This window comes from Variovorax sp. 01T432, assembly GCF_056398605.1.
In genome coordinates, this window is sequence record NZ_JBFTPS010000054.1 from 1 (window position 1) to 44,391 (window position 44,391).

47 protein-coding genes are annotated in these 44,391 nt (G+C 68.3%); 17 read left to right on the forward strand and 30 right to left on the reverse strand.

Annotated features, from left to right (window positions below; all coding sequences use genetic code 11):
* Positions 1 to 963 (forward strand): aminotransferase-like domain-containing protein (locus AC1DNF_RS28835; protein WP_478152080.1); only part of this gene is annotated, 963 nt, incomplete at its 5' end.
* A 19-nt stretch (positions 964 to 982) separates the two neighbouring features.
* Here AC1DNF_RS28835 and AC1DNF_RS28840 read toward each other — a convergent pair.
* The 3 genes from AC1DNF_RS28840 to crcB all read right to left on the reverse strand — a co-directional run bounded on the left by AC1DNF_RS28840 (position 983) and on the right by crcB (position 2,184).
* Positions 983 to 1,390, reverse strand: a complete 408-nt coding sequence (locus tag AC1DNF_RS28840; RefSeq protein WP_478152081.1) for a universal stress protein — start codon at positions 1,388 to 1,390, stop codon at positions 983 to 985.
* Positions 1,391 to 1,457: 67 nt separating this feature from the next.
* Complete coding sequence (locus tag AC1DNF_RS28845; protein WP_478152082.1) at positions 1,458 to 1,781, reverse strand: DUF190 domain-containing protein; 324 nt, start codon at positions 1,779 to 1,781, stop codon at positions 1,458 to 1,460.
* Positions 1,782 to 1,794: 13 nt separating this feature from the next.
* Positions 1,795 to 2,184, reverse strand: a complete 390-nt coding sequence (gene crcB / locus AC1DNF_RS28850; RefSeq protein WP_478152083.1) for a fluoride efflux transporter CrcB — start codon at positions 2,182 to 2,184, stop codon at positions 1,795 to 1,797.
* Between the two features lie 349 nt (positions 2,185 to 2,533).
* On the opposite strand from crcB, the gene AC1DNF_RS28855 reads away from it, so the two are divergent.
* The 7 genes from AC1DNF_RS28855 (at position 2,534) to AC1DNF_RS28885 (ending at position 10,418) form a co-directional block, all read left to right on the forward strand.
* Entirely contained in the window at positions 2,534 to 2,926 is a 393-nt protein-coding gene (locus AC1DNF_RS28855) for a helicase SNF2 (protein ID WP_478152084.1), read from the forward strand.
* Between the two features lie 287 nt (positions 2,927 to 3,213).
* Positions 3,214 to 5,010 carry a hypothetical protein gene (locus AC1DNF_RS28860; protein ID WP_478152085.1) on the forward strand — a complete coding sequence of 599 codons (1,797 nt, stop codon included), beginning with the start codon at positions 3,214 to 3,216 and terminating at the stop codon, positions 5,008 to 5,010.
* Between the two features lie 62 nt (positions 5,011 to 5,072).
* On the forward strand, positions 5,073 to 5,921 hold the full coding sequence (locus AC1DNF_RS28865) for a hypothetical protein (RefSeq protein ID WP_478152086.1): 849 nt from the start codon (positions 5,073 to 5,075) through the stop codon (positions 5,919 to 5,921).
* A complete protein-coding gene (locus tag AC1DNF_RS28870; RefSeq protein ID WP_478152087.1) occupies positions 5,918 to 7,072 on the forward strand; it encodes a M48 family metalloprotease in 1,155 nt (384 codons plus the stop codon). The genes AC1DNF_RS28865 and AC1DNF_RS28870 overlap by 4 nt, the downstream gene beginning before the upstream one ends.
* Positions 7,073 to 7,939: 867 nt before the next feature.
* On the forward strand, positions 7,940 to 9,370 hold the full coding sequence (locus tag AC1DNF_RS28875; protein ID WP_478152088.1) for an aminotransferase-like domain-containing protein: 1,431 nt from the start codon (positions 7,940 to 7,942) through the stop codon (positions 9,368 to 9,370).
* A 177-nt stretch (positions 9,371 to 9,547) separates the two neighbouring features.
* Positions 9,548 to 9,829 carry a hypothetical protein gene (locus AC1DNF_RS28880; RefSeq protein WP_478152089.1) on the forward strand — a complete coding sequence of 94 codons (282 nt, stop codon included), beginning with the start codon at positions 9,548 to 9,550 and terminating at the stop codon, positions 9,827 to 9,829.
* A 13-nt stretch (positions 9,830 to 9,842) separates the two neighbouring features.
* Entirely contained in the window at positions 9,843 to 10,418 is a 576-nt protein-coding gene (locus AC1DNF_RS28885; protein WP_478152090.1) for a nitroreductase family protein, read from the forward strand.
* Here AC1DNF_RS28885 and fdhD read toward each other — a convergent pair.
* From fdhD to AC1DNF_RS28900, 3 genes are read right to left on the reverse strand one after another with little or no spacing between them, the layout of a single operon-like run.
* Positions 10,415 to 11,227: a formate dehydrogenase accessory sulfurtransferase FdhD gene (fdhD, locus tag AC1DNF_RS28890; RefSeq protein WP_478152091.1), complete on the reverse strand. Its 813-nt coding sequence runs from the start codon at positions 11,225 to 11,227 to the stop codon at positions 10,415 to 10,417. The two genes, AC1DNF_RS28885 and fdhD, sit on opposite strands and share 4 nt — an antisense overlap.
* A gap of 11 nt (positions 11,228 to 11,238) precedes the next feature.
* Positions 11,239 to 12,147, reverse strand: coding sequence for a bestrophin family protein (locus AC1DNF_RS28895; RefSeq protein WP_478152092.1), 909 nt, complete (start codon positions 12,145 to 12,147; stop codon positions 11,239 to 11,241).
* Complete coding sequence (locus tag AC1DNF_RS28900) at positions 12,144 to 14,456, reverse strand: FdhF/YdeP family oxidoreductase (RefSeq protein ID WP_478152093.1); 2,313 nt, start codon at positions 14,454 to 14,456, stop codon at positions 12,144 to 12,146. The genes AC1DNF_RS28895 and AC1DNF_RS28900 overlap by 4 nt, the downstream gene beginning before the upstream one ends.
* A gap of 184 nt (positions 14,457 to 14,640) precedes the next feature.
* Here AC1DNF_RS28900 and AC1DNF_RS28905 point away from each other — a divergent pair, with 184 nt between their 5' ends.
* Entirely contained in the window at positions 14,641 to 15,285 is a 645-nt protein-coding gene (locus AC1DNF_RS28905) for an ABC transporter ATP-binding protein (RefSeq protein WP_478152094.1), read from the forward strand.
* Between the two features lie 147 nt (positions 15,286 to 15,432).
* Positions 15,433 to 15,678 carry a hypothetical protein gene (locus AC1DNF_RS28910; RefSeq protein WP_478152095.1) on the forward strand — a complete coding sequence of 82 codons (246 nt, stop codon included), beginning with the start codon at positions 15,433 to 15,435 and terminating at the stop codon, positions 15,676 to 15,678.
* Positions 15,679 to 15,699: 21 nt separating this feature from the next.
* On the opposite strand, the gene AC1DNF_RS28915 is transcribed toward AC1DNF_RS28910, so the two are convergent.
* A complete protein-coding gene (locus AC1DNF_RS28915) occupies positions 15,700 to 16,107 on the reverse strand; it encodes a hypothetical protein (RefSeq protein ID WP_478152096.1) in 408 nt (135 codons plus the stop codon).
* Positions 16,108 to 16,329: 222 nt separating this feature from the next.
* A complete protein-coding gene (locus AC1DNF_RS28920; RefSeq protein ID WP_478152097.1) occupies positions 16,330 to 16,749 on the reverse strand; it encodes an FHA domain-containing protein in 420 nt (139 codons plus the stop codon).
* Positions 16,750 to 16,950: 201 nt separating this feature from the next.
* Between AC1DNF_RS28920 and AC1DNF_RS28925 the strand changes: the two genes are divergently transcribed.
* Entirely contained in the window at positions 16,951 to 17,160 is a 210-nt protein-coding gene (locus AC1DNF_RS28925) for a hypothetical protein (protein WP_478152098.1), read from the forward strand.
* A 115-nt stretch (positions 17,161 to 17,275) separates the two neighbouring features.
* On the opposite strand, the gene AC1DNF_RS28930 is transcribed toward AC1DNF_RS28925, so the two are convergent.
* Positions 17,276 to 17,560: a hypothetical protein gene (locus AC1DNF_RS28930; protein ID WP_478152099.1), complete on the reverse strand. Its 285-nt coding sequence runs from the start codon at positions 17,558 to 17,560 to the stop codon at positions 17,276 to 17,278.
* Between the two features lie 194 nt (positions 17,561 to 17,754).
* Between AC1DNF_RS28930 and AC1DNF_RS28935 the strand changes: the two genes are divergently transcribed.
* Positions 17,755 to 18,282 carry a BON domain-containing protein gene (locus tag AC1DNF_RS28935; protein WP_478152100.1) on the forward strand — a complete coding sequence of 176 codons (528 nt, stop codon included), beginning with the start codon at positions 17,755 to 17,757 and terminating at the stop codon, positions 18,280 to 18,282.
* A 103-nt stretch (positions 18,283 to 18,385) separates the two neighbouring features.
* Complete coding sequence (locus AC1DNF_RS28940; RefSeq protein WP_478152101.1) at positions 18,386 to 19,348, forward strand: M14 family metallopeptidase; 963 nt, start codon at positions 18,386 to 18,388, stop codon at positions 19,346 to 19,348.
* A gap of 6 nt (positions 19,349 to 19,354) precedes the next feature.
* Here the strand turns inward: AC1DNF_RS28940 and AC1DNF_RS28945 are convergent, their stop codons facing one another.
* The 11 genes from AC1DNF_RS28945 to AC1DNF_RS28995 all read right to left on the reverse strand — a co-directional run bounded on the left by AC1DNF_RS28945 (position 19,355) and on the right by AC1DNF_RS28995 (position 30,490).
* A complete protein-coding gene (locus AC1DNF_RS28945; protein ID WP_478152102.1) occupies positions 19,355 to 19,792 on the reverse strand; it encodes a GFA family protein in 438 nt (145 codons plus the stop codon).
* A 12-nt stretch (positions 19,793 to 19,804) separates the two neighbouring features.
* A complete protein-coding gene (gene dhaK / locus AC1DNF_RS28950; protein ID WP_478152103.1) occupies positions 19,805 to 20,794 on the reverse strand; it encodes a dihydroxyacetone kinase subunit DhaK in 990 nt (329 codons plus the stop codon).
* Between the two features lie 11 nt (positions 20,795 to 20,805).
* A complete protein-coding gene (gene dhaL / locus AC1DNF_RS28955; protein ID WP_478152104.1) occupies positions 20,806 to 21,456 on the reverse strand; it encodes a dihydroxyacetone kinase subunit DhaL in 651 nt (216 codons plus the stop codon).
* A gap of 28 nt (positions 21,457 to 21,484) precedes the next feature.
* Positions 21,485 to 22,513, reverse strand: a complete 1,029-nt coding sequence (locus AC1DNF_RS28960) for an ABC transporter ATP-binding protein (protein ID WP_478152105.1) — start codon at positions 22,511 to 22,513, stop codon at positions 21,485 to 21,487.
* Positions 22,506 to 23,627 carry an ABC transporter ATP-binding protein gene (locus AC1DNF_RS28965; RefSeq protein ID WP_478152106.1) on the reverse strand — a complete coding sequence of 374 codons (1,122 nt, stop codon included), beginning with the start codon at positions 23,625 to 23,627 and terminating at the stop codon, positions 22,506 to 22,508. Before AC1DNF_RS28965 ends, AC1DNF_RS28960 begins: the two co-directional genes overlap by 8 nt.
* 4 nt (positions 23,628 to 23,631) lie before the next feature.
* Positions 23,632 to 23,811 carry a hypothetical protein gene (locus AC1DNF_RS28970; RefSeq protein ID WP_478152107.1) on the reverse strand — a complete coding sequence of 60 codons (180 nt, stop codon included), beginning with the start codon at positions 23,809 to 23,811 and terminating at the stop codon, positions 23,632 to 23,634.
* Complete coding sequence (locus AC1DNF_RS28975) at positions 23,808 to 24,773, reverse strand: carbohydrate ABC transporter permease (RefSeq protein WP_478152108.1); 966 nt, start codon at positions 24,771 to 24,773, stop codon at positions 23,808 to 23,810. Before AC1DNF_RS28975 ends, AC1DNF_RS28970 begins: the two co-directional genes overlap by 4 nt.
* A 10-nt stretch (positions 24,774 to 24,783) precedes the next feature.
* On the reverse strand, positions 24,784 to 25,737 hold the full coding sequence (locus AC1DNF_RS28980; RefSeq protein ID WP_478152109.1) for a carbohydrate ABC transporter permease: 954 nt from the start codon (positions 25,735 to 25,737) through the stop codon (positions 24,784 to 24,786).
* Positions 25,738 to 25,758: 21 nt separating this feature from the next.
* On the reverse strand, positions 25,759 to 27,090 hold the full coding sequence (locus tag AC1DNF_RS28985; protein ID WP_478152126.1) for an ABC transporter substrate-binding protein: 1,332 nt from the start codon (positions 27,088 to 27,090) through the stop codon (positions 25,759 to 25,761).
* A 71-nt stretch (positions 27,091 to 27,161) separates the two neighbouring features.
* The gene (locus AC1DNF_RS28990) at positions 27,162 to 28,193 is read right to left on the reverse strand and encodes a LacI family DNA-binding transcriptional regulator (protein WP_478152110.1); all 1,032 of its coding nucleotides are present in this window, start codon (positions 28,191 to 28,193) and stop codon (positions 27,162 to 27,164) included.
* A gap of 101 nt (positions 28,194 to 28,294) precedes the next feature.
* Complete coding sequence (locus tag AC1DNF_RS28995) at positions 28,295 to 30,490, reverse strand: ATP-binding protein (RefSeq protein WP_478152111.1); 2,196 nt, start codon at positions 30,488 to 30,490, stop codon at positions 28,295 to 28,297.
* 107 nt (positions 30,491 to 30,597) lie between these two features.
* Here AC1DNF_RS28995 and AC1DNF_RS29000 point away from each other — a divergent pair, with 107 nt between their 5' ends.
* Positions 30,598 to 31,605, forward strand: a complete 1,008-nt coding sequence (locus AC1DNF_RS29000; RefSeq protein WP_478152112.1) for a diguanylate cyclase — start codon at positions 30,598 to 30,600, stop codon at positions 31,603 to 31,605.
* 32 nt (positions 31,606 to 31,637) lie between these two features.
* Here the strand turns inward: AC1DNF_RS29000 and AC1DNF_RS29005 are convergent, their stop codons facing one another.
* The 6 genes from AC1DNF_RS29005 to AC1DNF_RS29030 form a co-directional block, all read right to left on the reverse strand.
* Positions 31,638 to 33,290, reverse strand: a complete 1,653-nt coding sequence (locus tag AC1DNF_RS29005; protein WP_478152113.1) for a putative bifunctional diguanylate cyclase/phosphodiesterase — start codon at positions 33,288 to 33,290, stop codon at positions 31,638 to 31,640.
* A gap of 198 nt (positions 33,291 to 33,488) precedes the next feature.
* Positions 33,489 to 34,100 carry a LysE family translocator gene (locus AC1DNF_RS29010; RefSeq protein WP_478152114.1) on the reverse strand — a complete coding sequence of 204 codons (612 nt, stop codon included), beginning with the start codon at positions 34,098 to 34,100 and terminating at the stop codon, positions 33,489 to 33,491.
* Between the two features lie 134 nt (positions 34,101 to 34,234).
* Entirely contained in the window at positions 34,235 to 34,837 is a 603-nt protein-coding gene (locus tag AC1DNF_RS29015) for a hypothetical protein (RefSeq protein WP_478152115.1), read from the reverse strand.
* Positions 34,838 to 34,839: 2 nt separating this feature from the next.
* Positions 34,840 to 35,829, reverse strand: coding sequence for a Bug family tripartite tricarboxylate transporter substrate binding protein (locus tag AC1DNF_RS29020; RefSeq protein WP_478152116.1), 990 nt, complete (start codon positions 35,827 to 35,829; stop codon positions 34,840 to 34,842).
* Positions 35,830 to 35,843: 14 nt separating this feature from the next.
* Complete coding sequence (locus tag AC1DNF_RS29025) at positions 35,844 to 36,668, reverse strand: SDR family NAD(P)-dependent oxidoreductase (protein ID WP_478152117.1); 825 nt, start codon at positions 36,666 to 36,668, stop codon at positions 35,844 to 35,846.
* Positions 36,665 to 37,528, reverse strand: a complete 864-nt coding sequence (locus AC1DNF_RS29030; RefSeq protein WP_478152118.1) for an amidohydrolase family protein — start codon at positions 37,526 to 37,528, stop codon at positions 36,665 to 36,667. Before AC1DNF_RS29030 ends, AC1DNF_RS29025 begins: the two co-directional genes overlap by 4 nt.
* A 98-nt stretch (positions 37,529 to 37,626) precedes the next feature.
* Here AC1DNF_RS29030 and AC1DNF_RS29035 point away from each other — a divergent pair, with 98 nt between their 5' ends.
* The gene (locus tag AC1DNF_RS29035) at positions 37,627 to 38,529 is read left to right on the forward strand and encodes a LysR substrate-binding domain-containing protein (RefSeq protein ID WP_478152119.1); all 903 of its coding nucleotides are present in this window, start codon (positions 37,627 to 37,629) and stop codon (positions 38,527 to 38,529) included.
* A 137-nt stretch (positions 38,530 to 38,666) separates the two neighbouring features.
* The gene (locus AC1DNF_RS29040; RefSeq protein WP_478152120.1) at positions 38,667 to 39,362 is read left to right on the forward strand and encodes a carboxypeptidase regulatory-like domain-containing protein; all 696 of its coding nucleotides are present in this window, start codon (positions 38,667 to 38,669) and stop codon (positions 39,360 to 39,362) included.
* A gap of 26 nt (positions 39,363 to 39,388) precedes the next feature.
* Here the strand turns inward: AC1DNF_RS29040 and AC1DNF_RS29045 are convergent, their stop codons facing one another.
* Genes AC1DNF_RS29045 through AC1DNF_RS29055 form a run of 3 tightly spaced genes read right to left on the reverse strand, consistent with a single transcriptional unit; the run spans position 39,389 to position 41,770 of the window.
* Positions 39,389 to 39,835, reverse strand: coding sequence for a desulfoferrodoxin family protein (locus AC1DNF_RS29045; RefSeq protein ID WP_478152121.1), 447 nt, complete (start codon positions 39,833 to 39,835; stop codon positions 39,389 to 39,391).
* Positions 39,836 to 39,866: 31 nt separating this feature from the next.
* Positions 39,867 to 40,241, reverse strand: a complete 375-nt coding sequence (locus tag AC1DNF_RS29050; protein WP_478152122.1) for a response regulator — start codon at positions 40,239 to 40,241, stop codon at positions 39,867 to 39,869.
* The gene (locus tag AC1DNF_RS29055; protein ID WP_478152123.1) at positions 40,238 to 41,770 is read right to left on the reverse strand and encodes a sensor histidine kinase; all 1,533 of its coding nucleotides are present in this window, start codon (positions 41,768 to 41,770) and stop codon (positions 40,238 to 40,240) included. Before AC1DNF_RS29055 ends, AC1DNF_RS29050 begins: the two co-directional genes overlap by 4 nt.
* Before the next feature lie 152 nt (positions 41,771 to 41,922).
* On the opposite strand from AC1DNF_RS29055, the gene AC1DNF_RS29060 reads away from it, so the two are divergent.
* Positions 41,923 to 43,035: an adenylate/guanylate cyclase domain-containing protein gene (locus AC1DNF_RS29060; RefSeq protein ID WP_478152124.1), complete on the forward strand. Its 1,113-nt coding sequence runs from the start codon at positions 41,923 to 41,925 to the stop codon at positions 43,033 to 43,035.
* Positions 43,036 to 43,081: 46 nt separating this feature from the next.
* Here the strand turns inward: AC1DNF_RS29060 and AC1DNF_RS29065 are convergent, their stop codons facing one another.
* The gene (locus AC1DNF_RS29065) at positions 43,082 to 44,338 is read right to left on the reverse strand and encodes an ABC transporter transmembrane domain-containing protein (RefSeq protein ID WP_478152125.1); all 1,257 of its coding nucleotides are present in this window, start codon (positions 44,336 to 44,338) and stop codon (positions 43,082 to 43,084) included.
* Positions 44,339 to 44,391: the final 53 nt, after the last annotated feature.

The window sequence follows — 44,391 nt, forward strand, 5'->3', positions numbered from 1 at the left end:
ATGCTGCCCTGGCCCGTCGACCCGGCGCAGGTGCTCATCACCACCGGCTCGCAACAGGGCCTGGACCTGATCGCCAAGGTGCTGCTCGACCCGGGCAGCCGCGTGCTGGTGGAAACACCGACCTACCTGGGCGCGCTGCAGGCCTTCTCGCCGATGGAGCCCGAGCCGGTGAGCGTGGCGAGCGACGACGAAGGCGTGATCGTCGATGACCTGGTTGCCAAGGCCCGCGGCKGCGGGGGAGGCRCCTCGCGGGACGGTGCGCGCTTCGCCTACCTGCTGCCCAACTTCCAGAACCCCACCGGCCGCACCATGAGCGAGGCGCGCCGCGCCGCCGTCTCCGCCGCCGCCGCCAGGGCCGGCCTGCCCATCGTCGAGGACAACCCCTACGGCGACCTCTGGTTCGACGAAGCACCGCCCCTGCCGCTGACCGCGCGCAACCCCGAGGGCTGCATCTACCTCGGCTCCTTCTCGAAGGTGCTCGCGCCGGGCCTGCGGCTGGGCTTCCTGGTGGCGCCCARGGCCGTCTTCCCCAAGCTGCTGCAGGCCAAGCAGGCGGCCGACCTGCACAGCCCCGGCTTCAACCAGCGCATGGTGTCGGAGGTGATGAAGGACGGCTTCCTCGACCGCCACGTGCCCACCATCCGCGCCCTCTACAAGCGCCAGCGCGACGCCATGCTGGAGGCCCTCATGCGCGAGATGAAGGGCCTGGGCGTGGAGTTCAACAAGCCCGCCGGCGGCATGTTCCTGTGGCTGCGCCTGCCCGCGGGCATGGACGCCGTCGCGCTGCTGCCCAGGGCGGTGGAGCGCAACGTGGCCTTCGTGCCGGGCCTGCCCTTCTACGCCGGCGAGGGCGATCCGCGCACGCTGCGCCTGTCTTTCGTGACGGCCAGCGTCGAGGAGATCGACATCGCCATCACGGCCCTGGCGGCATCCGTGCGCGATGCGCTCGCCGGACGCCCTTGATCGAGGGACGCCATGCGCATCATCGGCCCGCCACCAGCACGCAGCAATGCGCATGGTCGATGACACGCTTGACCAGCGAGGCCCGCGCCATCCGGCTGAGCAGCGTGCGCTGGCGATGGCCCATGACGATCAGGTCGGCGCCGAAGCGATCCGCGGCGGCGACGATCTGTTCGGAACATTCGCCCTCCACCACTTCCATCTCGAGATCGACCTCCGGGCCCACGCCCATCTTGCGCAGCTGCGTCAGATAGCCCCAGCAGTGCGCGCGGGCCCTGTCGCTGGAGGCATGCGTGTCCACCTCCGCGGACCAGGCCACGGCCACGACATGAAGGGTGGCATGGGCCTCCTGCGCGACCTCCAGCGCGCGCACGAAGGCCAGATCCGAGGAATGAGTGCCGTCGTACGCCACGAGAATCCTGTTGAACATGGTGCGCCTCCTTCCGTGGCTTGCCCGTTCCGCTGTTGCCTGGCTGCCGCCGCGAGCCGGATGGCGCTCACGGCTCTCCCCCGATGACCCCCATCTCCAGCGGGACCAAGATGTAGAAGAGCTTGAGCCTCTCGCCGGCCAGATGCGCGAGAAAGTCCTGCGCCTCCTGCTCGCTCAGCGCGAAGCCGACCTCCACCGGCAGATCGCCGGCCAGCTCGAAGAAGTGCTCCTCGTGCAGCTTGCCGTGGCGGCCGAATCCCGCGATGGCGCGAAAAGCCGAGCCGCCATGAATGCCCACCTTCCGGGCTTCTTCAAGAAGCCATTCGTAGGCGAGGATGCCGTGGTGCCGGTGCTTCTCCTGCACGTAGAACTTGAGATAGATGCCTTGCATGGTGAAGTCTCCGCTAGGCCCTGACAAAGAGCGCGTTGGCGATCAGGATGCCGATTCCGGTGAGGACCAGCGAGCCGACCAGGTGCACGCCGGCCGCGGCCAGGGCCCACCAGTGCTCGTGCCGCCCGATCAGTGTGACGACTTCGACCGAGAAGGTGGAGAAGGTCGTCAGTCCGCCCATGAAGCCGGTGATGACGAGCAGCCGCCATTCGGGCGCGAGGCCGCCGTTGTGCGTGAAGAAAGCGCTGGCGACGCCGACCAGCAGCCCGCCGATGAGATTCGCGGCCAGCGTGCCCAGGGGAATGGTGGGAAACACCGGGTTCAACAAGCCCCCCAGCCACCAGCGCAGCAAGGCGCCGCAACCGGCACCGCCGAAGACCGCAATGAAGGAGAAGCCGCTCATGTTGCTCCTTGGGATCGAAGAGGCCAGGGCGACCGATGCTGCAAGCGCGCCGGTCGCGCACGAGGATCCGGGCACACATCATCAGCCGAATGGGCGGCCAGGGGAAGAACGCCCTCGCCGCTCGGGACTGCGGATCGCGGCAAGACGCCGTTTCGCTTCGTCTTTCAGATGAAACAACCGGCGCTTCAGATGCATTCGAAGGAGCGGGCGGCGCAATCGCGGGGCAACCGGGCAAAGAGAAAGTAGCCACCGTGGCAGTCGCGACACCTACGAAGCGACCAGCGCCACGAACCCAGGCCGCTATGCAGCCAGTGTCAAACCCAGCGTTCAACTCGTTCAAGGAAATGTCATGAAGTCAGCAAAGATCATCACCGTTGCCGTCCTCTGCCTGCTCGGCGCCGCCGGCGCACAGGCGGAAAACTATGACGGCGTCCATCCGCTCACGCATTCGGCCAGCCGCGCCGCGGTGCGGGCGGATGCCGTCGTCGCCGCGCACAGCCCCGACCCGTACGCGGAGGGCTATGACGCGGGCGTTCCCGAGACGATCGCCTCCGCCGTCGATCGCGCAACAGTGCGCGGCGATGCCGTCGCCGCCGCCCACAGCCCGGACCCATATGCCGATGGCTACGACGCCGGCGTTCCGGATGTCGTCGCCTCGACCGCCGACAAGGCATCGGTGCGCTCGCAGGCCGTCGCGAGCGCCCGTTCGCCCAGGCTCAATGTGTGGGGTGAAACGTTCTGAACTCCGTGCGCATTCCACCATTCGCCGGCCGCGAGGGCCGTGGCGCAAGCGACGACCTTCTCGCGCTGGTGAAGACGACCGGATGGCCCTCCGGGTCCCGGATGCGCATCAACAGACACGCTTAACCGAACGGCGGACTCCCTAAAAGAAGTGATCGCCAGCCCCCATCTCTCGCTCACAATGTAGTTCTTTTTTACCAACAAGACAGAACGACACGGCAGGCGTCGCTTTTTGTGCCGCAGGCGGTGCGTCTCGGAGGGTAGGCCGATGAGGACGGAGCGGGCATCTTGAGCGCCTCGCATGGTGCGGGCGCGACAGCGGCGGGCGATGGGCCTGCCCGTGGCGGCGAGTCCTTGGGGGCTCGTGCGGCGGTTGTCGTGCGCCGGGCTTCGGCATGGGTGCGCTCACGGCCCCACTGGCTGCGGGAGGCCTGGGGCATCGTGGTGCTGGCGGCGTTCGCGGCGTCGATCCATGGGCTGCATCTCGCGCGGGTGGACTGGTTCACCTCGATCTCCATGCAGCTCGCGCACAGTGCGCGCGGCGTGCTCTGGTTTCCGGCGAAGGATTCCACCTCGGATGCCGGAAAGGCCGAGCCCATCCAGGCGGTGTCGGGGCGGGTGACGGTGATTCGCTTCTCTCCCGAAGGCTTCGCCCATACCTTCTGCGGCCTGACGCCGGTTCCCCGCCGCCAGACCGCGCGCGTCCTGGGGGCGGTCGCCGACGCTATCGGCGAGTCGGGCATGCGCTTCGACCCGTCGCGCCTGCCGGTGGTGGGGATCGACATGGACATCACCTCGCTGAGCGGGCCCGCGGCATCGGTGGAGAAGGCCTGTGCGATCGGGTACGAGGCGAGCGGGTCGGAGACCGGAAAAGGCGGGGAACCAGAGTTGGAGAGGGCCGCCGGCAAGCTCCAGGGCAAGGCCCAATTGATAGCGCTGGCCTTGGGCCGCGCCGACGACCCCTCCCGCCTGGCGCGAAACCAATCAATGTCGGCCTTGTGCAGCAAAGGCGTCCGGTTCGCCGCGGGAACGGCCTTTCTCGAACCCGGCAAGCCCTTCTACTGGTTTGCCGGAGAGCACGCGCACAGATCCTCCGTGAATGTGGTCGACGAGGTGCCGCTGCCGCGCATGTTCCCGTCCCTGGGCAACCTGATGGCATTGGCGGCCGAGGGCTCGGCCTGCGAGATCGAGCCGAATGTCAAGGTCCCCACCTGCGCTGAAGTCATCACGGGGGCATGCGCCACCGTCAATGCACCTTCATCGAACCTGAGTTCCCAGGCTTTCCTGCTTGAGGACCTGAGCACCAGCTCGAAGTCGGATGAGAAGCTCGCCCAGGTGCGCGCGCAGTACGCGCGGCGCAACCTGAACCTGCTGAGCCCGGTGGAAGTCGAAACGATCGACAACCTCGACGAGTTGAAGACCGCCGTGACGGCCGCGCTGCACGAATGGGAACGCGCCCACGACGCGACCTACGCGCCGATGCTGCTCATCTCTATCGACGACGGCATCACCGACCGGCATTTCACGGTCGCCGACGACAAGGGCGATACGGGGGGCGACCAGTTGCAGGCCATGATCGCGGCGTCGCGCGTGCAGCGTCTCGACAACTGGAGCCCATGGAAATCGGCACTGCTCGACATTGCGGTCGGCGCCGCATTTACCTTGATCTGGCTGTCCTTGAGCAGCCGGGCCGTGAGGCTGCAACGACATGGCGCCTCGTTCCTTGCGGGGACGCTCTTCACGCTGGGGCCGCTGGCAATCGCGACCCTGGTGGGAGTCGCCGTCGCCTCGATCTCCGCGTGGATGCTGCAGCGGGGCCAGTGGGTGGACCCGTTCCTCATGCTGGCCTGCCTGCTTCTGCACGCCTATCTGCAGGCGGCGCATCACACCTCGGAACACGCGGCGCATCCTGCCGCCGTGCATCCGCATCCGAACATCGACCCCCGAAACGCCCTGCATTCGACGGGACCCCGGACCGCACCTGCCTGGGACGCCGCGCTGCGGGCGGGCTGGTTCGTGCTCCAGTGCATTCTTGTGGTGTGGGCGATCGGCGTCGTCAGCAGCGTGTGGGGTGGCAGTCATTGAGGTGCACGCCGGGCGCGCGACCGGATCTCGGATTTTGACCTTGACCCATGAAGGAGAGCGGCATGAAACGGCGAACGAAGTTCTGGATGCGGGTGGCCGGGGCGGCGCTGCTGACCGGTATCGCGGCGATGGCGGTGGCGGCCGAGAACGCATCCACGGGCGGGTGCTTGGTGAGCTGCACGGCGCCGCCCGCCGCTGGCGATGGGTATTGCACGTTGACCAACACACCGCGGCTGCCGGTCGGGCAGCAGTTGTCCATGTCCTCATGTGTCCATCAAACCGTGGAAGCGGGTGAGGTGGTCGTCCGCTTCCGGGTGAGCAAGAAGCTGGAACGCTTCACGGCCGTCGGCCGCAAGCCCTTCTCCGAGATGCTGGGCAAGTACGCGGCCCTGGATTGCATGTCCTTCGATACGAACTGCAATGGCGGCGCGGAAGCGGGCTCCCACCGGACCTTCGGCAAGCCCTTCGAAGCGGATGATGCATGGAAGCCGAAGGGCACGCCCTGCGGCCAGGGCCTGCCTTGCGGGATGGTCAGCCTGGCCGCCGATCCTGTGCGCTTTCGCCTCGTCGGCGCAGCCCAGCGCGGCGAGTTGCGCGTCAAGCCGGTTCGCGGCGGCGGCGATGCAACGATCGTCAAAGTCGTCGACGGCACGGTGGCCTTTGCCCCCGGTTGGCTCAAGCCCGGCACGCCTTATCGCTACGAGTTTGTCGGCGATGGCGGCCAGGCGAGTGCGGCCGGGGAGTTCTCGACCCTGTCCGGCAGGGCTCAAGCCGATATCGCCGCTCAACTGACAAGCGCGCGTGCGCAACCCGGCGCGTCGCCCGCCTCCGCCTTTCTCGACGTGATGCTGGCGAACGGTCTTGACTGGGACGCGCTTCAACTCACCCTCGGCATGCGGGAGGCACCATGAACGATTTCGCGAACACGCGCACACTGGCACGCGCGCTCTGCGCCACGGTCTTGGTCTTCGCTGCTGCCGCAGCGCTGGCACAGACGGACGCGCAGAGGCCGTCGCAGCTCCCGAAGTCGGGCCGCTTCGATGCGGTGCTCGAGGCCAACGGCGACAACCCGGTGCCGCGCAACGAAACGGCGCTCGGCTCGCTGGTGCCGGACAAGCAATGCAAGCGCGCCGACGAGAGCATGAACGTCTGGGAGCAGGTGAGCACCTATGGCGGCAAACATGCGGAACTGCGCATGCAGCGGATCCTGAGCAGCAACTTCCAGTACACCGACCTCACGCAGCAGGACAAGGACATGCTGCGCTATCTGGCCTATACGACGGTCTGGGTGCCGGAGTCGCTGGAGAACGCGGTGGGTTCGCTCTACACGACGATGACACGCTCGGGCGGCGGCAACATGTCGCCGCTGGAACAGGGTCAGCTGGACCGGCTGAAGGAGCAGGTGAAGACCTTCAAGTCCGTCATGAGCGGTTATTCGAGCGATGTCGCGGTGCTGGTGGACTCGAGCGGCCCTCTGGGGGCATCGGCGAGCGTGGGCGGGTTCGTGCGAATCTCGCCCGAGTTTCTCAACATGCTGGACGAAAAGGACGCCGTGCGCAGGCTGGTCGTGGCGCATGAACTCTCGCACCTCTACAAGCGCCACACGATCAAGGAGATGCAGTACCAGCTCATCACGAGCGCCGCGGGCTTCGACCTGGGCAAGAAGCTGATGTCGCGTTCGGTTCCGGCCACGAGCAAGTCGCCGATGGATTTCCTGAAGGGGGCGCTCGACTCCGTCACCGCCGCCAAGGATCTGCTGGCTTTCCTGAGGACCACGCAGATCAGGTTCCAGCAGAACCAGGAGTTCGAGGCCGATGCCTGCGCGGTCGAATGGATGAAGCGCTCGAACGAGAACCCCAGTGACCTGTGGGTTGCCTTCGGTGAAATGCAGAAGGATCCTTCGCCGGACAACGAGGCCTATGTCGCCACGCATCCTTCCTACGACGATCGCCGGAAGAACATCGAGCTTGCCACCGGCATCAAGACCGGCGGCAAGGCCGTCGCTGCGACGAGCACGGGCGGAAAGCCCAAGGCCTCAGGGAAGGCGGCGAAGTCGCCCTGAGGCGTGCTCACTCTGCCGAGCCGGTCGCGAGTTGAGGCGGTTGCGTTAAGCGCGTGGGGCGGCGGCGGGCGGTGTGCTGCCAATAGGTTCGGGGCCGCGGTGGCGGGGGTGTGCTGCCAATAGGTTCGGGGCCGCGGTGGCGGGGGGTGTGCCCTTGGCCGGCCGACGTCACCGCCCCTTCGGGGTCCCCTGCGCTGCTCGGCGGTGCCTCAACGGCCAGCCAAGGGCACACCCCCCGCCACCGTGGACACGTTGGGGTTCATCCCTCCGCCGGACACTTTGCGGATGTCCGCACGCCTCCTCACGCTCCTCCAGGCTGACCGGAGCAAGCAACTGTTCAAGGCACGCATAGGCTAGATGTACATCGCGCAGATTGCACGCGTCATCGACCGCACTCAAGGCCAGCGACGCGGTGCTGCGCAAATGCGAGGCAAGTGATTCGAGCGTGATCGCGGTTGGCGTCGAGCCGACTGCGTCGTCGACTGCATCGTCTGATGCCAAAGGGGTGGAGGATTGCGCGGACGGGATCGACCCCAACGTGTCCACGGTGGCGGGCGGTGTGCCCTTGGCTGGCCGTTGAGGCACCGCTGAGCAGCGCAGCGGAAGGCGGATAAGGGCCGCGCATGTTTGAGCCGCAGGCGAGTTTGCGCGGACCCCGCCTGACGCGAGCAGCGCAAGGGACCCCGAAGGGGCGGTGACGTCGGCCAGCCAAGGGCACACCGCCCGCCACCGCGCCCCCTAGCAAAAAGGGCACACCGCCCACCGCCGCGCCCCCGTACCGGAGGCCAGGCCGCAGAATCTCGCATTTGGCGGCAGCGCGCAGGACGCGGCCGGCTGCTCGTTTGCCGAGCCCACGAGGACGCAGGATTGAAACTCTACGAAAGACTGTCGGATGACTTGGAGCGTGCCATCAGGGACGGCGTGCTCAGGGCCGGCGAGCGCCTGCCTTCGATACGCGAGACCTGCCGCGCCCGCAAGCTCAGCGTCACCACCGTGTCGCGCGCCTACCTGCAACTGGAGAGTCGGGGACTGATCGACAGCCGGCCGCAGTCGGGCTACTTCGTGCGCCCTCTCCAGGCCGAGCCGGCGTGGGAGCCGATCGCGGCCTCGCAGCCCTTGGACGCTTCCACCGATGTGGACGTCAGCCGGCTGGTGCTGGCCACGCTCAAGTCGATCCGGTCCCAGGGCGCGGTGCCACTCGGATCGCCCTATCCGGACCCCACCCTCTTTCCATGGCAGCGCGTCCATCACAAGATCAGCACGTTCGCGAAGCGCCATGACGCGCGGGCCATGCTCGACGACCTGCCGCCCGGCAATCCGGAGCTGATCCGCCAGATCGCGCGGCGCCACCTCGACACCGGCCTGGCCGCCGACCCCGGCGAGATCATCGTCACCGCCGGCGCGACCGAGGCCATCAACCTCTGCCTGCAGGCCGTGGCCAGACCCGGGGACACCATCGCCGTCGAATCGCCCACCTTCTACGCGATGCTGCACGCCATCGAGCGCATGGGCATGCGCGCCATCGAAATCGCCACGTACCCGGACGAGGGCATCGACCTCGCCGCCCTGGCGCACGCGATCGAGCGGCACCCCATCGCCGCCTGCATGGTCATGCCCAATTTCCAGAACCCCCTGGGCTTCATGATGAGCGACGAGAAAAAGCGCGAGCTCGTGGCGCTCAGCGCCCGGCACGGCCTCCCGTTGATCGAGAACGGCGTCTACAACGAGCTCCACCACGACGACGCGCCGCCCACCACGCTCAAGTCCTTCGACACACAGGGCCTGGTGCTGCATTGCAACTCCTTCTCGAAGAGCCTCACGCCCGGCGTGCGCATCGGCTGGGCGCTGCCCGGACGCTATCGCCAGCAGGTCGAGAAGCTGAAGTTCCTCAACACGCTGACCACGCCCACCCTGCCCCAGCTCGGCGTGGCCGAGTACCTGAAGAACGAAGGCTTCGAGCACCACCTGCGCCGCGTGCGGCAGACGCTGGCGCAGCAGGCGGGCATCATGAGCGCGATGGTGAAGCGCTTCTTCCCCGAGCACACCCGCCTGTCCCGCCCGCGAGGCGGCTACGTGCTGTGGGTCGAGCTGGCGCCGCAGGTCGACACCATGGACCTCTACCGCGAGGCGCTGGAGCGCGGCCTGACGATCGGGCCCGGCCGGATGTTCTCGACCTCGAACACCTACGGGCACTTCATGCGGCTCAACTACAGCTATCTGTGGTCGCCGGAGATCGAGGCGGCGGTCATCGAGCTGGGCCGCATGGCGGCGACCATGTCGCGGCGCGGCGCGCCATGAGAACGCGGACGCCATGCGCTGACTGTGCTCCCCGCACTTCCGCGCGACTGTGCACCGGCAACAGCGACGTTGCGTCGAACAATGACCTTACCCGGCAAAGCCGCTTCAAGGTGTCCAGATGTTCGAGTCCCAGCCCATCGCATGCGACAGACAGCACGTCGCTGGTCGGAGGTCGAGATGAGCGAGCGCCTGGACCCCGCGGTGGCGGCCATACTCGCCGCGCTCCTCGACGCACATGATGGCAAGAGCGGCCTCTCGGTTCCTCGCCTGCGCAAGCAGCTGGAGCTTCCGCTGAGCCTCGTGATGCGAACCCTCTCGTCGCTCATCGATGCGAAACTCGTGGAACTGACGAGGTCGCGGGATCAGAATGTCGCGGCGACCCTGACCGAAGCCGGCCTGGGCTTCGCGCGCCGGCACGAGGTGCCCCGGATTGAATCTCAACGAAAGACTTTCGAATGAACTGGAGCGCGCCATGACCGCGGATACCATGCTGTCGACGATGCTGGCGCGGCGCTCGGTCTCTCCGCGCCGCCTGGGGCCGCCCGCGCCGAGCCCGGCGCAGCTGGGCCTCATGGTGGATGCGGCCCTGCGCGCGCCGGATCACGGGCACATGCTGCCCTGGCGCCTCATCGATTTCGCGGACACGCAGCGCTGCGGGCTCGCACAACTCTTCGAGGACGAAAAGCGCCGCCGGACGCCGGACGCGACGCCCCAGGACATCGAGCGCGCCCGCGCGCACGCCACGCAGACACCGACCATGCTGGCCTTCGTCGTGCGGCCCGAGGCCGACGCCAAGGTGCCCGTCCATGAGCAATGGCTGAGCGCCGGCGCGGCCCTCGGCCAGCTGCTGCTGGCGGCGCATGCGATGGGCTTCGGCGCCATCGTGCTCAGCGGCAAGCGATGCGAAGACCCGATCCTTCGCCAGGCGCTCGGCATCGCGGCGCGGGAGACACTGGCCGGATTCATCAGCATCGGGACGATCGTTTCCCCACCGCCGCCCGCGGCGCGCACGGAGCCGAACCGCGTCCTGTCGAACTGGAAGCCCTAGCCCGCCACCGCCGTGTAGTCGACGAAGCTGTCGCCGCGGCAAAAACTCGCCAGCGTCATCCCCGCCTGTCGCGCGATCCGGATCGCCAGCGAACTCGGCGCCGACACGGTCGCCAGCATCGGGATATTGACGCGCGCCGCCTTGCGCACCAGCTCGTAGCTCGCCCTGCTCGACAGGAAGACAAAACCCTCATCGAGCGGCAGCCGCTCCAGCGCGCGCTGCCCGATGAGCTTGTCGAGCGCGTTGTGGCGCCCCACGTCCTCCACCGCCATCAGCACCTCCCCTTCCGGGCTGCACCACGCGGCGGCATGCAGCGCACCCGTGAGCCGGGTCAGCGCCTGGAAGCCGGGCAACTCCCGCGCCGCCCGCCGGATGTTCACCGCATCGGGTTTCACCGTGACGGCCGAGCGCAGAACCGGCTGCGGCACCAGGTCCAGCAGCCCGAGGCTTTCGATGCCGCACACGCCACAGCCGGTGCGGCCGGCAAGCGATCTGCGCCGGGTCTTCAGGCCCTGGAAGGCCTGCTGCACGACGGTGAGCTGCACTTCGGCGCTGTCCTCGTGCATCAGCACCTCGACATCGACGATCTCGCGGCGGGCGCGCACCAGCCCCTCGGTCAACGCGAAGCCCACGGCCAGTGCCTCGAGCTCGCGCGGCGTGGCCATCATCACGGCATGCGCGATGCCGTTGAAGACCAGCGCCACGGGCCACTCCTGGGCCACGCGGTCGATGGCAAAGTCCTGCGCGGCATTGCGGTGGCGCGCCACGTCGACTTCGACGTAGCCAGGCGGTTCGTTCAGTTCCAGCATGGGTTTCCCGTTCAGGTCAGCACGTGCCACCGGTCCGGTGCCAGGGGCTCGGGCACCGGCTGGCCGGACAGCTCCAGCAGGGAGCGTTCGATGTTGCGGCACATCGCATCGAGCGCGAGGTCGTTGGGCGAGGTGCCGAAGGGCTCGGCGATCTCGTGGGCAATCTCCTCCAGCGCAAGCAGCGTGTAGGCGACGAAGACGCCGACGAAGGGCGTCGCCTCGTGCAGGACGTCGGCCAGGCCGAAGGGCAGCATCAGGCAGTAGACGAAGACCGTGCGATGCAGCAGCAGGCCGTAGGAGTACGGGAAAGGCGTGGTCGCGATGCGCTCGCAGCCGCCCACCACATCCGACAGGCGGGCCAGCTGGGCGTCGAACATCCATTGCCGCTGCATGCCGTTCGCGCCGCCGGCATCGAGTCCGGCAAGGATGCGGCGCAGCGCGTCGAGGATCGCGATGGGACGGAACTGCTTGCCGCGCAGCGCGGCATTCTCCTGCGCGGTCAGCAAGGGCAGCGGCTGGCCGGCATCACCTTGGCGCAACTGCCCGTTGAGCGCATAGGCGAAGGCGCCCAGGTGCCGAAGAAGGGCGTCGCGGCTGAAGGGTCCATGACGCGCCGGCAGGTAGCAGATGGCTTGCGACATCAGCGTGCGCGAGACGATCGCCAGTTCGCCCCAGAGCTGCCGCGCTTCCCAATAGCGCGCGTAGCTGACGTTGGTGCGAAAGGCCAGGAACACGGCCAGCGAGACCCCCACCAGCGTGAAGGAGGTCGCCACCCGCTCGCCGAAGATCCGGCCGTCCGTCTTCCACGCGACCAGGCTCACCAGAAGCGTGAAGGCCAGCTGCGGCAGGATCGAGCGCAGCACCGAGCCGTGCCAGACGAAGAGCGTGCGAAGCCAGTGCTCGCGCGGCCGGACGATCATGCGGCCTCCGCCGAGCGGCGCAGCAGCACCGGCACCGACTTGGAGGTCGGCGTACCCGACACGTCGGCCACGCTGTCGAGCGGCACCAGCGGGTTGGTCTCGGGGTAGTAGCCGGCGACGCAGCCGCGCGGGATGTCGTACGCGACCAGCAGGAAGCGGTCCGCGCGGCGCTCGATGCCGTCCTCCCAGACGCTGATGAGGTCGACCCACTCGCCGGGCTCGAAGCCCAGCATCTTCAGGTCGTCGCGATGGACGAACACCACGCGGCGCTGGCCGAAGACGCCACGGTAGCGGTCGTTCAGGCCATACACCGTCGTGTTGTACTGGTCGTGCGAGCGCGTGGTCATCAGCACCATCAGCTGCTCGCCGTACTTCCGGCGCGCGCGGTGCAGGGGCGTGTCGGCCTCGATGGTGCTGACCACGAACTGCGCCTTCCCCGACGCCGTCTGCCACACCCTTTCGCGCGAAGCCACGCCGATGTGGAAGCCGCCGGGCACGGCGACACGCGCGTTGAAGTCGTGGAAGCCCTCGACGCCCCGCTCGATCGCGTCGCGGATGCGGGCGTGGTCGCGCGACAGCGCGAGCCAGTCGACCGGCGCCGGGCCGAGCGTGGCATGGGCGATGCCGGCCACGATGGCGGTCTCGGAGCGCAGATGCGCCGAGGCCGGCCGGTTGATGCCGTAGGAGATGTGGACCATGCACACGGAGTCCTCGACGGTCACGCCCTGGGCCACGCCGTCCTGGACATCGATCTCGGTGCGGGCGAGCACGGGGAGGATGAGCGCCTGGTGTCCATGCACCAGGTGGCTGCGATTGAGCTTGGTCGCGAGGTGGACGGTCAGCTCGCAGTTGCGCAGCCCCTCCCAGGTGCGTTCCGTGTCCGGCGTGGCCATCGCGAAATTGCCGCCCAGCGCGAACAGCACCTTGACACGGCCGTCGCGCATGGCGCCGATGGTCTCCACCACATCGAGGCCGTGCCTGCGCGGCGGTTCGAAGCCGAAGGCGCCGGCCAGCTTGTCCAGGAAAGCCGTGGAGGGCTTGTTCTCGATGCCCACCGTGCGGTTGCCCTGCACGTTCGAATGCCCGCGCACCGGCAGCAGGCCGGCGCCGGGCCGGCCGATGTTGCCGCGCATCATCATCAGGTTCGACAGCATCCGGATCGTCGCCACCGAGTTCCTGTGCTGGGTCAGTCCCATGCCCCAGGTCGAGATAACGGCCTTGCCGAGGATGTAGATCTCGGCGAGTTGCTCGATCTCCTGCCGCGGGACGCCCGACTCGGCCACCAGCGCGTCCCACGGCTGCATGCGCAGGTCGGCGGCGAAGGCATCGAAGCCGCTGCAATGCGCGGCGATGAAGGCGACGTCGAGGACGCGCGGCGCGCCCTCCCGCACCGCGGCGTCGTCGCGTTCGAGCACGTGCTTGGCCACGCCCTTGATCAGGGCCTGGTCACCGCCGAGCCGAGGCCGCACGAAGACCGATGCGATCCTGGTGCTCGACATGGTCATCATCTCGACCGGACTCTGCGGGTTGGTGAAGCGTTCCAGGCCCCGCTCGCGCAACGGGTTGATGGCCACGATGGTCACGCCGCGCTTCGCGCAGTCGCGCAGCTCGCCGAGCATCCGGGGATGGTTGGTGGCGGGGTTCTGGCCGAAGAGCAAGAGGGTGTCGCAGCGCTCCATGTCGTCCAGCGTGACGGTCGCCTTGCCGACGCCCACGGTGCCGGGCAGGCCCCGGCTGGTGGACTCGTGGCACATGTTCGAGCAGTCCGGGAAGTTGTTGGTGCCGTAGGCTCGCACGAAGAGCTGGTAGAGAAAGGCGGCCTCGTTGCTGGCCCGGCCCGAGGTGTAGAAGGCGGCCTCGTCGGGGCTCGCAAGCTTCTTCAGATGCCTGGCCACCAGTTCGAAGGCGGCCGTCCAGGCGATGGGCTTGTAGGTGTCGGATGCGGCGTCGTAGGCCATCGGCTCGGTCAGCCGGCCGTGCGCCTCCAACTCGCAGTCCGACTCCCGCATGAGACGGGTGACCGTGTGAGCGGCGAAGAACTCCGGCGTCGCCCGCTTGCTGGTGGCTTCGGCCGCGACGGCCTTCACGCCGTTCTCGCAGAACTCGAAGGTCGACGCGTGCTCCCGGTCCGGCCACGCACAGCCGGGGCAGTCGAAGCCGTCGGGCTGGTTCTGCTTGAAGAGCGTCTTGTAGCGGTTGCCGGGAACGCGCTCCTTCACGAGCGTGAGGGCCACCTGCCTGATGGCGCCCCATCCGGCGGCGGCATGCGTGTAGGGCTCGATTCTGGCGTTGGGCCTGGTGCTCGACATGAGGATTCCTTGGGTTTCGCTGCTGGAAACCAGTCTAGGAATTCAAGGCCGGGCGCCGGGAGCACAGATCGGCGGCCATGCGAGGAGCACAGCAGCGGAGCGGGGACGCGGGACGCGCAATACTCGCGGGAACCTCGCCGCCGAATTTCCGGCGGCGGAAGAACTCGACCCAAGGCATTCATCCATGAACTTCCAACGAGCCGCCCGCCCCCGGGTGCTGCGCATCCAGAACCTGGGCTTCGCGTACCCCGGGGAGCCGGCCTTGATGTCCGGCCTGTCGCTCGACATCGAAGCGGGCGTGACGCTGCTGTACGGCGACACCGGCAGCGGCAAGTCGACGCTGCTGCGGGCGATGGCCGGCGCGCTGCCCGCCGAGGGGCGGCTGGCGATCGCCGGCGTGGGCCTCGACGAGGACCCTGGCGGCTACCGGCGGCAGCTGTTCTTCGTCGACCCGGCGACCGAGGCCTTCGACGCGATGACGGTGCATGAGTGCACGGACGCGCTGCGCGCGGGCGACGCGGGCTTCGACGAACTCCGGTGGCAGTCCCTCGTCGAGGGCTTCGCGCTGGCACCCCATCTGGCCAAGAAGATGTTCATGCTGTCGACCGGCTCGAAGCGCAAGGTCTGGCTGGCATCGGCGCTGGCCTCGGGACGCGCGCTGACCCTGCTCGACGAACCGACGGGCGGGCTCGACGCCGCGTCGACGCGCTGTCTCTGGCGCGCGCTTGCGGACGCGGCACGGGACAGCGGGCGCGCGATCGTCATCGCCAGCGCGCAGCGCATCGACGAGGTGCCGCTCGCGGGTGTCATCGAATTGCCCCTTCGTTGAGGACGCTTCTGCCGCGTGAACGCAGCGATCGTCGTAGAAACCGGAAGGAGTTGGCAATGTCCGACAAGGACCTAGGCGTTATGGCTGATGCTTTTGCGCCAGCCTGCCGATAAGGTGGCATCCAGCACTCTCAGACGACGCCAGCCCATGCTCACCACCGCGCACAAAGCAGCCATTCTTCAGAAGACCGGCGTTGCCGTACCGGCCCTTCCGGCGGGAATCGGCGAGGCCTTGCGGGAATGGAGCGCGGCGGTGGATTCGCTCTTCGTCAGCTATGTCGCCGCGCGCGCCGCCAAGAGCCTGAGGGATGCCGAGGAGCTGCGCCAGCTCGAGCTGCTGCGCCGCATCTCCGCGAGCCCCTCCCGGGGCGCCGACCGGATGCAGTGGACCTGAGCCCGCGTCTGCTCCCTCTCCCTACTTCGTGCCGCTGCCCTCTCCATACGAGGGCAGCTTGCCGGACTTGTTTTCCTTGGCGACTTCGGCGCGGCGCGCCTTGCGCTCGGCCGAACGCTCGGCACGCGGTGCTGTCGGGACCGCCGTCGGCTCGGGGTTGCCTTCGCCGGGCTTGAACTCCTTGGCGGCCTGAGTGCCTTCGGGCTTGCGCGCCTGCCGGGCGGCGCTGCGCTCGGCCTTGGGGACCCGAGGCCTGGCTTCGGGCTTGGGATTGCCCTCGCCCGGGGCGAACTGGCGCGCGGCTTCGGTGCCTTCCGCCTTGCGCTCGGCGCTGGCGGCGGCCTTGTCGGTCGGGGCCGGTTGCGCGCTGGCGGCAGATGCCAGCAGCTGAGTGATGGCAATGCTCAATGCCCAGACAAGACTCTTCATATGAACTCCTGTGATTTAGAAAAAACGGAAGCGAAGGGCAGGCCCGCTCACGAGCAGCCATCGCTTTCGTGCAGGGATGTTCGGCGTTCGACCCGCGCGGCGTCAACCCCTTCGGAGCCGTTCGCGTCCAGGCCATTTGACAGAGGTCAAGGCGATGCGAATCAGCCGGGCTCGCCGGGGAACCGGCGGCCGCGGGCGATCAGGCGCGGCGGCGCCCCGGGTCTAGTGCACGTGCCTGGCCGCGCGTCCCTTGCGAAAGAAGCTGGCCCAGTCGCTCTTCTCGCGCGTATCGATGTTGAGCGGATCGGTGATCACGGTCACCAGCCGCAGTGCCTCGTCGCTCGGCAACTGCGCGGTGGTGTACAGGAAGCGCAGCTGGCAGTCGCCCACGGTGATTGCGTCGCCGTTCCTGAGGGCGACCGCCTTCACCCTCACCTTGTTGACGAAGGTGCCATTGCGGCTGCCGGTGTCGATCAGCACGAAGCGATCGCCCGTCCATCGTATGGCGGCGTGATGCCTGCTGACGCCCAGGCTGTCGATCTGGACGCCGCAGCTCGGATCCCGGCCGATCGTGGTGATGGGGCCCTGGATATTGATTTGCCTGACGCTGCCGTGTTTCGCCAAAACGATGAGCCTGGACATTTCGATCTCGCTGTTCGATTGATTGCACTGCTTTGCTTTTCGGCGCCGCTGCTCCATTCCTGAAGCGGGCAATCCGGGAAACGAGGCATTTGTTGGCACTTTCGGGCTCAAGTCGCGGGGAATTCGTAGACTTTGGCTTTCGTTTGACTTTCAAACCACAGGTGGCTTCGTCCTTTTGCGCCGGCGCGGCAGAATAGGCCAATGACTCAGCTTGGCGATCTCTCCGACGATGACTTGATGACGCGTGCAAGAGCATGGCGGTTCCAGGCTCTGCAAGGCGTGGCACATGCGCGCCGCGTGGCGCGCGAATACGAGGCCGAGATTCGTCGGCGTTTCAGGGAAGCCACCACCGTCAGCGACACGCTGGATTCGACGTCGAGCCAGCTGCGGCCGTTCTGGTTTCTATGGTGACGATCGGCAAGTCACTCAAGTTTCCCGGGAATCCGTCGATAAAGAGGATGGTTCTCCAGGGATCTTCTGACCAGAGATCATTCGGCCCGCCTCGCGCGGGCCTTTTTTTGCACGCTCAGCGCAGCGGGCCGAAGCCGAAGGGCCCGAGCGCCTTGGCTTTCTTTCGCGCCGGGGCGACCCGGGCCGCCTCGCGCGGGCCGGCGTCGAGGTCGTCGATCATGCCCTGCAGCGCCAGCAGGCCGGCCGTCATGGCCTTGCGATAGGACTTGAACGCCTTCTCCGAACTCTCGAGTTCGACCCAGCCCGCCGCGCTGTCGCTGCCCTCCAGCAGCAACCAATGAAAGGCCCCGGGCTGGGGCTCTTCCACGGTGACGGAAATCAGACGTAGACGGCCGGACATGCGCGCAGTGTGGGGCAAGTCGCGACGGCGGTCTGCCAGCGAAGACCTACGCCGGCGCCATTTCTTCGAATGGGACCGCGGGCCGCGACGACCGCCATCGGCAGCGATTGAAGGCGTCTGCCTACATTCGATCGCGGCAGCCGCGGGGCGCCATTTCTGCGTGCGCGCGCCATGCTCGCGCAAAGGAATCAACCATGACGAAGCAAGTTCGGATGAGCAATGGCGTGGGGTCGGGCCGTGTGCTGACGGCGGTGATGATGGCGGCGGCGGTGCTCGCGCTGGGCGCCTGTGGCGACCGCGCCAGCAACGAGACAGCCGGGCAGAAGCTCGACACCGCGCTGGCGCGGACCGAGAAGGCCGTCGCGGTGGGCGCCGACAAGGCAGCCGACCTGGCGGAGGTTGCGCGCGACAAGACCGTGGCCTTCGCCAAGTCGCCGGAACTGAGGCAGGACGTGGCCGCCGCCGAGCATGCGCTGAAAAATGCCGGCACGGCGGCCCTCTCCTCGGCTGACGATGCGGCCATCACCGCATCGGTGGCCTCCGCGCTGGCGAAGGACGCGGAACTCAGCGCGACGCGCATCGACGTCGAGACGAAGGCCGGCGTCGTGAGCCTCGCGGGCCCCGCGCCCAACGCCGCGGCGAAGGAGAGAGCGACGCAGATCGCCAGGGCCGTGAAGGGCGTCGGCTCGGTCGACAACCGTCTCGAAGTGAAGTCGATGTAGCGCCTCCGGGGCCGCGCCCGGCCCGCGCGCGGCGTCGGTGCCGGTCGGGCCCTGTCGCCCCAGTGCATGAGAATCGGCGGATTCACTCCCGCAAGGAATCCGCGTGTCTCTGTCCTTTGAACTCCCTCCTCCAGACATCGGCGCGTGGCGCGCCGGCAACACGGACGTGGAAGGCGTCTGGCGCTTCGACAGCGGGCGACCGGGCCGCAATGTGTTGATCACCGCGCTGGTGCATGGCAATGAGGTGTGCGGCGCATGGGCGCTCAAGGGCTTGCTGGAAGCCGGTGTGCGCCCGCAAGGCGGCACGCTCACCCTCGCCTTCTGCAACCTGGCGGCCTTCGACCGCTTCGATGCCGCCAATCACGACGCTTCCCGCTTCGTCGACGAAGACCTCAACCGCCAATGGATGCCCGAGCGCATGGATGCCGGCGACACGCTTGAGCGGCGTCGCGCGGCAGCCCTGCGCCCCCATGTGGCGCAAGCGGACTGGCTGCTCGACCTGCATTCGATGCATGAACCTTCGGCACCGCTGTTGCTGACCGGCATCCAGCCGCGCAACCTGGCGCTGGCGCGCGCACTGCGCAGTCCCGAGCACGTCGTCATCGACGCGGGCCACAAGGACGGCGTGCGCATGCGCGACTTCGGCCGCTTCGGCGCGCCCGATGCCGAGAGCGACACCCGCTCACTGCTGATCGAATGCGGCTTCCATGGCGACCCGGCCAGCCGCGGCGTGGCGCAAGACCAATGCGCCCGCTTCCTGCAGGCCGCCGGCACGCTGGACGCGGCCGGGACCGCGCGCCTGCTGCCGGGCTGGCTGCGGCCCGACGCCCCGCGCCAATGGGCCCTGGACGTGACGGGGCCGGTGGTGGCGCGCGGCAAGGACTTCCGCTTCGCGCAGCCCTACACCGGGCTGGAAGTGATCGAACGCGCGGGCACCGTCATCGGCTGGAACGAAGGCGAACCGGTCGCGACGCCCTATGACGACTGCGTGCTGGTCATGCCTTCCACGCGCCAGGCCAAGGCGGGCGTCACGGTGGTTCGCTACGCGCGGCGGCGCCTTCTCTAGCGCCGGTCAGGTGCCCGGCTCGACGAACCGGACGTCCGCAATCCAGTTGCGCTTTCGGCGCGCCAGGCGCGATTCGAGGCTCTCGCCGCCGAACGAGGCGGGGGCATGGCGCAGAAGGGACGGGTCCACGTCGTTGAACGCGTTCACGCTGACGACGGCGTAGAGGTGTTCATCGATCGAGCTGGTCACCACCGGCACCGCGCCGCAGCGGGCGCAGACGTGGAACACGGCCGTGCCGGTGCCGAAGCTGTATCTGGAGAGAAGAGATGGCGCTTGGACCCTGACCCGGAGCGCAGCATCCGGGCTGGACGTCCAGACGCCGCCATGCCGGGTGCAGAAGGAACAATCGCAGGCGCGCGCCGGAATCCCGGAGGGCGTGGGTTCCCAGACGAGTTCGAAGGAGATGTTGCCGCAGTGGCAGCCACCATGGATGATCATGGCCATCGAACCGTCTGCTCACATGCCCCAGCGCAGCGCGGCCGTGTGCACGGGCGCGTCCCACAGCGCCAGCGTCGCCGCGTCGAGGGCGCTCACGGTGACCGAGCAGCCCGCCATCTCCAGCGAGGTGACGTAGGAGCCCGTCAGGTAGCGCGCGATCTTGACCTCATTGCCGACGAGCACCTTGCGCACCGCGTTGACCATCAGGTAGAGCTCCATCATCGGCGTGCCGCCGAAGCCGTTGACCAGCAGCAGCACCTCCTGCCCGGCCTTGAGCGACAGGTCCTTGAGGATCGCGCCGGTGAGTTCGGCGGCGATGTCGTCGGCCGAAGCCAGCTTGACGCGGCGCCGGCCCGGCTCGCCGTGGATGCCCACGCCCATTTCCATTTCGTCCGGGCCGATCTGGAAGGTCGGCTTGCCCGCCGCCGGCACGGTGCAGGAGCTGAGGGCGACGCCCATCGACGCGGTCGCCTTGTTGACGGCATCGCCCAGCGACTTGAGCGCCGCCAGCCCCTCGCCGCGCTCGGCCGCGGCGCCGACGATCTTCTCGACGATGAGCGTTCCCGCGACGCCGCGCCGGCCGGTGGTGTAGGTCGAGTTCTCGACGGCCACGTCGTCGTTGACGATCACGGTCTCGTTGTCGCAGGCGACCATCTCGGCCGCCATCTGGAAGTTCATCATGTCGCCCGAATAGTTCTTGACGATGAAGAGCACGCCGGCGCCGGTGTCCACGGCCTGCGCGGCGGCCAGCATCTGGTCGGGCGTGGGCGAGGTGAACACCTGGCCCGGGCAGGCCGCGTCGAGCATGCCGTGGCCGACGAAGCCGGCGTGCAGCGGCTCATGGCCCGAGCCGCCGCCGGAGATCAGCGCCACCTTGCCGGGCTTGAGCACGCGGCGGCGCACGAACTGGCCGGACTCGCCGAGGGTGGCGATGTCCGCGTGCGCGGCCGCGAAGCCGTCGAGGGATTCGGACAAGATGGCATCGACGTCGTTGATGAGCTTCTTCATGGCGTGTGCTTTCAGGCGGAAGGGGAAGGGGAAGGAGAAGATGCCAGGGCGCCAGCCTGCAGGTTGTCGCAGATCGCGCCGATGATCAAGGCCAGCGAGCGCGAGCCGGGGTCCACATGGCCGAGCGCGCGATCGCCGAGGAAGGAGGCGCGCCCGCGGATCGCATCCATGCCGGCGGTGGCGTCGGCGCTGTCGAAGGCGCATTGGCGCACCCGCGCCCTCAGGTCGTCGAGGTCGTCGCCGCCCCGGGCCAGCACCCGCTGCACCGGCGCCAGGACATCGAGCAGCGTCTTCTGGCCGACCTCGGCCTTGCCCAGGCGCGTGAGGGCCTTGATGCCGGCGTCCACCGCACGGGCCAGCGCGGCCGGCGTGAGGGGCGGCGGCGCATCGGGCAGTTCCTTCGCCAGGGTGATCATCAAGGTGCCGAAGACCGGGCCCGAGGAGCCGCCGATGGTCGACATGCAGGTCATGCCCATGGCGCGCAGCGCCTCGTTGAGCGACTGCGCGGCCAGGTCGTCGAGCCGGGCCTGGATCGCCAGCGCGCCGCGGCGCATGTTGAGGCCGTGGTCGCCGTCGCCGATGGCCTGGTCGAGGGCGGTCAGTTCCTCGACGTGGTCGATCAGCGTCTGCGTCGCGTGGCGGATCAGGTCGGCATGGCTCATGGGTTTCTCCCGAAGGTGTGCGTGCGTGTCAGGCGGCAATGCGCCGGCCGTCGGCGTCGAACCACAGCGGCCGCAGCAGCTCGACGCGCACCGCGTCGCCGGGCTCGAAGCTTGCCCCGATGGGGGCTGCCGTGATCAACTCCTGATCGCTGTCGTCCAGGCGCACCTGCACCAGGTGCTGGTCGCTCAGGCGCTCGATGCGCTGGACATGCGCCTCGCGGTGGCTCGGGTCGACGCCGTCCCGGTGCAGGCGCAGGTGCTCCGCGCGCGCGCCGATGGTCACGGCCTGCGCGGGCCCGGCCACGGCCGGCAGCAGCGCGCGCGGCAACAGGTTGATGCGCGGCGAGCCGAGCCGCGCCGCCACATGGGTGCTGGCCGGGTCTTCGTAGATCTGCCGGGGCGTACCGACCTGCACCAGCACGCCGCGCTCGAGCACGCCGATGCGCGTGGCCATCGTCAGCGCCTCGATCTGGTCGTGCGTGACGTAGAGCATGGTCGCGCCCAGGTCCTGCTGGATGCGCTTGAGTTCGAGCCGCAGGTCGTTGCGCAGCTTGGCGTCGAGCGAAGAAAGCGGCTCGTCCATCAGGTAGACCAGCGGGCTGCGCACCAGCGCCCTGCCGATCGCCACGCGCTGCATCTGGCCGCCCGAGAGCCGGGTGGCGGGGCTCTGGAGCTTGTCTTCGATGCGCAGCATCCGCGCCACCTCCTCCACCTTGCGGCGCAGCGCCTCCTCGGGCATGGGGCGCAGCGGCGAGCGCAGCGGAAACGCCAGGTTGTCGTACACGCTCAGGTGCGGGTACAGGGAGTACTGCTGGAACACGAAGGCGACGTCGCGCAGGGCCGGCGCGAGCGCCGTGACTTCGCGCCCGCCGATGAACACCCTGCCCTCGTCGGGCCGCTCCAGCCCGGCGACCAGGCGCAAGGTGGTGGTCTTGCCGGCACCGCTCGGGCCCAGCAGCACGAAGAACTCGCCGCCGGCGATGTCCAGGTCCAGCCCATCGACCGCCCGCACGGCGCCGAAGCGCTTGCCGACGCCGGCCAGTCGAAGTTCAGCCATGGCGTGCTCCGTTGCGGGCGGCATGCGGCCGGTCATCCCGCGCGGTGCGCAGGGCGCGGCCCGAGACCTGGTCGAACAGCGAGACGGCGCCGGCGTCGAAGGCGAGGCCGATGTGATCGCCGCGCCTGGCCTTGCTGTCCACATCGACCTTCGCGCGCAGGGTCGCGCCCTGCGCGGTGTGCAGGGTCACGACGGTGCTGGTGCCCAGGTATTCGGTGCCCACGACCTCGGCGCGCAGCGCCGAGCCGTCGTCGAAGCGCACATGCTCGGGGCGCACGCCGCACAGCAGCGCGCGCGCCGGGACATCCTCGCGCAGGGCGGGCACGCCGATGCGCGCGGCGCCGATGTCGATGGCGCTGGCGCCCGTGGCCAGCGCGGCCTCGAAGGGCAGGAAGTTCATCGCCGGGGCGCCGATGAAATCGGCCACGAACACGCTGGCGGGCCGCTCGTACACCTCCAGGGGCGCGCCCAGCTGCTCGATCACGCCCTGGTTCATGATGGCGATGGTGTCGGCCATGGCCATGGCCTCCATCTGGTCGTGCGTCACGTAGACGGTGGTGGCGTGCAGCCGGTCGTGCAGCGTGCGCAGCTCCTGGCACATCACTTCGCGAAACTCCGAATCGAGCGCGCCCAGCGGCTCGTCCATCAGGAAGGCGAGCGGCTGGCGCACGATGGCGCGGCCCAGCGCCACGCGCTGGCGATCGCCGCTGGAGAGCTGGGACACGGGCTTGTCCAGCAGGCCGGTGATGCGCAGCGTGCGGGCCGCCTGCTCGACCTGGGCATCGATCTCGGCGCGCGGCATGCCCTGGGACACCAGCGGAAAGGCGATGTTGCGGCGCACGTTCATGTGCGGATAGAGCGCGAACATCTGGAACACGAAGGCGATGTCGCGCGCCGATGCGCGCTTGAAGCTCACGTCCTCCGCGCCGAGGAAGATCTGCCCGGAGGTGGGCAGCTCCAGCCCGGCGATCATGCGCAGCGTGGTGGTCTTGCCGCAGCCCGAGGGACCAAGCAGGCAGAAGAACTCGCCGTCGCGCACGGTGAAGCTGGAGTCCTTGACCGCGGTGAAATCGGCGAAGGCCTTGTGCAGGTGATGAACGCGGATCTCGGCCATGGCGCTACTCGGGGAATTTGGAGACGACCATGAAGAGCACCGTGCCCGACAGCGTGGTCAGGAAGGACCAGGTGAACAGGATCATGGCGAGGGGTTGCAGCATCATCACGAGGCCGAGCGTGATCACGATGCAGGCCAGCATCTCCATCGGGCCGCGCCGCAGCCATCGGGGCCAGTTCTTCATTTGCGCACCGCTCCGAAGGTGATGCCGCGCAGCAGGTGCTTGCGCAGCAGGATCGTGAACACGAGGATCGGGATCAGGAACAGCGTGGTGCCGGCGGCCACGGCCGGCCAGTCCTGGCCGCCCTCTCCGATGATGATCGGGATGAAGGGCGGCGCCGTCTGCGCGGTGCCGGAGGTCAGCAGCACCGCGAAGGCGTATTCGTTCCACGCGAAGATCAGGCAGAAGATGGCGGTGGCCACGATGCCGGTGGTCGCCTGGGGCAGCACGACCTTGCGGAAGGCCTGCAGGCGCGTGTAGCCGTCGACCATGGCCGCTTCCTCGTACTCGCGCGGGATCTCGTCGATGAAACCCTTGAGCAGCCACACCGCGAGCGAGACGTTGACCGCGCTGTAGAGCAGGATCATGCCCAGGCGCGTGTCCGACAGGCCCAGCTCGCGGTACATGAGGTAGATCGGGATCGCCACCGCGATCGGCGGCATCATCCGCGTCGACAGGATGAAGAACAGCAGGTCGTCCTTGAGCGGCACCTTGAAGCGCGAGAAGGCATAGGCCGCCATCACGCCGAAGCCCACCGACAGCACGGTCGAGCCGAAGGCGATGATCAGCGAATTGACGAAGCGCGGCACGTAGTTCGAGGGCCCGGCCACGACCATGTTGGCATTGCGCGCCACCCTGTCGCAGGTGTCGGTGGGCGCAGGCAGCGCCGCGATGTATTCGGGCGTCTGCCGCGAGCGCGTGGTGAACAGGTTGCAGTAGCCTTCGGCCGAGGGCGTGAAGAGGATCTTCGGCGGGTAGCTGATCGAATCGGGCGGGGTCTTGATGCCGGTGAGGATGATCCAGACCAGCGGCACGATCGTGATCAGCGCATAGGCCGCGACCAGCGCGCCGGCCAGGAGGCGCGTGCGCCCGCTCGGCTCGACGACCGAATGCGCGGTGCTGATGCCCTTGTGCAGGATGGTCATTGGCTTGCCCCTAGCGATTCTTCACGTGGTTGAGGGCCTTCACGTAGATGTTGGCCAGGCCGAACACGGCGACGAAGAGGATGATCGCGAAGGCGGACGAATAGCCCGTGCGCCAGCTCTCGAAGGCCTGGCGCTTGAGCGTGATGGAGGCGAGTTCGGTGGCCGAGCCGGGGCCGCCCGAGGTCAGCAGGTTCACCATGTCGAACATCTTGAAGTTCTCGATGCCGCGAAACAGCACGGCCAGCATGATGAAGGGCAGCACCATCGGCAGCGTGATGGAGCGGAACTGCCGCCATTTCGAGGCCCGGTCGACCTCGGCCGCCTCGTAGATGTAGTCGGGGATGGAGCGCAGCCCGGCCAGGCAGATCAGCATCACGTAGGGCGTCCACATCCAGGTGTCGACGATGATGATGGCCCAGGGCGCGAGCTTGACCGAGCCGATCATTTCGAAGGACGAAGGCGGCACGCCGCTCAGGAAGGACACGGCATAGTTGAAGAGCCCCGTCTGCGGCTGGTAGAGAAAGGCCCAGAAGTTCCCGACCACCGCCGGCGACAGCATCATCGGGATCAGGATCATCGTGGTCCAGAAGCCGTGGCCGCGGAACTTGCGGTCGATCAGGTAGGCCAGCGCGAAGCCGATCAGCATCTGCAGGAAGATGGTCCAGAACAGGAAATGGGCGGTGGCCTGCATGGCCTGCCAGATGTCGGGGTCGGTCAGCACCGAGATGTAGTTGTCCAGCCCGACGTCGAGCACGGGCGCGTTGGGCCGGTTGGCGCGGAAGTTGGTCAGGGACAGCCGCAGGGTCCAGATCAGCGGGAAGATGTTGATCGCCAGCAGCAGCAGCATCGTCGGGCCGATGAAGATCCACGCGATCGCGCGGTCGGAGAGCCCGCGCATGCGCACCGCCGCGGCGGGCGGTGTGGCCTGCGCGGCGCGGGCGGCGATGGCGGCAGGCGTGGGCATCCCGTGCTTCATCGGCATGCCCTACCTGGTCTTGCCGTCGTCCTTGAACACCTTGGTCCAGTCGAGGACCAGCGCGTCGAGCGCCTCCTTCGCGGTGCCCTTGTCGGCGACCACGTAGTCATGCACGCGCTTCTGCATCGCGAGCAGCAGTTCGGCATAGGAAGGCTCGGCCCAGAAGTCGACCACCATGTCCATCGAGTCGAGGAAGGCCTGCGCGAAGGGCGAGCTCTTGGGGTAGGCCGGGTCGTTGAGCACGGCCTTGGCGGCCGAGGAGCCGCCGATGGCCTGCCACTTCTTCTGCACCTCGGGGCTGGCGAACCACTTGATGTACTGCAGCGACTCGGCCTTGTTCGCCGAGTACGACACCACCGAGATGCCCTGGCCGCCGAGCTGCACGCCCTTGCCCTTGTCCGAGGGGTTGACGAAGAAGCCGATCTTGTCGCCGCCCACGTTCGGGTCCTTGTAGAGGCCGGGGAAGAAGGCGAACCAGTTCATCATCATCGCGACCTGGCCCGACTTGAAGGCGTCGAGGCCCTCGCTCATGTAGGCATTGGTCAGGCCGGGCGGCGTGCTGCCCTTGTAGAGCGCCTTGTAGAACTCGAGGCCGCGCACCGCATCGGGCGAGTTGACGAAGCCGTTCATCACGTACGGCTTCTTCGGGTCTTCGTACTTGAAGCCGAAGGGGTAGAGCACGTTGGTGACGCCCATCGTGATGCCTTCGGAGCCGCGTTCGGTGAACAGGTAGGCACCGTAGACCTTCTTGCCGTCGATCATGCGGCCCTGGAAGAATTCCGAGACCTGCCTGAACTCGCTCCAGGTCTTGGGCGGCGCCAGGTCGCGGCCGTACTTCTGCTTGAACTCGGCCTGCAGCTCGGGCCTGGCGAACCAGTCCTTGCGGTAGGTCCAGCCGACGGCGTCGGCCATCGCGGGCAGCGCCCAGTAGTTGGGGGTGTTCTTCGGCCACTCGGCATAGCCGACCACGGTGGCCGGTGCGAAGTCGGTCATCTTGATGCCTTCCTTGGCGAAGAAGTCATTGAGCTTGACGTAGTGCCCCTGCTCCGCCGACCCGCCGATCCACTGGCTGTCGCCGATGATGAGGTCGCACAGCTTGCCCTTGGAATTGAGCTCGTTGAGCATGCGGTCGGCGAAGTTGGTCCAGGGGACGAACTCGAACTTCATCTTCACGCTGGTCTTGGCGGTGAAGTCCTTCGACAGTTCGACCAGCGCGTTGGCCGGGTCCCACGCCGCCCAGCAGAGCGTGATGGTCTTGTCCTGCGCGCTGACTGCGGCGGGGCTCAGGCTGAGTACGGCGGCCGCGGCGAGGGCGATGACCCCCGGCAGCATCTTCGACATCGATTTCATGAGCTGTCTCCAAAAAGGAAGGTTTCGGGATTCAGGGGCACATACCGGACGCCCGCCCGCGCTCAGAGCAGGTTTTCGGCCGTCAGGATCTCGATGCGCGGCTGCACCACGTTGAGGGCGCCGCGGACGTTCTCGCACAGGGCGTGCAACACGCGCGCCGCCGTCAATACGCAGTAGTGGATGTCCTGGTGCAGGACATAGGACAAGCCGTTCGCGCCGAGCAGCAAGCCGTGCGCGTCGGTGAAGTCATGGGCCACGACGCCGACATGGGGCGCGAGGCCGAAGATGTCGAGCGCGCGGGCCACGCCGGCGGCACCGGAGCCGACGTTGTAGATGCCGGCGACGCGCGCCGGGTCGGTGCCTTCGCCCAGGAAGCGCAGCAGCGTCTCGCAGGCGCCCTCGTCGCCGGGCGGCAGGTCGGGCGTGCGCACCATGTGCAAGCGGGGAAAGCGCTCCTCGATCACCTGGGCGAAGCCGATGCGCCGTTCGATCTCGGCCGACAGGCGCGTGGACTGCGAGGAGAGCAGCAGCGCGTCGCGGCCGGCTTCGCAGGCCATGCGCCCGAGCAGCAGGCCCGCGGTGCGGCCGGCGGCGCGGTTGTCGGCGCCGATGTAGGTCTCGCGCATCGAGCCCGCGACATCGGAAAAAAGAGTCACGACGTGGACGCCGGCGCGCACCAGTTCGCCGATGGCGCGCTTGATCGGCGGCAGGTCGGGCGCGAGCAGCGCGATGCCCTCGCACTCGCCCACCTGCGCCAGTTCGGCGGCGAAGCGAACCGGGTCGGCCGCGTCGATGCGATGCGTGATCTCGGTGATGTGGGCATGCCGGAAGTCGCCGGCGGCCTGGGCGATCTGCCGCTCAACGAGTTCGAGGAAGGGCGAGGGGTCGGCGGGCAGCACGAAGGCGAAGCGGGCATTGGCGCCGCGCCGCGGGCGGCCGGGCTGCTGGGGCGGGCCCAGTTCGCCGACGACCTGCATCACGCGCTGCACGGTCTCGGCATTGACGCCGGGGCGTCGGTTCAGGACGCGGTCGACCGTGGCGGTGCCGACGCCCGCGAGACGGGCGATGTCGGCGATGGTCGGGGCGGGAGGCATGTGCGAGAGGCGTTGATGGGCCTCATCGTATTGACATCAATAATTAAATCAATCAGGGTTTTGGAGAGTATCTTCCGGGCCCGGGCCAGGCGGCCTGGAGTTCAGCCGCTCGTCGCCGCAAGCTCGACGAGCGCGATGTCCACGCGCTCGGTTTCCTGCCGCAGCAGCCCGACCGTACTGTCCACCGCCTGCCAGTCGCCCTGCCGCAAGGCGCCCTCCACTTGCCTGGCGATCCTCGCCGCCTCGTGCGCACCCACGGTGGACAGCGCGCCTTTCAAGGCGTGGACCTGTTCCTGCGCAACCTTCAGGTTGCGCTCGTCGAGCGCTTGCCCGATCACGTGGCGGCGCACGGCCATGTCGCTGCGCATCGTGGCGGCGATCTGCCGGATCGCGCCCATGTCGCCGGCCATGGTGTGGAGCAGCTGCTGGAGGTCGATCGGCGACGGAGAATCCGCCTTCGCGGCGGCATCCGCGCCGGCGTCGCCAACTCGCTGGGGCGCGGAAGGCAATTCGAACCACTCATCACCCGCGGCGTACCTCATTTCCGCGTCGCCCGGGGCATGGCCGCCATGCATCGCGTCCTGGATCGCCTGCGTCAGCATTGCCGGCGACACCGGCTTGGAGACGTAGCCGTCCATCCCGGCGGCCAGGCAGCGTTCCCGGTCCCCGGCCATCGCATGCGCCGTGAGCGCCACGATCGGCGTGCGCGCGCGCGCCGGCCGCTGCGCCTCCAGGGCGCGGATCTGCGCGGTCGCGTCGAGGCCGCTCAGCACCGGCATCTGCACGTCCATCAGCACCAGGTCGAAGGGTCGGCCGCGCCAGAGTTTCACCGCCTCCTCGCCGTTGCGGGCGACCGTGATGTCGCAGCCCATCTGGGTGAGCAGCTTGCGCATGAGGAGTTCGTTGACCGCATGATCCTCGGCCAGGAGCACGTCGAGCCCGCGCACCGTCATCGCCTCCAGCGGCGCCGGCTCGGTCAGCACGCTCAGCTCGTCGGCCGCTTCCTCGAACACGGCCGTGAAGCGAAAGGTGCTGCCCTCGTTCGGCCGGCTCACGACGTGCAGCGAGCCGCCCATCATGGCCACCAGGCGGGCGCAGATCGTCAGCCCCAGGCCCGTGCCGCCATAGCGCCGGGTGGTGGAGGCATCCGCCTGGGTGAAGGCCTCGAAGATCTGCGCCTGCATCTCCGCCGGAATGCCAACCCCGCTGTCGCGCACCGAGAACAGCACCCGCAGCTGATCGCGCCGCAGGCCGGTCTGGTCCGGCGCCAGGCGGGCGCTCACGGCGATGCGGCCGCGCTCGGTGAACTTCACGGCGTTGGATATCAGGTTGGAGATCACCTGCCGCAGGCGTCCCGGATCGCCCGCGACCTTCCACGGCAAATCCCGCGCGAGCTCGACATCCACCACCAGGCCCTTCTTCTCGGCGGCCGGCTTGTGCAGCGCGACCGCTTCGCGCACCCACTTGCCGATGTCGAAGCGGACCTGCTCGAACACCAGCTTGCCGGCCTCGATCTTGGACAGGTCGAGCACATCATTGAGCAGGGCCAGCAGCGAGGTGGCCGAGTTGTCGATGAGCTGGAGGTAGCTGCGCTGTTCGTCGTTCAACGGGGACTGGTGCAGCAGCCTCGTCAGCCCCATGACCGCATTCAGCGGCGTGCGCACCTCGTGGCTCATGTTGGCGAGGAACTCGCTCTTGGCGCGGCTGCTGGCCTCGGCCTGGGCGCGGGCCTGTTCCATGTCGTCGCTCATCTTGCGCCGGGCGGTGATGTCGGTGTTGAAGCCGGTCACCCGCAGCGCCCTGCCCTGGGCGTCGCGCTCGGTCACGAGGCCGACGCTCTCGATCCAGATCCAGCCGTCGGCGACCGAGACGCGGTGCTCGACGAGGTAGCGATCCAGCGTGCCCTTGAGGGCGTCTTCGACCGCCCGGCGCACGGCCGCGACGTCGTCCGGATGCACGCGCGCGAGCAATTCGCGCATCTCCCAGCGCCTGCCGGGCTTGACCTCTCCGGTCATCTCGTCCCAGCGCTTGCCGAGGAAGACCGAGCCGCTGGCGATGTCCCATTCCCACTGGGCCATGCGCGCGGCTTCCGTGACCGACAGGCGCCGCCTGGCCGAAACCAGGTTGCGCCGCAGCGCCACGAGTTCTTCCGCCTGCCGGCGTGCCTGCGCGTCCAGCTTCTCGCGCTCGCCTGTAAGCTCGACCACCCGCCTGAGCAATTGAAGCTGGCGCTCCTCAGCGGCCTTGGCGCGCGCAAGCGCCTGCTRCAGCGCATCATCTGGGTCGGGTGCGTTCATTTGATTCTGGTGAGTCGTGACCATAATGCGCAGGCCCCGCGGGGGCAGCGCGTCCCCGGGTTCCGGCCCACCGGGACACCGTCCCATCTCTTTACGTCCATTGCCTGATGAGTATGCCCCCGAACGCGGCGCCCCACGGCGGCCCGCAGCCCCAGGAGACGGTGACCGTCCTTCTGGTGGACGATCAGCCCGTGATCGCGCTCGTCGTGAAGAAGATGCTGTCCGTCGAGCCGGGCATCGCGTTCCATGTCTGCCACAGAGCGGCCGATGCGGTTGCCACGGCGCTGCAGGTGCGCCCCACCGTGATCGTGCAGGACCTGGTCATGCCCGGGGCGGACGGGCTGGACCTGGTGCAGGCCTACCGCGCGACACCGGAGATCAAGGATGTTCCGATCATCGTGCTGTCGTCGAACGACGAGCCGATCATGAAGCAGTCGGCTTTCGCCAGGGGCGCCAACGACTACATGGTCAAGTTGCCCGAACCGATCGAACTGGTGGCACGCATCCGCTACCACTCCCGGGCCTACACGACCCTGCTCCAGCGCGACCAGGCCTACCGGGAGCTGCGCGTGAGCCAGCTGCAATTGCTCAAGAGCAACCTCGAGCTGCGGCGGCTGACCAACTCCGACGGGCTCACCGGTCTGGCCAACCGGCGCTCCTTCGACGACTTCATGGCCCGGCACTGGGCCGCGTCGATGAGCGCGGGCGCGCCGATCTCGCTGTTGATGATCGACGTGGACTCGTTCAAGAGCTACAACGACCACCTGGGCCACCTCGCCGGCGACGACGCGCTGCGGCGCGTGGCCCTCACCCTGCGCGCCGCCCATGAGGATGCGTCCTGCCTGGCCGCGCGCTTCGGCGGCGAAGAGTTCGCGCTGGTCCTGCCGGACGTGGSCGCGCCGGAGGCCGCGGCCATCGGCGAAAGACTGCGCGGCGCCGTCGAGGAGATGGGGCTGCCGCATCCGGCGAGCCATCCGCCCAATCTCAGCGTGAGCATCGGCGTGGCCACGATGGTCGCAAGCGCCGACACGTCTTCGAACGCGTTGATCGAGATGGCGGACGCCCGCCTCTACCAGGCGAAATGCGCCGGGCGCAACCGGGTGGTCTGCGGCTGAGGGCTTCCGCGTCCCCTGCCCGGCTCGGCCAGCTAGCAGCCGTCCGGCCGACCCCAGGGCGGGGAGCGTTCGAAGCCGACGATCCATTCGGGCACCCGTTCGGGCTGCATGGGCTTGGCGATGCCGTAGCCCTGGCCGAGCGTGCAGCCGAGCGCCATCAGGGCATCGCCATGCGCCACGGACTCGACGCCCTCGGCGATGGCCATGCGGCCCAGGCCGCGCGCCATCACCAGGATGCCGGTGACGATCGCCTGGTCTTCCGCGTCTTCCAGCATGCCCCGCACGAAGGACTGGTCGAGCTTGATCGCGGCCACGGGCAGTTGGCGCAGGTAGGTGAGCGACGAATAGCCGGTGCCGAAATCGTCCATCGTCACCGGCACGCCCAGCGCCTTGCAGGCGCCGATGAAATCGGCGACCGCGGCAAAGTCCTTGATGGCCGTGGTTTCCAGGATCTCCAGCTCCAGCACGCCGGCATGCGGCTGCGAAAAGCCTTGCAGATGGGCGATCAGCCGCTCGATGAAGTCGGGACGCAGCAGGTGCCGTGGACTGATGTTGACGCTGATCGAAGTCCTCACGCCCTGCGCCCGCCATGCCACGGCCTGGCGCACCGCTTCGCCGATCGCCCAGTCGCCGAGCTGCTCGACCAGCTCATGATCCTCGATCAAGGGCACGAAGGCGGCGGGCTGCAGCAGGCCGCGTTCGGGATGCTGCCAGCGAACGAGCGCCTCGAAGCCGATGACGCGGCCGCAGCGCATGTCGACCTTGGGCTGGTAGGCCAGGGTGAACTCCCCGATCGCCAGCCCCGCGCGGATGCGCTCGCGAATCTTGACTTCCTGCTGCTCCTCGAGCGCCTGGCCGGCGTCGAAGAAATGCACCTGGCTGCCGCCCGCGCGCTTGGCGAAGAAGACGGCGTGCTGCGCATGCTGCAGCATCACCTCGGTCGGCTGCGCGCCGTAGTCCATGAGCGCGACGCCCACGCTCACGCGCAGCCGGGCCGAGCGGTCGACCAGGCGGAAGGGGTGCGTCAGCCGCGCCAGGATCTGCTGCAGGAGCTCCCGGGCCCGCGCCTCGCCGCCGGTCATCGACAGCACGAGAGCGAATTCATCGCCTCCCACGCGCGCCACGGCGGCATCGTGCGGGACGGCCGCCTTCAGGCGCCGCGCGACCTCACGCAGCACCGCATCCCCGCCCACGGGTCCGAACTGGTCGTTGACGTCCCGGAAGCGGTCGATGTCCAGGTAGCAGACCGCCAGCAGGCGATCCGCGTGGCCGTCGTGCGCATGGGGCGTGCGTCCCAGTTCCTCGACGGTGGGAACGCGATTGGGAAGCCGGGTGAGCGCATCGCGGCGTGAGAGGAGATCGAGCCGCTCGCCGCGCACGCCCTGCGCGGTGGGGCTGAAGGTCCACAGCGCGCAGCCGTCTTCCATTCGTTCGCCGCGCATGTCGGCCAGCATCGTGCGGTCGTGGTGGGTGCGCAGGACGACGCGATGGCATTCGACGGCACCGCGCGCGGGGACCCGCATGGCATCGGCCAGCGGTTCCGGCTGCTGCACGACCACATCGCCGAGCGGCATGTCGGCCAGCGCGCCGAGCGGGTAGCCCAGGAGATCGTGCGCATCCGCGTCGGCCCAAAGAATGAGTCCTTCGCAGATCTTGAGATGGCCGGCAAGGGTGCGCTTGGACATGAGGTCGATGGGGAGCCGGTAAAAGCGGGCTTGTTGCTGCGTGAGGCAGCTATTGTTGACTTGAACGGCCGATCGCGTCGGGTCCAACTCCGAGGCATTGTCCATACATCGGCACGCACGGGCGGTTTATTGAGCCCGAAAGGCCGTCTGGCGCGTGTTTTTCTTCTTCTCGGTCCGCTCGCCGGGGCCGCGGGCGCCTCAGGGGCGAAGCGGCAGCAGCGCCCCGATGGCGATGAAGATGCCGCCGCAGGCCCGGTTGAAGCGTCGTCCGACCCGCCGCAGCCACGGGCTGATGCGGTGCGCCATGCTGGCGATGAAGACCTCGGTGGCGATCTCGACGACGGCGAATGTCCCGGCCATGACGAGGAACTGGACGAGAAGACTTTTTGCGGGGTTGATGAACTGGGGCAGAAAGGCCGCGAAGAAAAGCAGCCCCTTGGGATTGGTCATCGCGGACAGCGCGCCTTGGGCGAACAGGGACCAGCCTGCCCTGGGTTGCGCCGAAGCACCGACCTCGATGCCGATGGGGGGCGAACGCCAGACCTGGATGCCCAGCCACACGAGATAGCCGCCGCCCACCCACTTCATGACGGTCAGCCACACCAGGGAAGTCTTGAGCAGCGCCCCGATGCCGAACATGGAAAGCGCGACGACGACGACGAAACCGAAGGCCCCGCCGAAGATGGTGTACAGCGCCTTGCGCCGCCCGTGCAATGCGCCGTGTGTGAGGGCGAGCAACCCGTTGGGGCCGGGCGAGAGCGAAAGCCCGGTGGCCGCGAGGAGGTAGATGAGCCAGGTGTCGAGGTCCATGTCGTGCGCCCTCAGGGCCGATCCGCGGCTTCGGCGCGGCAGCAGGCGATGGCGGTGGTTCTGGGCATGCGGGCGGCCATTTTCCACGATCCCGCCAGGGCCCGTGCGTGGCCCACGCTTCCCCGGGAGGAAGTCTACGGAAGGACGCTGAACATCGTCCGCCGGGTGTTCGTGAAATGAGGCCGGGCGATGTCGCTCCACGCCGTGGCGCGCACGGCCAGCCATGGGGGCGAGCCCAGCGTCTCCTCCCGGACCAGGTCGTAGCAGGCCAGCGAGAGCGGGCCGTGGCCGTGGTTGATGAAGCGCGTCGCGCGGATGCAGCCCGGCACGGCCGCCAGGCCGGGCATGTGTTCGGTGTCGTACCAGCGCGCGATCTCGGCCATCCAGCCTTCCTCCGGGTCCGTCTCGACGGCATAGTGGAAGACCGCGCGTTCGCCGGCCGAGGCGCCGACGGCGTCGAAGACCTGTTCGAGCCGCGAGGCCCGAACCTCGGAGGCCCCGGCGAAGCGGCGTGCGAAATCCTGCGCGAGAAGCGCAGGATCCATCCCGCCCATCGCTTGCGCGGGCTCCAGGTAGATGTAGGCCGTGGCCGTTGCGGCGGACCAGGCGGCCCGGCGCGCATACAGCGAGGGCTCGGCGGCGGCGCAGAAGGCGCGCCACTGTGCGCCCAGCCGCGCGGCGGCGTGCGGGTCGGCCATGCGGAACTGCAGCAGCACGAGATCGGTGGCGGCCAGCATGTTCAGTCGGGCTTGATCTTCTTGCCGCGCACCACGGCCGACCACTTGGCCGTGTCGTGCCGGAGCAGTTCCGTGAGCTCGGCCGGGGACGAAGGCGCCGGCTCGGCGCCCGAATCCATCAGGCGGGCCTTCACCGAGGCGTTGCCCAGCGTCTTGCGCAGGGCGAGATTCATGCGATCGATGTCGGCCGCGGGCGTGCCCTTGGCGGCGAACAAGGCATACCAGTTGTCCGAGTCGACGCCCGGGATCCCCATCTCCTCGAAGGTCTTCACCCCCGGCAGCAACGGATGGCGCCGGGTCGCGGCCAGGCCGATGGGCTTGAGCTTGCCGCCCTTGATGAAGGGCAGCAGGCCCGGTATGTCGCCGAAGAAGCCGTTCACATGCCCCGCGATCACGTCGGTGATGGCGGGCGCCGCGCCCTTGTACGGCACGTGCAGCAAGGGCGTCTTCGACGCGTCGGACAGCAGCTCCATCGCGAGGTGCGGCACGCTGCCGGTGCCCGAGGAAGCCAGCGTCAGCGGCTGGCTGCTCAGCTTCGCCGCGGCCACGAACTCCGCGCCGCTCGCATAAGGCGCGTCGGCGGCGACGACCAGCACCTCGACATTGCGCACCACCAGCGACACCGGCGTGAGGTCCTTGAAGGGGTCGTAGGGCAGCTTGTCATAAAGAGAGGGGTTGATCGCCACCGCGCCCACGCTGGTGAGCCACAGGGTCTGCGCATCGGGCGCGGCGCGCGAGACGTACTCGGCCGCGATGGTGCCGTTGGCGCCGGACTTGTTCTCGACGATGACCTGGTGCCCCAGCTCCTTGCCGAGCTGCTCGCTGATGGCGCGCGCCACGAAGTCCACCGGACCGCCGGGCGGGAAGGCGACGATGATGCGGGTGACAGGGCTCTGCGCGAAGGCGGCCGGCACGCCGCAGGCGAGCGCGGCCAGGGCGACGATCGCGCCCTGGAGGCAGGTCCTGCGCGCGAGGCGTTGAAGACGTTTCATCAATGAGTTCCTTGTCAGTCGCAGCGCACCGACATGCCGCCGTCCACCACCAGCTCGGTCCCGGTCACGAAGCGGGCTTCGTCGGACGCGAGAAACAGCGCCGCCGCCGCCGTGTCGCGGCCATCGCCCATGAAAGGCAGCGGAATGCGCGACTGGCGCTGCTTCAGAAGCGCCTCGACATCGCCCCCGGCGCGCTGGCCCGCCAGGCGCGACTCGACCATCGGCGTGTGCAGCTGCCCGGGCACGACCGTATTCACGCGAATCCCCTGGCCCGCGTACTGCACCGCGAGCACGCGCGAGAACTGGATCACGCCGGCCTTGGTTGCCGCATAGGCGATCTGCGCCGCGCCGGTCCAGCGCAGCGCCGAGGTCGACGCCATGTTGACGATCGCGCCACCCCCCTGCGCCACCATGTGCGGCAGCACATGCTTGCAGGCGAGGAACACGCTCTTGAGGTTGTGGTCGACCTGCGCGTCCCACACCTCCTCGGACATCTCGACCGGCCCGCCCCTGGCGGAGCCGCCGACGTTGTTGACCAGGATGTCGATGCGGCCGAAGCGCGCAATGCAGGCCTGGACCATCGCCTCGATGGATGCGCTGCTGGTCACGTCGCAGGCCGCCGTGACGAGCACGCCCCCCGCCTCGGCGACGCGTTCGGCCGTCTCGCCGAGCCGCTCGATGTCGCGGTCGACGCCGAAGACCTGCGCGCCCTCCCGGGCGAAACGCACCGCCATCGCCCGGCCATTGCCCCAGCCGGGGCCGACGGAGCCGGCGCCGGTGACCAGCGCGATCTTGCCGTCGAGGCGGCGCGAGGAAGGAGCGAAGATGTCGGTGCTCATGCTTCGAAGCGGTAGAAGCCCTGCGGGTTCGTCACCAGCAGTTGCTCGCGCAACTCGGCTTCGGGCGCGATGCGCATCAGGGCGTCGACCAGGGTGCCGTCGTCCGGCACGTGGGTGTGGTTGGGATGAGGCCAGTCGGTGCCCCACAGGCAGCGCTGCGGAAAATCGAGCAGCAGCCTGCGCGCGAGCGCCACGCCATCGGCGTAGTCGACCTGGCGCGAGATGCGGTCGACGCCGCTGATCTTCACGCGAAAGAGCGGGTTGCGCAGCAGTGCATGCAGCGCCTTGAAATCCGGGTTGTCGATGCCGAGGCCGGCATCGACGCGTGCCATGTGGTCGATCACCACCGGCACCGCGCTGCGCGCGAGCGGCTCCGCCAGCGCATGGATCAGGCTGCTCTCGAAGTGCACCTGCAGGTGCATGCCCAGCGGCGCCAGCCGCCGCGTGAAGTCGACGATCTCGTCCACGCCGGACGAGGCGCCCAGATGCTTCATGAAGTTGAAGCGCACGCCGCGAAAGCCCGCGGACGCGAGGCGCGACAGCTCGTCATCGGCTACCTCCGGCGGTACCAGGGCGACGCCGAGGTAGCGACCGCCGCCTGCCGCGATGGCATCTTCCACCACGCGGTTGTCGAAGCCGTGGCACAGCGACTGCACGATGACGCAGCGCTCGATGCCGAGCTGGCGGTGCAGCGCGAAGAGCGTCTCCTTCGGTGCGTCGGCCGGCCTGAAGCTGCTGCCGGGCGCGAAGGGAAAGCGCGCGACGGGCCCGAAGACATGCACATGCGCGTCGCAGGCGCCAGGCGGCAGCCGAAGCTTCGGCGTTGTGGGATGGAGCTTGTAGGTCAGGTTGTTCTGCATGGGCCGGTGGTGTTTGTCTCGCCGCCGATTGTGTGGCCGCGCGGCGCGGCGTCGGCCTGCTTTTTCCCGATACCAGCTATACCTAAAATGCATGGCACATGGACCTTACCCGCTTGCACTATTTCGTCGCCGTCGTCGAGGGCGGCAGCGTCAGCCAGGGCGCCGCCGCGCTGCACATGTCGCAGCCCGCGCTGAGCAGGCAGGTGATGCTGCTGGAGCAGGAGGTCGGGCAGCCGCTGCTCGTGCGCACCGGGCGCGGCACCGAACCCACCGAGGCGGGGCTGGCCCTGCTGTCGCACGCGCGGGCGATCTTCGAACTGGCCGACCGCGCCCGGGCCGACATGCGCGACCGGCAGTCGAGCCCGCGCGGCCGTGTCAGCATCGGCTTGCCGCCGCGCGTGGCGCACGTGCTCACGGCCGACCTGGTCGAGCAGTTCCGTGCCCGCTACCCCGATGCGGTCATCAGCGTGGTCGAGGGGCTCAGCATCCGGCTGCGCGAATGGCTGGTGGCCGGCAAGCTCGACATGGCGATCCTCTTCGATCCGCCGAACTCGCCGCAGATCCACGAAGAGACCCTGGCGCGCGAGCCGCTGGTCCTGATCGGTCCCGATCCCCTGCCCCCGCGCGTACGGCTCGCGGAGGTCGCGGCCCTGCCGCTGGTGATGCCCAGCGGACCGAATGCGCTGCGGCAGCTGCTCGAAGAGGAGACCCGCCCGCGCGGGCTGCCGCTGTCCATCGTGGCCGAGGTCGACTCGGTGCAGACCGTGCTTTCGCTGGTGGCGCGCGGCGTGTCGCACACGGTGCTGCCGCAAAGCGCGGCACGGCTGTGGAACTACCCGCAGCCGCTGCACGTGGCCGCGATCTACGCGCCGGTGATCCGCAATCGCCTGGTGCTGGCCGTGCCCAAGGCGCGGGCGGCGACACGGCCTAGCCGCATGGCCGCGGAGCTGCTGCGCGGACTCGCGCTCCGGCACTACGGAAGCCGAGAGTCCTCGACATGAGGCCCGAAGGGTGCGGGTGCCGGCCCGCCGCCCTCCACTCCCTCCGCTGTTCGGGCTATTGACGCCTTCGGCGCGCGGGGACTACCCTTTCGCAGGCTTCCAGGCCGGCAATGCGCTCGAACATGGAGGACTTTCCATTGAACGGAGTTCGGCCTTCGAAGGTCCTGGCCCTGCTTCTCCTGTCATGCGGCCTGCTGGGGCACAGCCTCGCCGGCAGCGTGAAGGGCAGGGTCGTGTTCGCCGGAGCCATCCCCGCGCAGGTCAAGGTGCCCGTCACCATCGACCAGTATCTGTGCGGCAGCGAGAAGCTCGCCGACGACCTGCAGGTCTCGGCGGGTCGCGAGATCCGCAATGCCGTCGTGTGGCTGGAGAATCCTCCGGCCGGTGCGGCCTCGCCCCCGCCTCCGAAAAAGGTGGAGATCGATCAGAAGGCCTGTGCGTTCGTGCCGCGCGTGGTGGTCGTCCCGGCGGGGGGCACGGTCGATTTCCTGAACAGCGATCGCCTGCTCCACAACATCCATGCCACGCCGAAGCGCAACGTGTCGTTCAACCGCACGCAGCCGATGGGCCGGACGATTCCCGTCACCTTCGCCGAGCCGGAGATCGTTCGCATCAACTGCGACCTGCACTCCTGGATGACGGCGTGGGTGGTGGTCGCGGCGCACCCCTACTATGCGATCACCGGCGCCGACGGACGCTTTGCCTTCGACAATCTCCCGCCCGGCCGGTACCAGGCCCAGGTCTGGCACGAGCGCCTGGGCACGGTGCCCGCGAGCTTCACCGTCAGCGAGCAGCAGGCGGTGGAACTCACCATCGAGATGAAGGGCAAGTAGCCCTCGGCGCGGCGCCAGGCGCCGCCTCAGGGACGCACGGTGATCTTCTTCGACGCCTCCCAGGCGGCGGAATGCGTGGGTTCGGCCACGGCCCGCAGCGAGCCGCCCTCGTCGAGCGCCACGGTAAAGGTCACCGTCGGCGCCGAATACACCGGGTGCAGATAGGCGCGCGCGATCTCGACCGAGTCCTTGTAGAGCGCGATATAGCGCACGAAGTGCTCCGACAGCGAGGGATGCGCCGAACCGGCGCCCACGCTGATCGTCACATTGAACCAGGCGCCCCGGCTCACGCTGTCCGGCGCCACGATCTTCGGTGTGTGCTTGGGGTCGAAGCTCTTGTGCACATCGCGGAACTCCGGCGTGAACTGCTGCGCCTGCTCCTCCTCGGCGTGCGCCGTGAAGGCGCCGAGACTTGTCGCGAGGCCCAGCAGCGCAGCGCAGGCGCGGGCGGCGGTTCGAACGGTCTTCGTCATGGGGCCCTCTCGCGTTTTTCCGAGGTTTCGATCAGAGATCCGGAAGATACTGCCTGACCATCGCCAGCAGCTCGCTCGGGCTGTAGGGCTTGGCAAGGTAGTTGGAGGCACCGGCCTGCATCGCCTTCTCGCGATCGCCGCTGAGCGCATACGAGGTGATGACGATGACCGGGATGTGTCGCGTGAGCGCATCCGCCACCAGCAAGCTCGTGGCCTCGAGACCGGACATCCTGGGCAGTTGCACGTCCATCAGGATGAGGTCGGGCAGCTCCTGCTTCGCGAGCGCGACACCGGTCTCGCCATCGGCCGCTTCGATCAGGCGGCAGGACGAGCGCTTGAGCAGTTGCCGCACGATCTTGCGGTTGTACTCGTTGTCCTCGACATAGAGAATCGTCCGCCCGCTCACCGGCTCCCCTCGCCCGCGCGCAGGGGCACGGAAAACAGGAAGGTGGAGCCCTTGCCCAGTTCGCTCTCGACCCAGATGCGACCGCCGAGCCTTTCCACGAACTTCTTCGAGATGCTGAGTCCCAGGCCCGTGCCCCCGAATTCCCGCGTGATGGTCGTGTCGACCTGGCGGAACTCCGTGAAGATGTTGTCGAGTTCCTGCGGCGGAATGCCGATGCCCGTGTCGGCCACGCGGTAGATCAGCGCATCGCCGGCGAGCTCGACCGAGATGTCGACGCTTCCCTTGCGCGTGAACTTCAACGCGTTGCCCGCGAGATTGGTCAGGCACTGGGTGAGCCGGCCGCTGTCGCCGTAGGCCACCGGCAGATCCTCCGGCACATGGGCGGTGAACGCGAGGCCCTTCTCGGCGGCGATGGAGCGCAAGGAGGTTCGGACGGTGTTGACGATGTCGCTGACGGAATACTCGTCGAGCGAGAGCTCCATGCGCCCGGCCTCGATCTTGGAAAGATCGAGCACATCGTTGATCAGGCGCAGCAGGTTGCGGCCGTTCACCTGGATGTCCGTGAGCGGCTCCTTCAACTCGTCGGGCACGTCGCCGTAGATGCCGTCGATCATCATCTCGCTGAAGCCGAGGATCGCGTTCATCGGGGTGCGCAGCTCGTGGCTCATGTTGGCCAGGAACTCGGACTTGGCCTGGCTCGCGCGCGACAGCTGCTCATTGAGGTCAACGAGCTTCGCTGCCGCTTGCCGCTGTGAGTCGTCGAAACGATGCAGTTGCTGGCTCATGTGGTTCATCCGGTCGGCGAGCGTCCCGAATTCGTCACGGTTGGGAACCGAGATTTTGCGCCCGAAGTCTCCCGCCGCGACATCGTCCAGAAAAACATGCGCCTCGCGCACCGGCAGGATGAAGGACCAGGAGATCACGAAGCCACAAACCCAGGCGAGCAGGACCGCGCTCAGGGCGAAGACGGAGGTCAGGACCAGCGATCGCCGGTTGGCGGCGGCGACGCTGTCGCGCAGTCGGGCCATGCGGCCCTGCTCCGCATCCACGAGCTGGCCCATGCGCAAGCCGATCTCCTCGTCCAGGCGCTCCTCGCGCCTGAGCAGCTCGGCCGTGATGTCGCCGAGCTTGCCGTCGCGGATCGCGTTGGCGATGTCGGCCATCACGCCCATGGCGTCGTTCTGCGAAGCGCGGATCTGGTCGATCAGCCCTTTCTGCCCCGGCTCCGCGGCGGTCTCCAGTTTGGCAAGCGTTTCGTTGAAGCGGTTGTTCTCGCGCAGGATCCGCTCGATGGCGGCCTCGTCCTTCGAAAGCAGCGCCAGTGCCGTGAAGTGCATCTGCCGGGCCAGGGCGTACTGGCTCTGCTGCGACCAGCTGACCCGCTGGTGCGCCTGGTCGAGCAGGCGGCTTTGCTGCGTCGTGTCGACGAGGATCAGCAGGCTGACGACCGCCATCGCGATGAACAAGGCGGTGATGATCAGGAAGGCGAACAGGAGCTTGGTGTGGACCGAAGCGCGGACGCGCGCCACGCGCTGCACCAGCCAGCCGAAGGGTGACCGGTTGAGAACCTGGGTTGCAAGCCACTGGAGTTTGATTTGCAGGGCTCCCGTATTCTGTGCGGCTCGCCGCCTTGTGGAAGCACGGCGAAGCCGCTACATTTTTTGTATTGGGAGAATTGACGGTGAGAACCCCCCCACGCATCCTCATCGTCGACGACAACGCGACCAACGTCAAGATCCTGCAGGCCCGCCTGGGCAGCGAGGGCTACGAGGTGGTCTCCGCGGCCGACGGCGAAGAAGGACTGTCCGCTGCCCGGCAGCTCACGCCGGACCTGATCCTGCTCGACCTGATGATGCCCAAGCTCGACGGCATCGAGGTCTGCAAGCGCCTGCGGGCCGACCCGGATTTTCCCTTCACGCCCATCATCATCGTGACGGCGATGGCCGACCTGAAGGACGTGGTCGCCGGCCTCGAGGCGGGCGGCGACGAGTATCTGACGAAGCCGGTGGACCACGCCGCGCTCGCGGCGCGCGTGCGCTCGATGCTGCGGATCAAGCGCCTGCACGACGAGGTCGAGGCGCTGGTCGCGCAGACGAAGGAGTGGAACGCATCCCTGGAACGCCGCGTCGCCACCCAGGTCGCCGAGCTCGAGCGCGTCGGGCGGCTGCGCCGCTTCTTCTCGCCACAGCTCGCGGAGCTGATCGTCAGCGGCGGCGCCGAGGACCCCCTGGTGACCCATCGGCGCGAGATCACCGTGGTCTTTCTCGACCTGCGCGGCTTCACCGCCTTCGCCGAGAGCGCCGAGCCCGAGGAAGTGATGGGCGTGCTGCGCCAGTACCACGCCGCGACCGGCGAGCTGATCGTCGCGCACGAGGGAACGCTGGAGCATTTCTCCGGCGACGGCATGATGATCTTCTTCAACGACCCGGTCCCCGTGCCGGACGCGGCGGAACGCGCGGTGCGGATGTCGCTCGCGATCCGCGACCGCGTCGGGACCATCGCGCAGGCGTGGCTGCGGCGCGGCTATTCGCTCGGCCTGGGCATCGGCATCGCGCAGGGCTTCGCCACGATCGGCGCCATCGGTTTCGAGGGGCGCTGGGACTACGGCGCGATCGGCACCGTGACCAACCTGGCGTCCCGGCTGTGCGGCGAGGCCGCGAGCGAGCAGATCCTGATCTCGCGGCCTGTCTACGCCCAGCTGGAAGCCCTGCTCGACGTGGACCCTCCGCGGGCGCTCAGCCTCAAGGGATTTCAGCGGGCGATCGATTGCTTCAGCGTTCGCGGGATGAGGTAGAGGGCGCGCTCGCCGGCCGCCGTCTCGAAGGGCTGCGCATCACGCATCACGCCGCCTCCGGCACCTGGGCCGCGCGGTAAAGCGACCGGTAGCGGCCCTCGCGCCGCATCAGCTCCGCATGGCTACCCGCCTCCACCAGGCGCCCCTCTTCGAGCACCATCACGCGGTGGGCCAGGCGCAGCGTGGACAGCCGGTGCGCCACGATCAGCACCGTGCGGCCGCGGCAGATGCGCGCCATGTTGTCGTGCACCGCGCGCTCGCTCTCGCAGTCCAGCAGCCAGCCGGTGTCGGCGAGATGCAGGTCCGTGTCGTCGAGCAGGATGCGCCCTCGTTCCGGCACGTAGAGCCGCTGCACCAGGCGCATCAGCGTCGTCTTGCCTGAGCCGGARAAGCCCGTGATGCCCACGATCTCGCCGGCCTGGATGTCCAGGTTCAGGTCCGACAGCACCTCGGGCTCGTTCGGCCCATAGCGAAAGACCACATGCTCGAAGCGCAGCCGCCCCTGCACCGCCGGCGGCACCGACCGGCCGGGCCTGAAGGCGGGCTCCGCGGTCGCATCCATCACGTCCGCGAGCCGGCGCACGCTCAGCTTCATCTGGGCGAAGTCCTGCCACAGCGAAGACAGCTTGAGGATCGGCGCRTTGACGCGGCCGGCCAGCATGTTGAAGGCGATCAGCGCGCCCACCGTCAGCTGCCCGTCGATCACCTGCCGGGCGCCGAAGTACAGCAGCGCCACGGTGAGCCCCTTGCTCACGAGCGCGATGAACTGCTGCGTCGCCTGGCCCAGGTGACCGGCCTCGAAGCCGGCGCGCACATGGCCGGCGAGCCGACGTTCCCAATCGCGGTGCCAGGTTCTTTCGGCGGCCAGGCCCTTGAGCGTCTCCATCGAGGTGACGTCGACACGCATCGTCGTGTGCGTGAACAGGTAGTGGCGCATGGCGCCCAGGACCACCTCGAACAGGCCCACGCCCGCCAGCGCGATCACCATCACCTCCAGCGTGGTGAGGGCGCGATGCGTGAGCACCTTGTCGATGACGACCTGGAAGATCAGCGGCGTCATGAGCGCGAAGATCTGGATGAAGAGCGAGGCCAGCAGCACCTCGCCCATCAGCCCGCGGTACTTGCGCAGCGCCGACCAGAACCAGCCGATGCCGAAGGCGCGCGGGACTTCGGCCTCGCGGGCGGCGACGATCCATTCGCCTGTCCAGAGCTGGGCCAGCTTCTTCCTGTCGGTGCGCTGCGCGAAGTCCTGCCCGGCCTGCTGGACGAGATAGGAACCGTCGGCCGCGGAAGCGATGATCATGAGCGTTCCGTCCTAGGCGCACGCGAGCACCGGCGTCGCGGATGCGGCCAGCC

What these genes read in the sequence shown, in the direction of transcription:
- AC1DNF_RS28840 (WP_478152081.1), bottom strand. Translation starts at nt 1,390, where the DNA reads ATGTTCAACAGGATTCTCGTGGCGTACGACGGCACTCATTCCTCGGAT.
- AC1DNF_RS28845 (WP_478152082.1), bottom strand. Translation starts at nt 1,781, where the DNA reads ATGCAAGGCATCTATCTCAAGTTCTACGTGCAGGAGAAGCACCGGCAC.
- crcB (WP_478152083.1), bottom strand. Translation starts at nt 2,184, where the DNA reads ATGAGCGGCTTCTCCTTCATTGCGGTCTTCGGCGGTGCCGGTTGCGGC.
- AC1DNF_RS28855 (WP_478152084.1), top strand. Translation starts at nt 2,534, where the DNA reads ATGAAGTCAGCAAAGATCATCACCGTTGCCGTCCTCTGCCTGCTCGGC.
- AC1DNF_RS28865 (WP_478152086.1), top strand. Translation starts at nt 5,073, where the DNA reads ATGAAACGGCGAACGAAGTTCTGGATGCGGGTGGCCGGGGCGGCGCTG.
- AC1DNF_RS28870 (WP_478152087.1), top strand. Translation starts at nt 5,918, where the DNA reads ATGAACGATTTCGCGAACACGCGCACACTGGCACGCGCGCTCTGCGCC.
- AC1DNF_RS28880 (WP_478152089.1), top strand. Translation starts at nt 9,548, where the DNA reads ATGAGCGAGCGCCTGGACCCCGCGGTGGCGGCCATACTCGCCGCGCTC.
- AC1DNF_RS28885 (WP_478152090.1), top strand. Translation starts at nt 9,843, where the DNA reads ATGACCGCGGATACCATGCTGTCGACGATGCTGGCGCGGCGCTCGGTC.
- fdhD (WP_478152091.1), bottom strand. Translation starts at nt 11,227, where the DNA reads ATGCTGGAACTGAACGAACCGCCTGGCTACGTCGAAGTCGACGTGGCG.
- AC1DNF_RS28895 (WP_478152092.1), bottom strand. Translation starts at nt 12,147, where the DNA reads ATGATCGTCCGGCCGCGCGAGCACTGGCTTCGCACGCTCTTCGTCTGG.
- AC1DNF_RS28900 (WP_478152093.1), bottom strand. Translation starts at nt 14,456, where the DNA reads ATGTCGAGCACCAGGCCCAACGCCAGAATCGAGCCCTACACGCATGCC.
- AC1DNF_RS28905 (WP_478152094.1), top strand. Translation starts at nt 14,641, where the DNA reads ATGAACTTCCAACGAGCCGCCCGCCCCCGGGTGCTGCGCATCCAGAAC.
- AC1DNF_RS28910 (WP_478152095.1), top strand. Translation starts at nt 15,433, where the DNA reads ATGCTCACCACCGCGCACAAAGCAGCCATTCTTCAGAAGACCGGCGTT.
- AC1DNF_RS28915 (WP_478152096.1), bottom strand. Translation starts at nt 16,107, where the DNA reads ATGAAGAGTCTTGTCTGGGCATTGAGCATTGCCATCACTCAGCTGCTG.
- AC1DNF_RS28920 (WP_478152097.1), bottom strand. Translation starts at nt 16,749, where the DNA reads ATGTCCAGGCTCATCGTTTTGGCGAAACACGGCAGCGTCAGGCAAATC.
- AC1DNF_RS28925 (WP_478152098.1), top strand. Translation starts at nt 16,951, where the DNA reads ATGACTCAGCTTGGCGATCTCTCCGACGATGACTTGATGACGCGTGCA.
- AC1DNF_RS28930 (WP_478152099.1), bottom strand. Translation starts at nt 17,560, where the DNA reads ATGTCCGGCCGTCTACGTCTGATTTCCGTCACCGTGGAAGAGCCCCAG.
- AC1DNF_RS28935 (WP_478152100.1), top strand. Translation starts at nt 17,755, where the DNA reads ATGACGAAGCAAGTTCGGATGAGCAATGGCGTGGGGTCGGGCCGTGTG.
- AC1DNF_RS28945 (WP_478152102.1), bottom strand. Translation starts at nt 19,792, where the DNA reads ATGGCCATGATCATCCATGGTGGCTGCCACTGCGGCAACATCTCCTTC.
- dhaK (WP_478152103.1), bottom strand. Translation starts at nt 20,794, where the DNA reads ATGAAGAAGCTCATCAACGACGTCGATGCCATCTTGTCCGAATCCCTC.
- dhaL (WP_478152104.1), bottom strand. Translation starts at nt 21,456, where the DNA reads ATGAGCCATGCCGACCTGATCCGCCACGCGACGCAGACGCTGATCGAC.
- AC1DNF_RS28960 (WP_478152105.1), bottom strand. Translation starts at nt 22,513, where the DNA reads ATGGCTGAACTTCGACTGGCCGGCGTCGGCAAGCGCTTCGGCGCCGTG.
- AC1DNF_RS28965 (WP_478152106.1), bottom strand. Translation starts at nt 23,627, where the DNA reads ATGGCCGAGATCCGCGTTCATCACCTGCACAAGGCCTTCGCCGATTTC.
- AC1DNF_RS28970 (WP_478152107.1), bottom strand. Translation starts at nt 23,811, where the DNA reads ATGAAGAACTGGCCCCGATGGCTGCGGCGCGGCCCGATGGAGATGCTG.
- AC1DNF_RS28975 (WP_478152108.1), bottom strand. Translation starts at nt 24,773, where the DNA reads ATGACCATCCTGCACAAGGGCATCAGCACCGCGCATTCGGTCGTCGAG.
- AC1DNF_RS28980 (WP_478152109.1), bottom strand. Translation starts at nt 25,737, where the DNA reads ATGCCCACGCCTGCCGCCATCGCCGCCCGCGCCGCGCAGGCCACACCG.
- AC1DNF_RS28985 (WP_478152126.1), bottom strand. Translation starts at nt 27,090, where the DNA reads ATGTCGAAGATGCTGCCGGGGGTCATCGCCCTCGCCGCGGCCGCCGTA.
- AC1DNF_RS28990 (WP_478152110.1), bottom strand. Translation starts at nt 28,193, where the DNA reads ATGCCTCCCGCCCCGACCATCGCCGACATCGCCCGTCTCGCGGGCGTC.
- AC1DNF_RS29005 (WP_478152113.1), bottom strand. Translation starts at nt 33,290, where the DNA reads ATGTCCAAGCGCACCCTTGCCGGCCATCTCAAGATCTGCGAAGGACTC.
- AC1DNF_RS29010 (WP_478152114.1), bottom strand. Translation starts at nt 34,100, where the DNA reads ATGGACCTCGACACCTGGCTCATCTACCTCCTCGCGGCCACCGGGCTT.
- AC1DNF_RS29015 (WP_478152115.1), bottom strand. Translation starts at nt 34,837, where the DNA reads ATGCTGGCCGCCACCGATCTCGTGCTGCTGCAGTTCCGCATGGCCGAC.
- AC1DNF_RS29020 (WP_478152116.1), bottom strand. Translation starts at nt 35,829, where the DNA reads ATGAAACGTCTTCAACGCCTCGCGCGCAGGACCTGCCTCCAGGGCGCG.
- AC1DNF_RS29025 (WP_478152117.1), bottom strand. Translation starts at nt 36,668, where the DNA reads ATGAGCACCGACATCTTCGCTCCTTCCTCGCGCCGCCTCGACGGCAAG.
- AC1DNF_RS29030 (WP_478152118.1), bottom strand. Translation starts at nt 37,528, where the DNA reads ATGCAGAACAACCTGACCTACAAGCTCCATCCCACAACGCCGAAGCTT.
- AC1DNF_RS29035 (WP_478152119.1), top strand. Translation starts at nt 37,627, where the DNA reads ATGGACCTTACCCGCTTGCACTATTTCGTCGCCGTCGTCGAGGGCGGC.
- AC1DNF_RS29045 (WP_478152121.1), bottom strand. Translation starts at nt 39,835, where the DNA reads ATGACGAAGACCGTTCGAACCGCCGCCCGCGCCTGCGCTGCGCTGCTG.